The organism is Streptomyces sp. NPDC031111 (assembly GCF_055570675.1).
The window spans coordinates 1-57,227 of sequence record NZ_JBVIGS010000022.1; the positions used below are offsets into that span (position 1 = coordinate 1).

Below are 57,227 nucleotides of genomic sequence, written 5' to 3' on the forward strand. Positions count from 1 at the left end.
GAGAGGATCGCCACGATGCCGAAGGCGGTCCACCCCCCGAAGAGGACCGCTGCGACCAGGCCGAGCGCGGTGACCGCGAACGACCAGCCGAAGGTCTTCAGAACCACCGGTCAGCTCACCGTGCCTTCGGGAAGGAGGGCGATGCCGTCGTCGTCGGCGTGCAGGATGTCGCCGGGGCGGAAGGTGACGCCGCCGAAGGTGACGGGTACGTCGACGGTTCCGGAGGCGTCCTTGGCGCTCTTGCGCGGGATGGTGCCGAGGGCCTTGATGCCGAGGCGCAGACCGGCGAGGGCGACGCTGTCGCGGACGGCGCCGTGCAGGACGAGGCCGGCCCAGCCGTTGTCCTGGGCGGCGCCGGCGATGAGGTCGCCGACCAGGGCGGTGCGCAGGGAGCCGCCGCCGGCGACGACGAGGACGGCCCCGTCGCCGGGGGTGCGCAGCAGGTCGCGCAGCAGGCCGTTGTCCTCGTGGCAGGAGACGGTGCGGACGGGGCCGGCGAAGCTCCGGTGGGCGCCGAACTGACGGAACTGCAGGTCGCAGACGCGCAGTTCGGCGCCGTACCGGTCGACGAGGTCGGCGGTGGGAATGGGGGTGATGACTGTCATGGGGACTCCTTCGCTGGGGTGACTGCCGCGCTCGCGGCTCATCCGGCCGTCAGGGGGAAGAGGGTGCGAGCGCGGCAGCCTGTTCGGGGGTGAGGGGACGGGTGGGGAGTCCCCGAAGGAGGAGGTGCACCTTGGCGGTTTCCTCCAGTTCCTCGATCGCGTCGGCGGCCTGTTCCAGGGACGCGCCGGCGACGACGGGTCCGTGGTTGGCGAGCAGGACGGCGTGATGGGCGCGGGCCGTCTCCTCGGCGAGCGGTTCCAGGCCGCTGTCGCCGGGGGCGTGGTAGGGCAGCAGGGGAAGGGTGCCGACGCGCATGGCGTAATAGGCGGTGAGCGGGGGCAGCGCGTTGGCGGGGTCCACGCCGTCCAGGCAGGAGACGGCGGCGGCGTGGGTGGAGTGCAGGTGCACGACCGCGTGGGCGCCCGGCCGGGCCCGGTAGAAGGCGGCGTGCAGGAAGGCCTCCTTCGTCGGACGGGGACCCTCCAGGTGCTTGCCGTGCAGGTCGGTGCGGGAGAGATCGGCTTCCTCGACGGTGCCGAGGCTGGACCCGGTGGGCGTGAGCAGCAGGCTGCCGTCGGCCAGGCGGACGGACAGGTTGCCGGTGGAACCGTGAGTCAGGCCGCGCGTGAACAGGGAGCGGGCGGTACGGACGATGAGCGCGCGGGCGGCCGACTCGTCGGCGTAGGGCGTCACTTGGCCTCCGTGAGAGCACGGGTGAACAGGTCGGGGGCGCCGAAGTTGCCGGACTTCAGCATGAGGGCGAGGTCGCCGTGCTCGGTGGTGGCGTACGTCCACGGGACGCCGGGGTCGGCTTCCTCGCCGACGAGGACGGCACGGATTCCGAGGGAGGTGGTGACGGCGCCGGAGGTCTCCCCGCCCGCGACGAGCAGGCGTCGTACGCCGCGCCCGACGAGGTGGGAGGCGAGCGTGCCGAGGAGTTCCTCGACCTGCGCGGCGGCTTCAGCGACCCCCAACTGTGCCTGTACGGCGGCCAGTTCCTCCGGTGAGGCGGAGGCGTAGACCAGCACGGGGAGGGCGGGGTCCTGCGCGTCGTACCAGGCCAGCGCGTCGCCGGCGACGTCGCGGCCGGTGGCGGCGGCGAGGACGTCGAGGTGGAGGGAGGGGAGGCCTGCGGCGTAGAACTGGGCGATCTGTTCCAGGGTGCGGGCCGAGCAACTGCCGGCCAGGACGGCGGCTCGGCCTGCGACGGGCCAGGGTTCGGTGGTGGCCGGGCCGGCGGCGGGGTAGGCCCGTCCGATGCCCTCGGCCAGTCCGGCGGCGCCGGCGACGACCGGCAGTTCGAGGGCGGCGGCCCCCAGCACGGCGAGGTCCTCGTCCGTGAGGGCGTCGGCGATGAGGTGCCGGACGCCGGCCTGCTGGTGGGCCACGACGGCGTCCCGGACGGCTTCGACCCCGCGGCGGACGGTGGTCCAGTCGATCAGTGCCACCTGGTGGCGGGTCTGCGCGGACAGCAGGCGCACCAGCGCGGAGTCCGTCATGGGGTTGAGGGGGTGGTGGCGCAGCGGTGAGTCGGACAGCAGCTGGTCGTGGACGAACAGGTGGCCCTGGTAGACCGTGCGGCCGTTGGGCGGGGAGGCCGGGCAGTGCAGGGCGACGTCGGCGCCGGCGGCGTCCATGAGGGCGTCGGTGACCGGGCCGATGTTGCCCCGCGGGGTGGAGTCGAAGGTGGAGCAGTACTTGAAATAGACCTGGGCCGCTCCCTTGGACCACAGCCAGCGCTGGGCGGTCAGGGAATCGGCGACCGCCTCGTCGACGGGCGTCGAACGCGACTTGAGGGCGACCACGGCGGCGTCGCAGTCCGCCGGGAGCACGGTGGTGTCGTCCGGAGTGCCGAAGACCAGGGCGGTGCGCAGGCCCGCACGCCGGAAGGCCGCGGCGACGTCGGTGCCGCCGGTGAAGTCGTCGGCTGTGCAGCCGATGCGCAGGGTCATGGTCGGGCGTCTCTCCTCGGGCGTGCGGGTGGTACGGGAGCCGGACCGGGGCGGGCGGCGGAGTCACCCGCCCCGGAGCGGACGGGTCAGTTCTGGCCGGCGCCGATGGCCTTGATGACGGCGGCGGTGAACTCGGTGGTGGAGGCGGAGCCTCCGAGGTCGCGGGTGGAGGTGCCGGCGGCGATCGCGTCCGCCACGCCCTTCTCGATGATCTTCGCGACGGTGGCGAGCCTGTCGTCGCCGTGCTTGGCGGCGAGCCACTCGAAGAGCATGGCGCCGGAGAGGATCATGGCGACCGGGTTGGCGATGTTCTCCCCGGCGATGTCGGGGGCGGAGCCGTGGGACGCCTGGGCCATGGCCGTGGTGGCGGAGGAGTTGATGGAGGGCGCGGTGCCGAGTGAGCCGGAGATCTCGCCGGCCAGGTCGGAGAGGATGTCGCCGAACATGTTCTCGGTGACGATGACGTCGAAGTCCTGGGCGCGACGCACCAGGTGGACGGTCATGGCGTCGATGTGGAAGTCGTCCACCGCCACGTCCGGGTAGTCCTTCGCCACTTCCTGGCACACGGTGCGGAACAGGCCCGTGGTGAGCTTCAGGACGTTGGCCTTGTGGACGATGGTGAGCTTCTTGCGGCGTGAGCGGGCCAGGTCGAAGGCGACGCGGGCGACGCGCTCGGTGGCCTCCCGGGTGATGATGCCCAGCATGATCGCCGTGTCGGCGGTGGGCATGAACTCACCGGTGCCCGCGAAGGTGTTGCGGTCGGCGTAGAAGCCCTCGGTGTTCTCGCGGACGATGACCAGGTCGGCGTTGTCGCAGACGGCCTTCGCGCCGGGGAAGGACTTGGCGGGGCGGATGTTGGCGAACAGCTGGAAGTGCTTGCGCAGGGTGCCCGAGGGGTTGAGGGCGGACTTGTGCGGCTCGGGGTAGGACACGGAGTCGTGCGGGCCGAGGTACCAGCCGTCGAGTCCGGCGAGGGCGTCCTTGGTCTCCTCGGGGACGGGGGTGCCGTGGGTCTCGATGGCGGAGGCGCCGAGCGGCAGGGTCACCCAGTCGACGGAGACGCCGGCGGCCTGCGCGGCGGCGGTGGCGATCTCGACGGAGGACGGGACGATCTCGGGGCCGATGCCGTCGCCCTCGAGGACTCCGAGGCGGTAGGTCTTGCTGCTCATGGTGCGGGTTCCTCTCGATGAAAACAGGGGGTTGGGGTCAGGACGGGACGGCCGCCGCGTCGGCGAGCGCGGTCCAGGAGCGGGCGGCGGCCTTGGTGCTGTCGCCGTCCTGGGAGTGCTCCAGGGTCAGCCAGCCGGTGAAGCCGCCGGTGCGGAGCGCGGTGAGCAGGGCGGGGAGCCGGGGGTCACCGACGGTCAGGGGGCCTCGGGTCGAGGCGGCGGCGAGCTGGAGGCAGCCGGTGACACGGGCGTGGTCGGTGACGGCCCGTACCGAGTCGACGACCTCGGCGGCGAGGTGGTGGGTGTCCAGCACCAGTCCGGCCGGAGCGTCGAGCGAGTCGAGGAAGGCGAGTGCCTCGGCCGGGGTGTGCCACAGCGAGGTGTTGGCCCGTGACTGCGGTTCCAGCAGCAGGCGGCTCCCGCACGTGGCGGCCTCCTCGGCCAGGCGCTCCACGGCGCGTTCGGCCCATGCCTGCTGCATGTCCTCCAGACCTGGCAGGAAGGTGCCGCGGGTCTGTCCGAGGGACACCGGCACGCCCAGCTCGCCGGCGAGGCGGGCGGCTCCCAGCAGCCGGGACAGGGCGTGTCGGCGGACATCGGGAGACGGGTCGGTCAGGGTCAGCCGGTCCTGTGCGGCGACCGGTCCGGTGCCGATGCCAAGGACCTTGAGACCGGCGGCCTCGACGGTCCGCGTCAGGGTTTCGGCGTCCTGGGCGCCGACCTCGCGGACCTGTACCTCCACCCCGTCGTAGCCGAGTTCGGCCAGGTCACGGACGGCCTCGGCGAGTGGCGCCGTGTGGCCGAGCGGCATGGGGGAGACGCAGTCGTCTCCGGAGACGGTGTAGGCCACAGGCCAGGGCAGTCCCGCGCTCATGACGCGATCACCGGTGTCCCGGCCGGTGCGAGCAGGCCGCGCAGCTCACGGGCGGCGGCACCGGCGCCGTCCAGCACCGGCACACCCAGCAGGGCCGCCAGGGCGTCGCGGGCCGGCGTGAGCGAGTACTGCGCCAGGAGCACCGCGTCGGCGTCGGTGCCACCGGCCGTGCGGAGGGCGTCGGCCAGGAGCCGGGCGGCCTCCTCGGGGCCGGCTCCGGCGGCCCTCTCGCTCAGGGCGGTCACGATGTCGACCGGCTGGTCCGGGCGGACGGCCGGGACGAGCGCTTCGAGCTGGGCGACGGCCGCCGGCACGGCCGGCGGAGTGGAGGCGACGACGGCGATCCGCCGGTACGGGCCGGCCAGGGCGGTCTTGAACATCGACTCGTCCGACTTCAGCACCGGCACGTCCCACAGCACGCGGGCGGTGTCCACCACCTCTCCGTAGGAGGAGCAGGTCAGAAGCAGGCCGTGGGCGCCGCCGTCCATGACGTGGGCGATCAGCCGGAGCATGCGCCTGCGCAGTGCGTCGGTGAGTTCACCGGCCTCGCGGGCGTCGTCCAGCAGGCGGTCGTCCAGGACGTTCCAGACCGTGGCCTGCGGAAACTCCTGGGCGAACGCGTCCTGGGCGATGCGGTGGGCGGTCGGCACGGCGTGGATCATGGCGACCAGGGGAGGGGATTCGATCACCGGGTTCTTACCTCTTCCGGTAGGCGGGGACCGGCAAGGGTCCCGACCGGGGGCCTGCCTTCGGCCGGCGCGGGAAATGCTTCCTGACGGCGGAGGACACGGGCCCGAGATGGGGGACGGCAGCGTGGTGTCGCGGTGCCGCCCGCCACTGTAGGCGCAACCGGTAAACCGGTCAACCGGTTGTTCCGATGGGTGGGCTGCGGCCTGCCGGAAGTGGTCCGGCAGGCCGCCGTGGCCGCTACCCCTCCCGCTGTTCGAGCGCCTCCATCAGGCGCCGGGAGGCACCGTCCATGTGCCGGGCCATCGCCGCTCGGGCGGCCTCCGCGTCGCCGTCCGCGACCGCTTCGAAGATCGGTACGTGGTCGTCGTAGGCCACCTCGCGGGAGCGGACCGCCCCCGTGCGCTCCACCCAGCCGCGCTGGATCATCGCCCGCATGCCCTTGAGCATGTCCCGCAGCACGGTGTTGCCGGCCAGTTCGCCCAGCGCGGCGTGGAAGGCGGTGTCCGCCTCGGGGAACTCCTCGTCCGGGCACTCCCGCATCGCCGTCAGGCGGGTCCGCAGCAGTTCGACGCCCGCCTCGTCGCGGGCCTGCGCGGCCAGTCCCGCGACGATCACCTCGAGCTCGGCGCGGGCCTGCACCATGTCCCGGGCGCCCCGCTCGCCGAGTACCAGCCCCAGCTCGAAGAGCCGGTAGAGCACGTCGGAGTCGGCGCCGCGGAAGTACGTGCCGCTGGACTGCCGGATCTCCAGCAGGCCGAGGAAGCCGAGCGACTTGATCGCCTCGCGGACGGTGGGCCGGTTCACCCCGAGCATCTCGGTCAGCTGCCGTTCCGAGGGGATGCGGTCGCCGGGCTGGACCTCGCCGGACATCAGGTAGTCGATCAGGCGGCGGGAGACCTCTGCGGCCAGCGGCTCGCGCGGCTCGACCGTGATCCTGGCGAGTTCGGCCATCGAATTCCTCACTTCGGTATTGACGCGATGGCCGGATTCTAGTTACCTACCGGCAATCCGGTAAACCGGTTGTCCGGAAGTCGACGGGTGCGAGTCAATCGCCTTTTCCATGTCGGCCACCCCGGATGTCCCAGCCATGCCAGGCGCACCCCTGACCTCCCCACCGGGCCTTCGCCCGTCACGACCGTGCGCCCGCCGAGCCGCCGTACAGGAGCCGCACGTACCATGACCGACCCGACGCACGAGCCGAGTACGGCCCTGTGTGCGCTGCCGGTCGCCACCCGAACCGACACGCGCTGACCTCACGCGCCGTTCCGCGCCGCCGCCCGACCGGCGGCCCTCAGTCCTGCCCCAAGGAGCAACGATGCTCGCCGTCCTCGGCTTCGCCACCCTGGGCAGCTTCATGCTGCTCGTGATGCGGAAGTACCTCTCCGCGTTCACCGCCATCATGCTCACCCCCATCGTCGCCGCCGTCATCGCGGGCAAGGGGAGCAAACTCGGCGACATGATCATGAACGGTCTGGACACGGTCGCGCCGACCGCCGCCCTCCTGCTGTTCGCCGTCCTCTACTTCGGCCTGATGATGGAGTGCAAGCTCTTCGAGCCGATCGTCCAGGCCATCGTCCGCGCATCCAAGGGCGACCCGGTCCGCATCGTGGTCGGCACCGCCGTCCTCGCCCTCCTGGTCGCACTCGACGGCGACGGCACCACCAGCTACATGATCGTCTGCTCGGCGTTCCTGCCCATCTACCGGCGCCTGGGCATCAACCCCCTCATCCTCGCCACACTGGCGGCCATGGCACTGGGCACCATCTCCGGCACCACCCCCTGGGGCGGAGCGGCCACCCGCGGCATCAGCGTCCTGCACCTGAGCGCCACCGAGTACTTCGTCCACATGATCGGCCCCATGGCCCTCACCAGCCTGGCCATCGTCGCCGTCGCCTACTGGCTCGGCCTGCGCGAACGCCACAAGCTCGACCCCGAGAAGCTCGCCGCCTACAAGCTGGAGATCGCCTCCGGCGAGGCGTTCGAGCCGGTCAAGGCCGACTGGCGGATGTGGTTCAACGCCGCCCTCACCCTGCTGCTGATGGTCCTGCTCATCGCCGAGGTCGCCGACCTCCTGGTGCTCTTCATGGTCGCCTTCGTCATAGCCCTGCTGGTCAACATCCGCTCCATCGGCGACCAGCAGGACCTCATCAAGCGCCAGGCCGCCAACGCCGTGCCCGTGATGATCCTCGTCCTGGCCGCCGGCGTCTTCACCGGCATCATGACCGACTCCGGCATGATCAAGGCCATGGCCGATGCCGCCCTCTCGATCGTTCCGGAGGGCTGGGGCAACGTCATCCCGCTGTTCACCGCGGTCCTCGCCCTGCCGCTCGGCTTCTTCATGTCCAACGACGGCTACTGGTTCGGGGTCGTGCCCGTCCTCGCGGAGTCCGCCGCGCACTACGGCATCCCGGCCAACGAGATCGCCCGTGCCGGCGCCATCGGCCAGATCCTTCACATGATGGGCCCCACCAGCGCGCCCCTGTGGGTCCTTCTCGGGCTGGTCAAGGCGGAACTCGGCGACTTCCAGAAGCACGCCTTGCGCTGGGGCGTCCTCGTCTCCCTCGCCTACATCGCCTTCGCCGTCGTCACCGGAGCCATCAGCGTCACCTGAGCCGACGGGACATCCCCGTTCTGGACAACTCCGCCACCCGCGCCCGTTTGTGTACCCGCGACACCGGCGGCGCCCCTCGGCACCGCCGGTGTCGTCGCCAAGATCTGCCGCACCGTCGAGCACACCGGAGAGACCGCTGATGATCGTTTCCACCGACCCGGCCACGGGCAATGAACTGGCCCGTTATTCTCCGCAGTCACCGCAGGAGGTCGACGGCATCCTCGACGCGGCGGCCTCGGCCCAGGCCGCCTGGCGACGGCGTGACATCACCGACCGGGTGCCCCTGCTGCGGGAGACGGCCCGCGTCCTGCGCGAGGGCCGGGACACCTACGCGGCGCTGATCACCGCCGAGATGGGCAAGCCGATCACCGAGGCGTGCGCGGAGATCGAGAAGTGCGCCATGACCTGCGAGTACTACGCCGAACACGCCCCGGCACAGCTCGCGGACCGGCCTGTCGCCTCCGACGCCGCCGAGAGCGCCGTCGTCTACGACCCCCTGGGCGTGGTCCTCGCCGTCATGCCGTGGAACTACCCCTTCTGGCAGTTCTTCCGCTTCGCCGCCCCCGCCCTGGCCGCCGGCAACGGCGCCCTGCTCAAGCACGCGAACAACGTGCCGCAGTGTGCCTTGGCCGTCGAAGAGGTCGTCCGCAAGGCCGGCGCCCCCGAGGACCTGTGCCGCACCCTGCTGATCGAGGTCGACCAGGTCGCCGGGCTCATCGCGGACCCGCGCGTCGCGGCCGTCACCCTCACCGGCTCCACCGAGGTCGGCGCGATCGTCGCCGCCCAGGCCGCGGCCGTCCTGAAGAAGCAGGTCCTCGAACTCGGCGGCTCCGACCCGTTCGTCGTCCTCGCCGACGCCGACATCCCGGCTGCTGCCGCCACCGCCGTCAAGGCCCGCTACGTCAACGCCGGCCAGTCCTGCGTCAACGCCAAGCGGTTCATTGTCGAGGAGGCCGTGGCCGACGAGTTCGTGGCGGCGTTCACCGCCGCGGCGGCGGCCCTGAAGGTCGGCGACCCGACCGACCCGGACACCGCCATCGGCCCGATGGCCCGCGCGAACCTCCGCGACACCCTGCACGACCAAGTCCGGCGCACCGTCGGCGCCGTCCTCGTCCTCGGCGGTGAGGTCCCCGACGGTCCGGGCTGTTACTACCCGCCCACCGTCCTCGACCACGTCCGCCCTGGCATGGCCGCCTTCGACGAGGAGACCTTCGGCCCCGTCGCGGCCATCACCCGTGTCGCCGACGCCGACGAGGCGATCACCCTGGCCAACCGGACCGAGTACGGCCTCGGCGCCGCGCTGTGGACGAGCGACCTCGACCGTGCCCGCCGCCTGGCCCGCGTCCTGGACGCCGGCGCCGTCTTCGTCAACGGCATGGTCGCCTCCGACCCCCGCCTGCCCTTCGGAGGCATCAAGAAGTCCGGCTACGGCCGCGAGCTCGGCGCCGAGGGCATCCGTGAGTTCGTCAACACCAAAACCGTCTGGATCGGCCCGGCCGCCTGAACAGCCCACCTGGAGACCGCTGTGAACCACCCCACCGACCAGCCCTGCTTCGCCTCCTTCCCGCCCGCCGTGCTGCGCCCGGCCGAACTGACCGCCTTCAGCCGCGGGGGCGGCGCCCGCACCATCCCCCTGGTCACCAAGGCGACCGGCGCCGAGGTCTTCCTCACCGGCCAGACCCTCTTCGACGGCGGCGCGGGCATCGCCCTGCACACCCACAACTGCCCGGAGAGCGTGACCATCCTCGAAGGCGACGCCATCGTGGAGATCGACGGCACCGAACACCACGTCACCCGATTCGACACCACCTACGTCCCCGCCAACACCCCCCATCGCTTCCGCAACGCCTCCGCCACCGAGCCGATGCGCATCCTGTGGATCTACGCCTCCGTCGACGCCACCCGCACCCTCGTCGAGACCGGCGTCACCGCACGGGTCGACGCCGAACACGCCAAGGCCGCCGCCCAGAACCGCGACTGACCTCAGGAAGAAGCACCACCGTGATCATCGAGATCGCTCGGATCGAGATCCACCCGGGCCAGGAGCAGGAGTTCGAGGAAGCCGTCACCCAGGCTCTGCCCCTCTTCCTCGCCGCCGACGGCTGCGACGGAGTCGACCTGCACCGCAGCGTCGAACATCCCTCCCGTTACCGGCTGATGGTCCGCTGGGAGACGGTCGAGCACCACACCGTCACCTTCCGCGCCTCCGAGGGCTTCGCCCAATGGCGGGCCCTGGCGGGACCGTACTTCGCAGCTCCGCCGCAGGTCGAACACGTACACTCCGTCCTCGCGCCATGACGCCGACGGCCGGGACCGTAAGAGTCCTGGCCGGCTCCGGCCCTCGCGAAGGAGTCGGACGGCCGCACGCGTCGTGCGGCACAGCCGAGGGACGGACTGCCCCCGGAGTCGAATGGTCGAGCGTCGGCAGACCAGGTCCACGGAACCGCTGAGCCGGGTCGTCAGGGGGTTCGGAAGCCTCGGAAGGTCACCTTCTTGCGTGTCGTGAAGCCGAGGCGCTCGTACAGCGCGATGGCGCCGGTGTTCGTGTCGGCCACATGCAGGAGGGGACGGTCGCCGCGCGCCAGGATGCGTGCGGCGAGCGCGCGCACCAAGCGGGCGGCGTGGCCTTGCCCCCGTGCCTCGGGAGCGGTGCAGACGGTGCTGATCTCCGTCCACCCTGGAGGCCGTAGGCGCTCCCCGGCCATCGCCACGAGGGCTCCGTCGACCCTGGCACCCAGGTAGGTGCCGAGTTCGTGGGTGCGTGACCAGAAGGGCCCGGGCTCGGTTCGCGAGACGAGATCGAGCATCTCGGGCACGTCGTCCTTGCCCAGTACGACCAAGCCGCTGCCGGGCTCGGTGCCGTGTCGGTCAGGGAGACGGCCGCCGGACCAGATCATCTGACGGCCCGCAAGGCTGTGACGCAGGAGCACTTCGACGACGCGGTCGCCGTCTTCCAGGACCCCGGCAGGAAAGCCTCCGCCCACTACGTGATCCGCTCGGTGGACGGTCACATCGGCCAGTGCGTCCGGGAGAAGGACATCGCTCTTCACGCCGGTGACACTGACCACGACAACCGAAGCATCGGCATCACACACGAGGGCTGGGTCAATGCCACCGACTGGTTCACGGACGACATGTACGCCTCGTCCGCAGCGCTTGTCGAGGCCGTGTGCCGGCGCTATGCGATTCCGCTGGACCGTGCCCACATCCTGGGTCACCACGAGCTGTCCAGCACCACCCACACCGACCCCGGAGCCAACTGGGACTGGGATCACTACCTCGAACTGGTGCGTAAGGTGAGAACCCGCAGATGAAGCCGGCAGCGAGGGGCGGCGTGCCCTCGGCGCCACCCCTCGGGCCGCGCACCACCGGCCGACTTCGGCCCGCCGTCGCCGCTGATCCGGTGTCAGTTCTTGGCGAGTGCTTCCTGGCGTACCCACTGGAGGAACGTGGGGTTGTCGACGGTGGTGACGACGCTGATGGTGGTGCGGACGTGGCGGTCGTCGGCGAGCAGGGCCAGCATGCTCGCGGCGAGGTCTGCGCGGGCGGTGAACCTGCCGTCGGCGTGGCCTTCGACGACGGTGTAGTCGGTGGGGCATGGCAGGTGGTAGAGCCCGCTCGGGCGGACGATCGTCCAGTCGAGGTCGGTGGCCTTGACCAAGGCTTCCATCCGTCGCATGTCGTCGTACAGGGTCCTGCCCAGCACGCGGGTGACGTACGGCAGGACCACGCGGTTGAACAGGACTCCGCCGTCGGAGTAGGGGTGCGGGTCGACTCCGCTGGAGCTGACCACGGCGAGCCGGCGCACCTTGTGCCGTCGCATGGCGGCGATGATGTGGGACGCTCCTTCCGAGTAGGTGCGGACGGGCTCCTTCCCGGCGGGTACGCCGAGCGTGGACAGGACAGCGTCCCGCCCCGCCACCGCGGCGTCGACGGCCGCCGGATCAAGCACATCGGCGCCGGCCACCTGGAGCCGGTCGTGGCGCAGGGGGAAGCCGTCCGGCTTGCGGGTGACGGCCGTGACGTGGTGTCCGGCGGTGAGTGCCTGGTCGGTGAGCAGGCGGCCGGTGGGGCCGTTGGCCCCGAAGATCGTGACGAGCATGGCGACTCTTCCTTACGTGTCCGGTGACATGTCTGCCGGTGAGTGGGTTCGGCGGGTCGGGCCGCGGCGTCGTCGCAGGCGGTCTCAGCCGGTGGCCCGCCGGGCCTGCCGCGTGTCGCGCAGGACCGTCCAGGCGTCCGCCACGGGACCGACGTGCCCGAGCTTGTCGGGGTTGCTGACCGCGCGGATGGTCTGGATCCGTCCGGTCAGGATGTCGAGGCTCCAGGTGTTGACGACGTTGCCGTGGCGGTCGCGGAAGATCGCGCCTGGCCGGCCGTTCACCTCGTGCGGCTCCACGACGCCGCCGGTCCGGAGGAAGGGCGGGAGGAGTGCGGCGAGCACGCGGGCCACCTGATCCTCGCCGAAGAAGCCCTCGGCCCACTGGGGCGCCTTGCCGCCGCTGTCGGCGACCAGCCGCACGTCGGCGGCGAGCAGCTCCCGCAGCCCGTCCACCTCGCCTTCCCGGACGGCATCGAAGAACCGTGCGGCGAGCTCCTCGCGCTCGCGCCGGTCCGCCTCGAAGCGGGGCCGGCCCTCGTGCATGTGACGGCGGGCCCGCACCACCAGCTGGCGGCATGCCGCCTGCGACCGGCCGACGGCCGTGGCGATCTCCGGGTAGTCGAACGCGAACACCTCGCGCAGCACGAACACCGCCCGTTCGAGCGGGGTGAGCCGTTCGAGCAGGAGCAGCGCGGCCATCGACACCGAGTCGGCGAGCTCCGCCGAGCGCTCCGGATCCTGATACGGATCGGACAGCAGCGGCTCGGGGAACCAGGGCCCGACATACTCCTCGCGCCGGACACGGGCCGAGTTGAGCACGTTGATGGAGACGCGGGTGACCACGGCGGACAGGAACGACTTCACCGACGCGGGCGAGGTCGTGGACGCCTCGTAGCGCAGCCAGCTCTCCTGGAGGGCGTCCTCGGCCTCGGCCACGCTGCCCAGGATCCGGTAGGCGATCGAGAACAGCAGGGGCCGCAGCTCCTCGAACTCCTCGGCCTTCGCCGTCTGCCCGGTCACGCCGGCTCCTCCTCGAAGCCCTCGTGCCACACGAACACGCGCATGCCCCTCACCTTCCTGCCCTCGTCGTCCGCCTTCACCTCCTGGGACAGGACGACCGGTCGATCTGTGACATCGGAGCCGTCACCGCCCTGCGATCAGCAGGCGGTAGCCGCAGTCGGGGTGTCGAACCGGCGACCTCGCTTCATCGCCTGTACGCGGTCGCCGGCTTCCAGCAGGACGATGTCACCCGGTACGAGGGCGCGGGCGGAACGGTCAGCACCAGGCCGTCGCGGCGCACCCGGGCGACGAGGACGAGCATGCGGCGCAGCGCTTCCAGGCTGCGCTCGGCACGGCGTTCCTGCGCATGGCCGATGGTGGCGTTGACGAACCGGCAGGGCGATCACCCGGCCAGGGCCCGACTGGGCCGGGACCCGGGCCGCACGGCCCTGACCCGGCCCGCCCGCAGGCCAGGAGACCGTGCTCCTCGAACCGGTGAGCCGGATGCCGGGACCGTCGGATCCCGGGCGAGGACCAGCGGCCCCTGCTGCCACCGCCCCGCGGAACGAACACTTGAAGCGGCCTGAAGGAGGCTCACCATGACCCGCACCATCACCGTCGGACTGGACGGCTCGACCACGAGTGTGGCTGCCGCGGACTGGGCCGCGCGCGAGGCACAGCTCAGGGACCTGCCCCTGCGGCTCGTGACCGCATGGGAGTGGCAACCCCCCGCCTACGCGGCGACGACCGGACCCGGCGTACCGGTGCCGCCGAGTGACCTCCAGCACGCATGGGCACAACGCCTGCTGGACGAGACGCGGACCCGCGTCGCCGAACGCCGCCGAGGGCTGCGGATCGACAGGGAAGAGGTCTCCGGGCTGCCCGTCCCGGCCCTGCTGAAGGCCGCCGAAGCCGCCGAGCTGCTGGTGCTGGGATCCCGCGGACTGAGCAGGACGGCGGGATTCCTGCTCGGTTCCGTCTCCCTCTCCGTTCTGGCCTCGTGCCGGCGGCCCGTCGTCCTCGTCCGGGCGGCAGGACACGGCGAGGAGGAGGCCCAGCCGGAGCCCTCGGCACGCGGGCTCTCCGCCGCCACCGACCACCGCGACGTCGTTCTCGGTCTCGACCTGCACAAGCCCGATGACGCGGTGATCGACTTCGCGTTCGACGCGGCTTCGCGGCGCGCCGCACGCCTGCGGATCGTCCACGGTTGGGCGCTGCCGCCCTACTACTACGGCGGCGAACTCATGCCCGACCTGAACGACCGCACGGCCACGCAGGTGCGACGCGAACTGTCCGACGTTCTGCGACCGTGGCAGGAGAGGTACCCCGCCGTGGAGGTCAGCACGCAGGCCACGGTCGGTGGTGCCGGTCGCCACCTGATCGACGCCTCCCGCGACGCCGCTCTCGTGGTCGTGGGCCGGCGGATCCGTCGGGCGGCGGTCGGCGCGCACATCGGGCCGGTGACCCAGGCACTGCTGCACCATGCCGCCGCTCAGGTGGCGGTGATCGCGCACGACTGACCGGAAGAAGCGCACAGGACAACGGACGTTCTGGCCGGGGCGGTGTGGGCGGACTGGCTGTTCACGCCGGGTCTGCGCGCCAACTCGCGGCGCGCCCCCGCGCAAGGCGTCCAGGCCGTACAGCCCGCGCGGAGGGACGCTTGAGACGGGCAGAGAACGTCCGGCCCCGAGGTGAGGACTGAGGACCATCTTGCTGCCCGTCGTCCGCACGTTCCCCGACCCGTAGGATCCTGCACCTCTCGCCACCGTCAGGTGGGGGGCCGGGGCGACGGCCGGCCCCTGTTCAGCCGTGGTAGGCGGCCCGCATGAGTTCCTGCATGTCGTCCAGCATCGGCATCCGCGGGTTGGCGGGTGCGCACTGGTCCTCGTAGGCGTTGAGGGCCTGCTGGGGCAGGGCGTCGAGGAAGGTCCGCTCGTCGACGCCGAGGGCCTGGAACGAGGGCTCGATGCCCACGGCGCCGCGCAGCCGTTCGACGGCGGCGGCGAGGGACTCCACGCCCTCCTGAGGGGTGGCGGCGGGGAGGCCCAGAGTGCGGGCGATGTCCTGGAAGCGTTCGGGGGCCCGGTAGTTCTCGTACTTGGGCCAGCCCGTGAGCTTCGTGGGCACGGTGCCGTTGTAGCGGATGACGTGCGGGAGCAGGACGGCGTTGGTGCGGCCATGCGCGAGGTGGAAGGTGGCGCCGAGGGTGTGCGACATGGCGTGGACGATGCCGAGGAAGGCGTTGCCGAAGGCCATGCCCGCGATGGTGCCGGCGTTGTGCATCTTCTCCCGGGCCCCCGCCGAGCCGTCGCGGTCGTTCACCGCCGCCTCGATGTTGCCGAAGATCAGCCGGATCGCGTGCAGGGCGAGGCCGTCGGTGAAGTCGTTGGCGTAGACGGACACGTACGCCTCGACGGCGTGGGTGAGGGCGTCGAAGCCGCTGTCGGCGGCCAGTGCCGGGGGCAGGGCGGTGGTGAGGAGCGGGTCGACGATGGCCACGCTGGGGGTGAGCGCGTAGTCGGCCAGCGGGTACTTCTTGCCGGTGGCGGGGTCGGAGATGACGGCGAAGGGGGTGACCTCGGCGCCGGTTCCTGACGTGGTGGGCACGCACACCAGGCGGGCCAGTGCGCCCAGGGCCGGGAAGCGGAAGGCGCGCTTGCGGATGTCGGAGAACTTCTGCCGCATGTCGGCGAAGTCGATGCCGGGCTGCTCGTACAGCAGCCACATCACCTTGGCCGCGTCCATGGGGGAACCGCCGCCCAGCGCGATGATCGTGTCGGGACGGAATTCCCGCATCAGATCGGCACCGCGCTGCACGGAGTCGATGCTCGGCTCGGGTTGTACGTTGTCGATGACCTGGAGGGTGACCGGCTCCCGCCGCCGCTGGAGGACACGCGAGACACGGTCGACGAAGCCGAGGCGGGTCATGGTCGTGTCCGTCACGATGGTGACGCGGTGCACGTCCGGCATCGACGTGAGGTAGCGGATGGCCTGGGGCTCGAAGTAGATCTTCGGTGGCACCTTGAACCACTGCAGGTTGTTGCGCCGCTTGGATACGCGCTTGACGTTGAGCAGTTGGGCGGCGGAGACGTTGTTGGACACCGATGTGCTCCCCCACGAGCCGCAGCCCAGCGTCAGTGACGGCAGCAGGTTGTTGTAGATGCCGCCGATCGCCCCTTGGGACGACGGGGCGTTGACGATGACGCGTACGGTCTTCATGCGGGTGCCGTACGCCTCGGCCAGGGCGCGGTCCTCGGTGTGGATGACGGCGCTGTGGCCCTGGCCGTGGAAGGCGACCATGTCGGCGGCCAGGCCGAAGCCCCGCTGTTCGTCCTCGGCCCGGAGCACGGCCAGCACGGGGCAGAGCTTCTCCCGGGTCAGCGGCTCGTCCGGGCCGACGCGTCCGGTCTCGACGAGGATGAGCGAGGTGTCGGCCGGCACGGAGAATCCGGCCCGCTCGGCGATCCAGGCGGGGCTCTGTCCGACGGCGGCGGCGTTGACCTTGGGTTCGCAGCCGGCGCCCGATCCTCCGGTGGCGGGGAACAGGAAGGACTCCAGCTTCGCCTTCTCCTCGGCGGTCGCCAGGTGGGCGTGGAGGGCGCGGAACTCGGCGAGCGCCGCGTCGTAGATGTCGGCGTCCAGGATGACGGCCTGCTCGGAGGCGCAGATCATGCCGTTGTCGAACGACTTCGACAGCACCAGGTCGTTGACGGCCCGGCGCAGCTGCGCGCTCTTGTGCACGTACGCGGGGACGTTGCCGGCGCCCACGCCGAGGGCGGGTTTGCCGGCCGAGTAGGCGGCCTTGACCATGGCGTTGCCGCCGGTGGCGAGGATCAGCGACACGCCCGGGTGCCGCATCAGCGTGTCGGTGGCCCCGACCGACGGTTGCTCGATCCACTGCACGCAGTGCTCCGGCGCGCCCGCGGCGACGGCGGCGTCACGCACGACGCGGGCGGCTTCGGCGCTGCAGCGCTGGGCGGAGGGGTGGAAGGCGAACACGACCGGGTTTCGGGTCTTCAGCGCCATCAGCGCCTTGAAGATCGTCGTGGAGGTCGGGTTGGTGACCGGTGTGATCGCGCACACGACGCCCACCGGTTCGGCGATCTCGACCATGTCCTCGATGTCGTCGCGGGCGACGACCCCGACGGTCTTCATGCGGCCCATGCTGTGCGTGACGTGCTCGCAGGCGAACATGTTCTTGGCCGCCTTGTCCTCGAACACCCCCCGTCCGGTCTCCTCGACCGCCAGGAGGGCCAGCGCGGTGTGCTGGTCCAGGGCGGCGACCGACGCCTTCTTCACGATGTGGTCGACCTGCTCCTGGGTGAGACCCTCGTAGTCGGCGAGTGCCTTGAGGCCGGCCGTGACCAGACGGTCCACGGCGACCGCGGTGTCGGAGGGGGCGTCGGCCTCGACGCGGTCTTCGGTCCGCACGTTCTGTCGGGTCATGGTGGTCCGCCTCCGTTGTCAGGGGCCGCCGTGGTGTACGGCGGCGCCGCTCTCTGCCTTCACTGTCCTCCGGGACCGCCTGCCGCAGAGGGCGCCGAAGGACCCCTCCCGCGTCCGGCCGGCCCGGCCCGGCAGGGACCGTCGGGCCCCGGCCGGCCGAGCCGCGGGACCGCTCGCCGCTCCGCTCACGGATTCCCGGTCCGGACGAGCCGGGTGGACGCCGCACAGTCGTCGGTGCGGAAGTCGAGCCGGTTCACCACGCCCACCACGCCTTCGAGGCGCCAGGCGGCGTGCTGGAGCTCCGCCACCTGACTGCGTCGTTCGACACGGCCGGCGAGGGTGACGACACCGTCGCGTACGGAGACGAGGACGGCGTCGGACGGCAGTTCCAGTGCGCCGACGACGATCTCCCCGGTCACCTGGCGGCGGATGTCGTCGTCCGCGCGCAGGAACACCCGGAGCAGGTCCCGGCGGGTGGCGATGCCGATGAGCCGGTCCTCCTCGTCGACCACGGGCAGCCGTTCGATGCCGCGGCGTTCCATGAGCCGGGCCGCTTCCGGCACGGTCTGCTCGGGGTGCACGGTGATCGCGGGACTCGACATCACGTCACCCGCCGTCACGGCCGGAGGCGGAGCGGTGCCGTCCCGGTACGCCTGAGCGCGTACCAGATCGCTGCCGGACAGGACGCCGAGGACCTTGTCGTCGGCGTCGACCACCGGCAGGCCGCTGATCCGGTGGTGGTCGAGCAGGCGCACGACCTCCTTGAACGGTGTCGTCCGGCGGGCCTGCACGACGTCCCTGGTCATCACTTCACCGACGGTGTGAGCGGTCACGGCGGATTCTCCTTCACGAGCGCGACGGGGAGGGCCAAAGCCGGAGGCCGGCTCCCCGCCAGGTCGGGCAGACGCCGCGGGGCGCCTACTTCTGCGGACCGCCGCGCCACGGGGGTGGCGTGGCCGCCCGGCGGGTGGCGTCGCCTCGGTGGGCGACGCGTTCGGTACCGGCGCGCAGCCGGTCGTGGAGCCGGTCTGCGAGTTCGCGTGCGCTCGCCTCGCGGGCGCGGACGGTCACGAGGTGACTTCCGATCCGGATGTCGGCGCCGGCGGACCAGGGCAGTTCGACGTGGTGGGCCGAGGCTCGCAGGACGCGCACCTCGCCGCTCACGGGCGGCAGTCCGGGCCGGGCCAGGGCGGTGCCTACCTTCTCGCGGAGATAGGCGAGGGACTCCTCGTCCACCTCGCCGTCGGCACGCACCCGCACGGTGGCAGTGGTTCCACGGGTACCGATGTCCTTGGCGGTCATGTGTTCCACTCCCTGTGATCGTTCTGCGACACCTCAAGACTGCTGCGTGTCCCGTCCGCGCCCCAGAGGCGGTCGGCCCCGGTCTCAGGGGCTCCTCGGCCCCTGACCTCAGGGCCGAGGAGCCCCGGGCCTCACCTGCTGTCGCTCCCCTCGGCCCCCTCCAGCGCCGCCCGGCCCGCCTCCAGTCGCGCCACCGGCACCCGGAACGGCGAGCAGGAGACGTAGTCCAGTCCGGCGGCGTGGAAGAAGTGCACCGAGTCGGGGTCGCCGCCGTGCTCGCCGCACACGCCGATCTTGAGGTCCGGGCGGGTGGCGCGGCCCTCGGCGACGGCGATGCCCACCAGCCGGCCGACCCCGTCGCGGTCGAGCGTCTCGAACGGCGAGGTGGGGAAGACACCTTTGTCGAGGTAGGCGGAGAAGAATTCCGACTCGACGTCGTCGCGGGAGAAGCCCCACGTGGTCTGGGTCAGGTCGTTGGTGCCGAAGGAGAAGAACTCGGCCTCCTCGGCGATCCGGCCGGCCGTCAGCGCCGCCCTGGGCAGCTCGATCATCGTGCCGACGGGGCAGTCGACGGTGACGCCCGTCGCCTGCGAGACGTCGGCCAGCACCTCTCGCACCTCCTCGCGTACGAGGCGCAGCTCCCGCACGTCACCGACGAGCGGGACCATGATCTCCGCCTCGGGGGCGCCGTCGGCCAGGAGACGCTCGGCGACGGCCTCACCGATCGCCCGGACCTGCATGGCGACCAGGCCGGGGACGACCAGCCCCAGCCGCACACCGCGCAGCCCGAGCATCGGGTTCTCCTCGTGCATGCGGTTCACGGCACTGAGCAGTTCGACGTCGTGCGGGTCCGCCTGCTCGCCACGGGCCTCGGCGGCGGCGATCCGCACCGCCAGGTCGGTGTGGTCGGGCAGGAACTCGTGCAGCGGCGGGTCAAGGAGGCGGATGGTGACCGGCAGGCCGTCCATCGCCTCCAGGATGCCGGCGAAGTCCTGCCGCTGAAGGGGCAGGAGAGCCGCCAGGGCCCGCTCGCGCTCGGCGTCCGTGCCGGCCAGGATCATCTGCTCCACCAGCTTGCGGCGCTCGCCGAGGAACATGTGCTCCGTGCGGCACAGGCCGATGCCCTGTGCTCCGAACCGGCGGGCACGGGCGGCGTCCTCGGGGGTGTCGGCGTTGGCCCGCACCTCCAGGCGCCGGACGGTGTCCGCGCGGGACAGCGCCCGCGCCACCGCGCCGACCATGCCCCGCGCGCCTTCGTCGCCCGGGCCGTCCTCCAGGTACCGGATGACCGCCGAGTCCACCAGCGGTACCGCTCCCGCGTACACCGCTCCCGCGGAGCCGTCCACCGAGACGACGGTGCCCTCCTCGACGACGGTGCCGTCCGCGGTGGTGAAGCGGCGGGCATCGGTGTCCACGGTGAGTTCCTCGGCGCCGCACACGCAGACCTTGCCCATGCCGCGGGCCACGACGGCGGCGTGGCTGGTCTTGCCGCCCCGGCTGGTGAGGACCGCCTGGGCGGCGATCATGCCGGGCAGGTCGTCGGGGGTGGTCTCCTGCCGGACCAGGACGACCTTCTCGCCGGCAGCGGCACGCCGTACCGCCTCAGCCGAGTGGAAGACGGCCGCCCCCACCGCGGCGCCCGGGGACGCCGGAAGGCCGTGGGCGAGCGGATCGCCGTGTCCCGAGGTGTCGAAGCGAGGGAACATCAGCCGGGCCAGGCCCTCGCCGCTCACCCGGGCCAGCGCCTCGTCCGGGGTGATGAGCCCCTCGTCGGCCAGTTCGGCGGCGAGGACGAACGCGGCCTCGGCGGTGCGCTTGCCGACCCGCGTCTGGAGCATCCACAGGGTGCCGCGCTCGATCGTGAACTCGATGTCGCACAGGTCCCGGTAGTGCCGCTCCAGCGTCTCCATGTGCGCCCGCAGCCGGGCGTACGACCCCGGGTCCAGGCGCTCCAGCTCGCTCAGGGGCACGGTGTTGCGGATGCCGGCGACGACGTCCTCGCCCTGCGCGTCGGGCAGGTAGTCGCCGTACAGGCCGGGGCGTCCGGTGGCCGGATCGCGGGTGAAGGCGACGCCGCTGCCGGAGTCGGCCCCGAGGTTGCCGAAGACCATGCGCTGGACGTTGACGGCGGTGCCCAGGTCGTCGGCGATGTGCTCGCGCCGCCGGTACAGACGGGCGCGTTCGCCGTTCCAGGACTCGAACACGGCCAGGACCGCCCGGCGCAGCTGCTCGCCGGGGGACTGCGGGAAGTGCTCCCCGGTCTCCAGGCGGATCAGGCTCTTGTACGTCTCGACCAGCTCGGCCAGGTCGGACGCCGTCAGGTGCACGTCGTCCCGCACACCGCGCGACTCCTTCATCAGGACGAGGGACCGTTCGAAGGAGGAGGAGTCGACACCCATGACCGTGCTGCCGAACATCTGGACGAGGCGGCGGTAGGAGTCCCAGGCGAAGCGTTCACTGCCGGAGACCTTGGCCAGCCCGAGCACGGAGTCGTCGTTCAGACCGATGTCGAGGATCGTCTCCATCATGCCGGGCATGGAGAACTTCGCGCCGGAGCGGACGGACAGCAGCAGCGGGTCGTCCGGCTGCCCCAGCACCCGGCCGGCGGACGCCTCCAGGGCCACCAGGTGCGCGGAGACCTCCTCCCACAGGCCGGCGGGCTCGCTGCCCGTGACCAGGAAGGCGCGGCACGCCCCGGTCGTGAGGGTGAAGCCCGGCGGCACGGGGAGTCCGAGCCGGGTCATCTCGGCCAGATTCGAGCCCTTGCCGCCGAGGAGGCCGGCCATGTCACGGCCGCCCTCGGTGAAGTCGTACACGTAACGGACCATGAGCCGCGCTCCTCAGCTATGGGGGCGTGATGGTTCCAGCGTCGGACGGGCGCGTGCTCGACGCGAGGTGCCGGCCGTCCTGCCCAGGGGGCCGGTCGGCCCCGGTTCACACCCGTCCGTCCCGGAAGGACCTTCGGGAGCTTTGCCGGGGCTGCACGGCCCGTGGACCACCGGCTCGGCCGAGAGGTCGGTGCCCACAGGGGTTCGGTCACCCGCGCGTCCTCCACCACGTCGGATGCCCCGTCGCCGTCGTCCCGCACGACTGAGGCGGCGCGGCACATCGGCCGGCCGCCGGTCCGCCGGGGCGGGACGACCGGCGTCGGCGCGTTTCGAGACAGGGGACCGAAGGTCCCGGCCGGCCAGGGGCGGAGGGGACCCGCCCGGTGCCCTGTCCGGCACTCCTCGCCGCGGGCCCGCACGACGAGCATCGACAGTGACAAGGCCGTCCGACGAGAGGACCCGAGATGACCGCGACGGTGACAGCCGGCCCCCGGACCGCCGACGCCTGGCGGCAGTTCGCCGGCAGCGGATGGCGTGAGCGCATCGACGTGCGCGACTTCATCCAGGCCAACTACACGCCGTACGAGGGCGGTTCCGCGTTCCTGACCGGTCCGACCGAGCGCACGCTCGCGGTCTGGGGCAAGGTCGCCGCCCTGTTCCCCGAGGAACGTCGCCGGGGCGTCCTCGACGTCGACCCGGGCACCCCGTCGACCATCACCTCGCACCGGCCGGGCTACATCGACCGCGACCGTGAGCTGATCGTCGGCCTGCAGACCGAGGCCCCGCTGCGGCGGGCCATCATGCCGAACGGCGGACTGCGGATGGTGGAGAACGGGCTCAAGGCGTACGGCTACAAGCCGGACCCCTTCGTCACGCGTGTCTTCGGGACCTACCGCAAGACCCACAACGACGGCGTCTTCGACGCCTACACGCCCGAGATGCGCGCCGCCCGCAAGGTCGGGATCATCACCGGCCTGCCGGACGCCTACGGCCGGGGCCGGATCATCGGTGACTACCGGCGGGTCGCGCTGTACGGCACGGACCGGCTGATCGAGGCCAAGCGGGACGAGCGGGCCCTGCTGGACGCGCGGCCCTCCACCGCGGACGTCATCCGTGACCGCGAGGAACTCGCCGAGCAGATCCGGGCGCTGGGCGAACTGACCGAGATGGCCGCCTCGTACGGCTGCGACGTCTCGCGTCCCGCCGCGACCGCGCACGAGGCGGTGCAGTGGCTCTACCTGGGCTTCCTGGCCGCCGTGAAGGAGCAGAACGGCGCCGCGATGTCGCTGGGCCGCACGTCCACCTTCCTGGACGTCTACCTCCAGCGGGACCTGGACGAAGGGCTCCTCGACGAGACGCGCGCCCAGGAACTGATCGACGACTTCGTGATCAAGCTGCGGATCGTACGGTTCCTGCGCACTCCCGAGTACGACGCCCTGTTCTCCGGCGATCCCACCTGGGTCACGGAGTCCATCGGCGGCATCGGCGCGGACGGCCGCCCGCTGGTCACCCGCACCTCCTTCCGCTTCCTGCAAACCCTCTACAACCTCGGCCCGGCCCCCGAGCCCAACCTGACCGTGCTGTGGTCGCCCCGGCTGCCCGGCGGCTTCAAGCGGTTCTGCGCACAGGTCTCCATCGACACCAGCGCCATCCAGTACGAGTCCGACGAGCTGATGCGCCCGCGCACCGGCGACGACACCGCGATCGCCTGCTGCGTCTCGGCGATGGCGGTCGGCAAGCAGATGCAGTTCTTCGGCGCCCGCGTCAACCTGGCCAAGGCACTGCTGTACGCGGTCAACGGCGGCCGCGACGAGATGACCGGCGAACAGGTCGCCCCCGAAATGCCGCCGCTGACCGGGGAATACCTGGACCACGAGGAGCTGTCGGCCGCGTACGACCGAGTCCTGGACTGGCTCGCCCGGACGTACGTGGACGCGCTCAACGTCATCCACTGCATGCACGACAAGTACGCGTACGAGCGCATCGAGATGGCCCTGCACGACTATCCGGTGCACCGGTTCATGGCGTGCGGCATCGCCGGCCTGTCCGTCGCCGTGGACAGCCTGTCCGCGGTCAAGCACGCACGGGTCAGGGTGTTCCGCGACGCCACCGGACTGGCCGTGGACTTCACGACCGAAGGCGACTTCCCGGCCTACGGCAACAACGACGACCGCGCCGACGCGCTCGCCGTCGACCTGGTGGAGTCGTTCATGGCGAAGGTGCGCAAGCACCCCACCTACCGCGACGCCGAGCACACCCAGTCCGTGCTGACCATCACCTCGAACGTGGTGTACGGCAAGCACACCGGCAACACCCCCGACGGCCGCCGCGCCGGACAGCCCTTCGCCCCCGGCGCCAACCCGATGAACGGCCGTGACCGGCACGGGGTCGCCGCCTCTGCCCTCTCGGTGGCCAAGCTCCCGTACGAGGCGGCCCGGGACGGCATCTCCCTGACCACCACGATCACCCCGGAGGGCCTCGGGCACGTCCCCGGGGAACGCGCCGGTCACCTGGCCGGCATCCTCGACGCCTACATGTCCTCGGGTGGCTTCCACATGAACGTCAACGTCCTGGACCGGGCGACCCTGGAGGACGCCATGGAGCACCCGGAGAAGTACCCGGAGCTGACGGTCCGGGTCTCCGGATACGCCGTCAACTTCGTCCGCCTCACCCGCGAGCAGCAGCTCGACGTGATCAGCCGCACCTTCCACGGATCGCTGTGAACACCACGGTCGAACCGGTGACGGGCCGGATCCACTCCTGGGACCTGTCCACGGGAGTGGACGGTCCCGGGACCCGGTTCGTGCTGTTCCTCAGCGGCTGTCCACTGCGCTGCCTGTACTGCGCCAACCCCGACACCTGGCACATGCGGGACGGCAAGCCGGCCACCGTCGACGAGGTGATGGCCGAGATCGAGAAGTACCGTGCGTTCGTCACCACGGCCGGCGGGGGAGTCACCCTCACCGGCGGCGAGGCCCTCCTCCAGCCGGCGTTCACGGCCGCGGTTCTTCGCCGCTGCAAGGAGCTCGGACTGCACACCGCGCTCGACACCTCCGGCTTCCTCGCCGCCCGCGCCACGGACGAACTCCTCGCCGACACCGACCTGGTTCTGCTGGACATCAAGTCCTTCGACGTCCGCACCTACCGGAAGCTGACCGGCGGCGACCTCGCTCCCACCCTCAATTTCGCCACCCGCCTCGACCGGCTGGGCAAGCGCGTGTGGATCAGGTACGTCCTGGTGCCCGGCTGGACCGACGACGAGGACGCCGTCGAGGGACTCGCCGGATTCCTCTCCGGCCTGGGCTGCGTCGAGCGGGTCGACATCCTGCCGTTCCACAAGCTCGGTGCCGCCAAGTACGACGCGCTGGGTATCCCGTTCCCCCTCCGGGACACCCCGGTCCCCGACACGGCACTCGTGGACCGGGTGCGGGCTCGGTTCCGTGGACGCGGCCTCGTGGCCCACTGAGGCGGGCGGGAACGGGGCCGACCGGCCCTGGACCTCGGCCGTCCTGGGAGGATATGGAGCCCGACGGAGACCGAGGCATCACGAGGAGCATGCGATGGCGCACAGCCAGCAGGACGACAGCACGGGAAGCCCGATCAAGGTCTTCCTCCTGGACGACCACGAGGTGGTACGGCGGGGAGTGCACGACCTGCTGGACGACGAACCGGACATAACGGTGGTCGGAGAAGCGGCGACGGTGGAGCAGGCACTGATTCGGGTTCCTGCCCTGCGCCCCGACGTGGCCGTCCTCGACGTGCGCCTGCCCGACGGAGACGGAGTGACCGTCTGCCGTGAGCTGCGGTCGAAGATGCCGGACCTGGCCTGCCTGATGCTGACCTCCTTCGACGACGAGGAGGCACTCCTGGATTCGATCATGGCGGGCGCGGCCGGGTACGTGCTGAAGCAGATCCAGGGATCGGACCTGGTCTCGGCCGTGCGGACGGTGGCCCGCGGCCAGTCGCTGCTGGACGCCGACGCCACGGCCAAACTGATGGCACGGCTGCGAAGCGCCGGACAGCAGCCGGCCGAGGAGCCGGACGTCCTGCCCGGTCTGACCGACCGGGAACGCGAGATCCTGGACCTGATCGGCGAGGGGCTGACCAACCGGCAGATCGGTCAGCGGCTGTACCTGGCCGAGAAGACGGTCAAGAACCACATCTCCCGTCTGCTCTCCAAGCTCGGCGTGGAACGCCGCGTCCAGGCCGCTGTCATCGCCACCCAGGCCCGTGACCGTATGCGGCCCCAAGACCAGTAGAAGTCGTGGCCCACCACCGGTCGGCGACGCACCTCCCACGCCTGCGGAGCCGGGCCGCACGGCGGCGCTGATCCCGTGTCCTCCCCCGTGTTCGAGCCGCTACCGTGACAGCTGAACGGTACGGCTGCCGGCAGGAAGTACTCCCCGTAGATCGGGCCACTCCAGGGCCTGACGCAGGAACGACGCCCGCACCCCGCGCCGGGTGGCCGACAGCAGGACCCGTTCCAGGGCCTGACCGGCTCGCAGCCAGTCCGCTCGCCGGTCGTGCGCCGTGGACAGCACCGCGAGCGTCGGACGCGTCTCGAAGACGCGGGCGGGCAGCACGTCCGGGTGCCGCTGGGCGCCGAAGTCCCGCATCGGCATCCGATCCAGCAGAGCGGGACGGTTCGGGCAGGGGAGCGGTCGGGTCACCGACTCCCAGCCGAAGTGGGAGGCGGCGACGCGCAGGTGACGGTGCGCCACGGCCGCCGCGACCAGCTGCTCCGGGGCAAGGGTGTTGAAGGTCGTAGAGCTCATCGGGACTCCTTCCCGCCTACGGCCGAGGCCGGCTGGGCCGGTGGATGACCCTTCCAGCCTCGGCCCCGACCCGCGCGGTGCCGTTCGGCCCTGCCGCAGGGGTAGTGGCCGAAGGTCCCTGCTGTTCGGGGCTGTTGAGTCCCCGGGTGCGGACCTTCGGCGTCGGGTGCGGGGTGGTGGGGGCCGGGAGAGTGGGTGGTGTCAGGAAGCAACCGGAGTTCGTCCGAAGGGATCACTGTCATGGCCGTGCACCAGCCCACGCATCGTGGTTCGGGTTTCCACCTGCCGTCGTTCCGCCGGAACCGCGCCGTTTCCGCGCCGGGCGCGGCGGTGTCGGCGGAGGCCGGCACGTTCACCGCACGGGCCTACGTCTTCGCCTCGGCCCGGGTGCTGATGGGGTTCGTCTTCCTGTGGGCGTTCCTCGACAAGACGTTCGGCTTCGGCTATGCCACCGCCTCCGGGAAGGGCTGGATCGACGGTGGTTCGCCCACCGAGGGTTTCCTCGGGCACGTCGCGGTCGGCCCGATGGAGTCGACGTTCCATGCGTGGGCCGGGGCGGCGTGGGCGGACTGGCTGTTCATGCTGGGCCTGCTCGGGATCGGGCTGGCCCTGACCGTCGGGGTGGCGCTGCGTCCGGCGGCGATGGCGGGGACGGTGATGATGGCGTTGATGTGGGTGGCGGAGTGGCCGCCGGCGAAGCACCTGTCGGACGGGTCGGCGAGCATGTCGACGAACCCGTTCGTCGACTACCACCTGGTCTACGCGGTGGTGCTGATCGCGCTGGCCGCGGTATCGGCCGGAGACACGTTCGGTCTGGGCCGCCTGTGGGCCCGGCTCCCGCTGGTCCGTGACCACGGGTGGCTGCGCTGAACGCGGCTGGTGGGACGGGCCCTCCCGAGGACCCGCCCCACCAGGCTGCCGACAGGGACCGTCGGTCCCGTCCCGGGACCAGGGGCCCCTGCCCCGCGGGGCCGCCGGAAGAGACGCTGAGAACGGATCGAACGACACAGGAGGTGGGCAGCATGGCCCGCACGATCACCGTGGGACTCGACGGCTCGCCCGAGAGCCGGGCAGCCGCCGAATGGGCGGCCCGCGAAGCGGCGCTGCGCCGGATCCCGGTACGGCTGCTCCACGTGCGGCAGCCGGTCCCGGAGCCCATGGTCCAGGCCCCACTCCTCGGTGCGGAGACGCACCAGTACTGGACCGAGCGGATCCCCCGGGAGGCCGCCGAGGGCCTGCGGCTGCGGCACCCCGGGGTCGAGGTGACCACCGAGCAGCGGGCCGGGGCCCCGGCGGAGGTCCTGCTCGACGCCACACGCGAGGCGGAACTGCTGGTGCTGGGCTCGCGCGCCCTCAGCGGACTCGCGGGCTTCCTGATCGGGTCCGTCGGCCAGTCGGTGGTCGCCCGAGCCGAGGCGCCCGTGATCCTGGTCCGAGCGGGCGAACAGGCCGCCGACGAACACGTCAAGGACCCCGCCGGCATCCCGTCCGCCGCCACCGGCTTCCGGCCCGTGGTCCTGGGCCTGGACACCGACAGTCCGGACGAGACGGTGATCACCTTCGCGTTCGAGGAGGCGCGGCGCCGCGAGGCCACGCTGACCGTGGTCCAGGGCTGGAACCTGCCGCCCTACTACGTCTACAGCCTGGCCGCCGGCGTCGGCCCCCGCGAGGACATCGTCCGCGAGCAGGCCGCCGTGCTCACCGAAGCGCTGCTGCCGTGGCGGGAGAAGTACCCGGACGTCGAGGTGACCGAAGCGTCCCGGCTCGGCAGCCCCGCGGGCCACCTCGTCGACGCGGCCCGCGACGCCTCCCTCGTCGTCGTCGGCCGCCGCATCCGCCGCAGCCCGTTCGGCGTGCACATCGGCGCCGTCGCCCACGCGGTCATGCACCACGCCACCGCCCCCGTCGCCGTCGTCGCGCACGACTGACGCGGCCGGCCGAAGAGACACCGAAGGAGAAGGCACCATGAAGGCAGCGGTCGTACGGGAGTTCGGCGAACCACTGGTCATCGAGGAGCACCCCGACCCCGAGCCCGGCCCCGGGCAGGTCCGCGTCCGTGTCGAGGCGTCCGGGCTGTGCCACACCGACATCCACGCCGCGCACGGCGACTGGCCCGTCAAGCCCACCCCGCCGTTCGTGCCCGGCCACGAAGGCGTCGGCCTCGTCGAGAAGCTCGGCGACGGCGTGACCCACCTCTCCGTCGGACAACGCGTCGCCGTGCCGTGGCTCGGCAGGGCGTGCGGACGGTGCGAGCACTGCCGGTCCGGCTGGGAGACCCTGTGCGAGAGCCAGATCAACACCGGGTACGGCTGTGACGGCGGGTACGCCGAGAAGATGCTCGCCTGGGCCGACTTCGCCCAGCCGGTGCCCGAAGGCGTCAGCGCCCTCGACGCCGCCCCGCTGACCTGCGCGGGCGTCACCACCTACAAGGCCCTCAAGGTCGCGGACGTCCGGCCCGCCCAGCTCGTCGCCGTCTCGGGCGTGGGCGGACTGGGCCACCTGGCGGTGCAGTACGCGAAGATCGCCGGGGCGCGGGTCGCCGCGATCGACGTCACCGACGACAAGCTCGCACTCGCCCGGGAACTGGGCGCGGACATCGTCGTCGACGCCCGCACCCAGGACGTCGGCGCCGAGCTGAAGCGGCACGGCGGCGCCCACGCGGCCCTCGCCCTCGCCGTGAACCCCGCCGCCTTCGCAGCCGTCAACTCCGGGCTGCGGCGCGGCGGGAAGCTCGTCATGGTGGCCCTGCCGGCACACGGCACCCTCCAGGTCCCGATCTTCGACACCGTCCTGAACGGTACGTCGGTGATCGGCTCCATCGTCGGCACCCGCCAGGACCTCGCCGAGGTCTTCCAGCTCCACGCCGAGGGCCGCACGCGGGTCATCCGGGAGACCCGCCCGCTCACCGCCGTCAACGACTGCATCGACGAGGTCCTGCACGGACAGGTCAAGGCCCGCATCGTGTTCGACCTCGACACGGGAGGCTGAGAACAGTGTCCTCGCCCATGGTCGTCGGCGTCGACGGATCCGAGTCGAGCCTGCGGGCCGTCGACTGGGCGGCCGACGAGGCCGCCCGGCACGGAGTCCCCTTGCGGATCGTCCACGCCTACCGCTGGTACCGCTATGAGGGCACCGCGCCCGCCCGAGAGCTCGGCAAGCCGTCGGAGCACGTGACCTCCGAGGACATCCTCACCCTCGCCACCCGGCGCGCCCGTCGTCACCACGCGGACCTCTCCGTCACCACCGAAGCGGTGCCCGAAGAACCGGAGTACGTCCTCCTGCGCGAAGCCCGCAACGCCTCGGCCGTGATCATGGGCACACGCGGACGCGGCGAACTGGCCGACCTGCTGCTCGGCTCCGTCAGCCTGACCGTGGCCACCGAGGCGCACTGCCCGGTCGTCGTGCTCCGGGGCAACCACGACAACCGGGCCGCCGACGGCCGGCACGGCCGCATCGTCGTCGGCGTGGCCGACGCGCCGACGGCGGCGGTGCGTTTCGCCTACGCGGAGGCCCGGCGGCGTGGCGCCGCCCTGGACGCGGTACGGGCGTGGCGGTGCCCCACGCACGACACGGCCGGCCATCCGCTGCTCACCGGCACGCCCGAGCGCCTGCACGAGGAACGGGCCGCCGAACAACTGGAGGCCGCGCTCGCCGACGCTCCGCCGGACGTGCGCCTGCGCCGGCACACGGTCGAGGGACCCGCCCGCCGAGCGCTCCTCGCCGCCTCGCACGAGGCGGACCTGCTGATCGTCGGCCGGCACCGTCCCGGGCAGTTCGGGCACCGCCTCGGCCGGGTCGCCCACACGCTCCTGCACCACTCGGCCTGCCCGGTCGCGGTCGTACCCGACACGGCGTGACGATCCGGAGTCGCCGGCCCTTCTCGCCGAACGGGCGGGCCAGGTTGTCGGTCTCGTCGGGACCACTCCGCCGACGACGCGCCGCGGACCGCCGAACTCGCCGTCGCGGTCGCCGACGGCCTGCACCACCGGGGCGTGGGGACCCTGCTCGTCGAGCATCTCGTCCCGGCCGCCCGTGCCGACGGCATCACCGCCTTCACCGCTGACGCCCTCAGCGAGAACCACGAAGTGCTGCGCCTCTTCGCCGATCCCGGCTGACCATCCCCTGCCGGCGGGGGAGCCCGAGCGTTTGCACGAGGAGCGGGCGGCTGAGGTACTGGAAACCGCGCTGCATGACGTCCCGGAGGACGTCGAAGCGCGTCGGTCGGGTCGCCTCGGGCCGACCGGTCCTCGACCCGGCCCCGGACGGCCCTTGGCTGCGCCGGCTGTAAGAGGAGGTGTACCGCCATGACCGACACCGTGTTGGTCACCTACGGCAGCACGAACGGATCCACCGCACACATCGCCGACACCATCGCTGATGTCCTGCGCAAGGAGGGGCTGACGGTGGAGGTCCTGGCGGCCGGGTCCGTCGGGAGCGTGGCGCCGTACGACGCCGTCGTGGCCGGCGCCGGACTGTACGCCGGACGCTGGCAGAAGGACGCCCGCCGGTTCCTGCGTCGGCATCGCCGTGCCCTGGCCGAACGCCCCCTGTGGCTGTTCAGCAGCGGCCCGCTGGACCCCTCTGCCTCGGAGCGGGACATCCCACCCGTGCCCGGCGTGAAGAAGGCCATGGTCGCACTCGACGCCCGGGACCACGTCACGTTCGGCGGCTGCCTGGAGGAGGGCGCGAAGGGATGGCTCGCCCGCATGATCCTCCGTAACGGAAAGGGCGGGGACTTCCGGGACTTCACCGCCATCGAGTCATGGGCGGCACGGGTCGCCGACGAGCTGACGCGGGCCTGAGGAACTGGCACGACCGTCCGTCCGAGCCCCGGTGCCCGGCACCGGGGCTCCTTCGACGGCCATCCGCTTGCCGCCTGCGGTCGAGTTGCCACCGCGCCATCACGCGGACGTACGCGGCGATCGAACAGCGCTCGGCACGCTGTCGGACGAACACCTCCTGCCGACCGGGCCCGCACGAGGGGACGTTCGGCCCGCTGTCCGGGTCTGGCAGCCTCTCCGACGGACGCCGGCGGCCCGTGACATGGAAGGTGCAACGGGAGTCGTCCGGATCCGGCCCCGCCCTGGACTCGGCGGGGCCTGGGCGCGGCGGCCCTTCGTCAGCCGAAACCGCTGGCTCCTCTGACGGCCGCAGGACCTCACACCGGGGCACCTCCGCTCAACAGCGGGGGTGCCTCCTCCACTGAGCCGGCGGCCCCCGGCGTACGCCGACAGCCCCTCCCCGCAGGCAGGGTGCTGCCTGAGTCCCGCGGGTCAGGACGCGAGCCGGAACTGCACGTCGACGACGCCCTCGACCGCCCGCACCGCACGGGCGGCGAGGGGTACCAGTGAGGTGTCGCTGATGCGGCCCATGACGGTGACCACCCCCTCGGAGACCTCGACCCGTACGACGTTCTGCCGGGTGGGGAAGAGGGGCTCCACGACCTGTCGGCGGACCTCGTCGGCGAGTTCCTCGTCCGTCCGCAGGAAGACCTTCAGCAGGTCGACCCGGCTGACGACGCCCTCGAGCAGCCCCTCGTCGTTGACGACGGGAAGCCGCTTCACCTTGAGGTGCGCCATGACGCGGGCGGCCTGCGCGACGGTGGCGTCGGCGTGGACGGTGACAGCCGGGGTGCTCATCAGCTCCCCAGCGGTGAGTGCCCCCGCCTTGGCCAGGTCGGCCAGGCGGCTCCGTTGGGTGAAACGGTCGGGGTCGCTGTCGCGGAACTCCTCCTTGGGCAGCAGGTCCGCCTCGGAGACGAGGCCCACGACCCGGCCCTCGCCCTCCAGTACGGGCAGGGCGCTGACCTTCCACTGCTGGATGAGCTTGACGATCTCCTTGAACGGGGCATCGAGGCCGACTGCCACGACGGTGTGTGTCATCACGTCGCTCACGGTGTGCGGGCTGCCGTTGACGGGCCGGCCCTCGGTCATCTCGTTCATCATGTGCTCCACTGCCGTAGAGGGCGTACAGGTCCGAAAGCCGGGTCCGCCTCGCGGACGCACCGCATCAGTCGTTCACGGCGTTCCGTCGCGCCGGTTGTACGGCGTCACGGGCTCCTCGATTACAGCGTCGGCCCGCCCACGGCCGGACACCACGGGCCGGCCGAACCTTTCGAAGGGCCTTTCGGCCCCACGGCAGTCGGCCGTGCCGCGTCGATGGGCATCAGAGAAGGGCCGCGCGGGCCGTAGGGCTCGGCGAGTGCCCGACGGCCCCGCGCAAGGAGGCCGGCTGGGCGTCGGTCATGCCGCGGAAGGCACTCCGGCTCCGGATGGTTCCGGGACCGGCAACATGGTCAGCAGCATGACGCTGGGCTCGGTGGCGCGCACCGTGTGCGGCAGCCGTGCGGGCAGGCGGATCCAACTCCCGGGCGTCGCTTCCGTCTTCTCCTCGCCCAGGACGAGGTCGAGACGGCCCTTGACGACCTGGATGACGACGGGCAGGGCCGAGGTGTGCTCGGTCAGTTCCTGACCGGCGGCGAAGGCGAAACCGACCACGCGCAGGCGGTCGTCCCGATACAGGACGCGGCTGAGGGTGCCGTCCTCGGGCACGGCCAGTTCGGCAGTCAGGTCGGTGATCACGGTGGCGGTCATCCGGGGTTCCTCCTCAGGACTGGGACGGGGTGGGGACGGCGAGCAGACTGATCGCGCCCAGGTGGGCGCTGTGGCTGTGGAAGACGCTGCGCATGTGCAGCACGCGGCGCAGGGCGGCCGGGTCGCGCAGTGCCCGACCGGCGATGCGCAGGGCGGGGACCAGTCCTTCGTCGGCGATCAGTCGGTGTGGTTCGAGCAGTGCCATCGGTGCCGTCCTGACCGCGGTGACGGTGAAACCCTCGGCGGCGAGCAGCTCACGCCAGGCCGTGGGGGTCAGGGGGCGGGCGCCGACATGGATGGCCTCACGCAGGTCATGGGTGATCCGCTCGGCGAGTGCCGGGTCGAGATCGTCGGGCAGCAGGCACAGTTCGTGGATGGAGTACCGGCCGGTGGAGCCGTCGAGCAGCCGAAGGGCCTCTCGTACGATGCGCCGCTTGGCGGGTTCGGGCTGCATGGTCAGCATCGCCTCGCCGTACACGATGGTGGCGTCGCCGTCCGGCAACCCGGTGTCCGCGGCGTCCGACCGCACGGCGCGCACCTTGGTCGGGCCGGGGGCGGCGAGGGTGCTGAGTGCCGCCACGGCGGCCGGGTCACGGTCGACGGCGGTGTAGGCGGCCGGGCGGCGGGCAAGGGTCAGCCGGGCGGTGGCTCCCAGGCCGGCGGCCAGCTCCACCACTCGGTCTTCCGGGTCCACACACAGGGTGTCCAGCATCCACCGGGTCAGCTCCGCACCGCCGGGGCGAAGGACACGCTTGCCCAGGCGGGCCAGCAGCCAGTGGCCGGGCATACGGGCGGCGTCCAGTCCGTCGCCGGGGACGGGGACGTTCTTCGGCAGGGCCGAATGGTCTGTCGATGCCATGTTCGTGCCTCGCTCTCTGCCTGCATCGGTACTTAGGTGAACCTAACTTGGAGAGAAGGCGGGGCACGGAGGCCGAACGTCCCGATCGGAGGGACCAGTGGGCCCGTCTCGGCAGGCGGCGACAGGGGGCGCGCCCGTGAACCGTCCGGCTCATGGCTTCAGGCTGCTCCAGTAAGGCCAGAAGCGGGTGAGGACGAGCAGCGCGATGACCCCGTACCAGGCACCGAGGAGCATCCAGTGCGTGTCCCGGACGACGCACAGCACGCTCCGGGGAACGGGGATGATTCCCCGTTCGAGGCAGTGCAGGGTGACGTACCAGAACAGGGCGATGGTGACGACCCAGACGACGGCGCAGTAGGGGCAGAGCTTGTTGAGCTCGTAGAGCGACTGGACGATCAGCCAGTGCACGAACACCACTCCCACCAGCGTCCCGGCGTCCAGCGCGAGCCACAGCCCGCGGTGGAGGCGTGACCCGGTGAGCACGGCCATGCCCAGGGCGGTCACGGCGGCGAAGGCGCCCAGTCCGAGCAGCATGTTGGGGAAGCCGAAGAGGCTGCCCTGCGGGCTGGACATGACGCTGCCGCAGCTCACGACGGGGCTGATGTCGCAGGGTGGTTGGTAGGCGGGGTCGCGGAGCAGCCGCCAGTCGTCCACGGTGAGTTGGAAGGACACCAGCCAGCCGACGGCCCCGGCGAGGACCATCACCCATCCCGTGCGGCGGCTCGCGCCCACTGCCCGCGGGCGCCGGGCGCTCGTGGCGTCCGGCGCGAGCGCGTGGCCGTGACTCATGCGGCTCGCCGGGAGCCCGAGGCCGACCGGGTGCGGCCCGCGGTCGTCGGGGCCGCTGCCGGTGTGGCTCGCCGACGATAGACCAGGTATGGGCGGGCGAGGTATCCGATCGGGGCGCTCCACACATGGACCAGCCGGGTGAAGGGCCAGGCCGCGAAGAGGAGGAAGGCGGAGAGCGCGTGCAGCTGGAACAGCAGCGGGGCTCCGGCGATGGCCTCGGGCTGGGGCTGGAGGACGAACAGGCCGCGGAACCAGACGGAGACGGTGGAGCGGTAGTCGTACCCGGCGCCGAAGACGTTGTGCGCGGCGGTGGCGGTGATGCCCAGCAGGACGGTGGCGGACAGCAGGGGGAAGAGGAGTTTGTCGCTGCGGTCGGTGCCGAGGCGGATCCGGCGGGTCAGCAGCCGACGGGCGCACAACATGCCGAGGCCCGCGACCATGGCGACGCCGGCCACGGATCCCGCCCAGACGGCCGTGGTGTGGTACGTGTGCTCGGTGATGCCGACGGCCTCCGTCCACGAGTCGGGAATGGCGAGCCCCACGACGTGCCCGGCGATCACCATGAAGGCTCCGAGGTGGAACAAGGGGCTGCCCCAGCGCAGCCAGCGGTGTTCGAGGAGCTGGGTGGTGCGTGAGGTCCAGCCGAACTGGTCCTGGCGGTAGCGCCAGACGTGCCCGACGGCGAACACGGCGAGGCAGATGTAGGGGACGGCGACCCAGAGGAGCAGGTCGGCGCCGCTCGCTGCGGCAAGGGAGGGAGGCGCGGCGCTCATCGGGGACCTTCCGGGGACGAGAGGGGCGGCATGAGGGTGGGTGGGGCCTGCTCGGGCGGGACGAAGGTGCCAGGCGGGGCGAACTCCCCGTCCCCGTACGGGTCGAGGCCGACGTCCTCGTTGGGCGGGCCCTGGGCGGCCAGTTCGGCCACCGCCCGCAGATCCGCCTCGGTCGGCGGCGGCAGGAGGGTGAGGAGGGCGGCCAGGACGTGCCGGTAAGGGGAGTCGGCGTCGGTCAGGGCGTGGTGGATCAGTTCCAGGCCGCGCCGGTGCTGACGCAGCGGTGCCTCGCCCGCTCGCGGGCCGGCGAGTGCGGCGAACTCCAGGACGACCGGGAGGTGGTCGGGGAGTTCACCGCCGTCGGTGTTCCAGCCGGCGGCGCGGTAGCGCTGGTTGAGGGTGAGCAGGGCCATGCCGCGGCGGCGGGTGTCGCCGTGCAGGTAATAGGTGAGGTAGAGGCTGCTCTTGCGGCGCAGGTCGAACATCTCGACGTAGTGCCGCTCCAGCGCCTCCGGCTCCTGCCCGGTGAACCAGGAGGCGAAGGCGGCCAAGTGCTCGGCGGCAGGCGAGAGCGGCAGCGCCTCGACGGTGGCGTTGAGCACCGGCCGGGCGGCGGCGAGTTCGGCGTCCGGGTACTGGAGGAGCAGCGACAGCAGCCGCAGCAGCAGCGCTCGGTCCTGGGTCTCCTCCGGCGTGAGCAGGGTCGGACGTCCCGGGCGGGCCGCGCGGCCAGGGCGGCGTACGGCAGCCCGGACGCGAGAGCGGATGACGGCGGGAACGGTCGTGGGCAGCGGGCTCACGGGTGGCCTCCGGCGGGTGCTTCGGACGTGCGGCGGCGCAGGGTGGGGATGCCGAGCATGATCTTGCGCGGTTCGGCGGTGTCGGAGGACTCGACCGGACAGCGGTTCTCCATCGCGGTCAGCGCGGCGGCGTCCTCCTTGTGCGCGGCGGGAACGACGTACCGGTCGGCGTACTTCGCGACAGCGAGGAGGCGGTGCAGGTCCTCGGCCTCCCGAGCGGTGAGACCGACCGCCTTGAGGGCGGTCTCGTCGCCGACCTCGCCGAGGGTGCGTTCGCGCATGTACGAGCGGAGCGCGGTGAGCTTCATCAGCACCCCGGCGACGACATCGGTGTCCCCGGCGGTGAACAGCTCCGCCAGGTACTCCAGCGGGATGCGCAGCCGGGTGACGGCGGCGAAGACGTGGTCGGGGTCGTCCTGGTTGCCGCCCGCCGCGTCGACGGCATCGAGGACGGGGGAGAGTGGCGGCACGTACCAGACCATCGGCATCGTCCGGTACTCCGGGTGCAGCGGCAGTGCCACCTTGTAGCGCATGACCAGGTCGTACACGGGGGAGCGGCGGGCCGCGTCCAGCCAGTCCTCCGGTATCCCCGACTCCCTCGCGGCCGCGCGGACCTCGGGGTCTCGCGGGTCGAGGAACACGCCGCGCTGGGCGTCGAGGAGGTCCTTCTCGTCGGGCGTTGCGGCGGCCTCGCCGACGCGGTCGGCGTCGTACAGGAGGAGACCGAGGTAGCGCAGCCGGCCGACGCAGGTCTCCGAGCAGACGGTGGGCTGGCCGGCCTCGATGCGCGGGAAGCAGAAGGTGCACTTCTCGGCCTTGCCGGTGGCGTGGTTGACGTACACCTTCTTGTACGGGCATGCCGTCACGCACATCCGCCAGCCGCGGCACTTGTCCTGGTCGACGAGGACGATGCCGTCCTCGACGCGCTTGTACATCGCGCCGGACGGACAGGCCGACACACAGGCCGGGTTGAGGCAGTGCTCGCACAGGCGGGGCAGATGGAAGAGGAAGGTCTGCTCGAACTCGAACTTCACCTTCTCCGCCCACTCACCTGTCAGATTGGGGTCGCCGCCCGCGTTCTCAGGCGCGCCCCCCAGGCCGTCCTCCCAGTTGGCGCCCCAGGTGATGGCGGTGGGCCTGCCGGTGAGGACGGAGCGGGGGCGGGCGACGGGGATGTCCTGCTGGGCGGGGGCGTTGACGAGGTTGTCGTAGTCGTAGGTGACGGGCTCGTAGTAGTCCTCGATGCCCGGCAGGTCGGGGTTGGAGAACAGGGACAGCAGCCGCTTGATCCGGCCGCCGGAGCGCAGGACGAGACGTCCGCGCTTGTCGAGCATCCAGCCGCCCTTCCACTGCTGCTGGTCCTCGTAGCGGCGGGGGTAGCCGACACCGGGTTTGGTCTCGACGTTGTTGAACCAGGCGTATTCGACGCCGGTGCGGTTGGTCCACGTCTGCTTGCAGGTGACCGAGCAGGTGTGGCAGCCGATGCACTTGTCGAGGTTCATCACCATCGCCACTTGAGCCATCACGCGCATGTCAGTACTCCACATCCTGCGAGCGACGGCGGATGACGGTGACCTCGTCGCGCTGGTTGCCGGTCGGGCCGTAGTAGTTGAAGGCGTAGGTGAACTGCGCGTAGCCGCCGGCGAGATGGGTGGGCTTGAGCAGCAGCCGGGTGAGCGAGTTGTGGATGCCGCCCCGCTTGCCGCCGACCTCGGTCTTCGGCACGTTCACGGTGCGGTCCTGGGCGTGGTACATGTACACGGTGCCCTCGGGCATACGGTGAGTGACGACCGCTCGGGCGGCGACGACTCCGTTGCGGTTGTACGCCTCGATCCACTCGTTGTCCTTGACGCCGATCCTCTCGGCGTCCTCCAAGGACATCCAGATCGTGGGTCCACCGCGGGACAGGTCGAGCATGTACTTGTTGTCCTGGTAGTTGGAGTGGATGGACCACTTGGAGTGCGGGGTGAGATAGCGGACCGTGACCTCGGCCCGGCCGCCCTCGTGCAGCTGCTCGTCGCCGTAGTGCCGCGGTGAGTTCAACGGCGGTCGGTAGACGGGGAGTTGCTCGCCGAGTTCGGTCATCCAGTCGTGCTGGACGAAGAAGTGCTGGCGGCCGGTGAGGGTGTGCCAGGGTTTCTTGTGCTCGGTGTTGATGACGAAGGGGGAGTAGCGGCGGCCGCCGGTCTCCGAGCCCGACCACTCGTAGGAGGTCATCACCGAGCGGGGCTGGGTCCGGGTGTCGGCGAACGTGATCCGTTCGGCCTCACGCTCGGAGGCGAGCTCGACGAGCCCCTCGCTGCCGGTCTGCCGCTCCAGCTCGCGGAAACCCTCGGTCGCCAGGCGGCCGTTGGTGGTGCCGGACAGCGCGAGGATCGCCTCGCACATGTGGCTCGCGGTGGCGAGCGAGGGCCGTCCTGCGGCGATCCCGTCCCGTACGGTCCCGTTGCGGTGCCGCAGATCGTCGATCTCCTGGTCGGGGTGGACGGTGACGCCCTTGGTGGTGGTGCCCAGGGTGTCCAGCAGCGGGCCGACGGCGCGCATCTTCTGGGCGATCACGGCGTAGTCCCGCTCGATGACGACCAGCTTCGGCATGGTCCGGCCCGGGATCGGCTCGCACTCCCCGGTCTTCCAGTCCCGTACGACGCCTCCCGGCTGGGCGAGTTCGTCGGGGGTGTCGTGCAGCAGCGGCACGGCGAGGACGTCGGTGCGTTTGCCCAGGTGGTCGGCGGCCAGTTCGCTGAACCTGTCGGCGATGGTGAGGAAGGTGTCGTAGTCGGTGCGGGCCTGCCAGGGCGGGGCGATGGCCGGCGTGAAGGCGTGCACGAAGGGGTGCATGTCCGTGCTGGACAGGTCGTCCTTCTCGTACCAGGTTGCCGCCGGCAGGACGACGTCCGCGAGCAGACCGGTGGAGGTCATCCGGAAGTCCATGCAGACCAGCAGGTCGAGCTTGCCCTCGGGGGCCTTCTCCCGCCACACCACGTCCTTCGGCCGGTGCTCGGCCGGGGTCTCCTCGGAGCGGACGGCCGCGTCCGTGCCCAGCAGGTGGCGCAGGAAGTACTCGTTGCCCTTGCCCGACGAACCCAGCAGGTTCGCCCGCCACACGGTCAGCACCCGAGGGAAGTTGGCCGGGTCGTCGGGGTCCTCGGCGGCGAACCGCAGCCGACCGGACTTCAGCTCGTCGACGATGTGGTCGGCGATCGGCCGGCCCGCGGCGGCCGCCTCGTCGGTGATGTCGAGCGGGTTGCGGTTGAAGCCGGGGTGTCCCGGCGTCCAGCCGAGCCGCACGGCCTGCGCCAGGCAGTCGGCGAACCCCTTGCCCTCGAACCGCCCCTTCCCCAGCGGGGAGGCCAGCTCGTCAGGACCGAACGCCTCGTACCGCCACTGGTCGGAGTTGAGGTACCAGTAGGACGTGCCGGCCATGTGCCGGGTGGGCCGCTGCCAGTCGAAGGCGAACGAAAGGTGCTGCTGACCGGTGACCGGGCGGACCTTCTCCTGGCCGACGTAGTGCGCCCAGCCGCCGCCGTTGACGCCCTGGCAGCCGGTCATGGTCGTCAGGGCCAGGAACGCCCGGTAGATGGTGTCGGAGTGGAACCAGTGGTTGGTGCCCGCGCCCAGCGCGATCATCGACCGGCCCCGCGTCCGCTCCGCGTTGCGGGCGAACTCCCGGGCGATACGGGCCGCCTGCTCGGCCGGCACCGAGGTGATCGTCTCCTGCCAGGCCGGGGTGTACGGCTCGCTCGCGTCCTCGTAAGACGACGGCCATGTGCCCGGCAGCCCGGGACGCCTCACTCCGTACTGAGCGAGCATCAGGTCGAAGACGGTGGTGACGAGTCGCCCGCCGATCCGGCGCACCGGAACGCCCCGGACCATGACCGAACCGCCCTCCGTGCCGCCCTCGTCGAACCGGGGCAGCGCGATCTCGACGCTCTCCTCGGCTCGTCCCAGCAGGCTCAACTCCGGGATGACATCGCCCAGTTCGAGGTTCCAGCGACCTCGCCCCGTCTCCCCCCAGCGGAAACCGAGCGAGCCGCCGGGGACCACCGGTTCGCCTGTGGTCCGGTCCAGGAGGACCGTCTTGAACTCGGCATGCTCTTCTTCACGGCCGAGGTCGGCGGCGGTCAGGAACCCGTCCGGGACAAGACCGTGGTCGTGCTCGCGCAAGGTCACCAGGAACGGCGCGTCGGTGAACTTCCGCAGGTAGTCCTGGAAGTACGGCACTTCACGATCGACGAGGAACTCGCGCAGGATCACGTGGCCCATGGCCATCGCCAGCGCCCCGTCGGTGCCCGGGTGCGGTGCCATCCACTCGTCGGCGTGCTTGACGTTGTCGGCGTAGTCGGGGCTGACCGCGACGACCTTGGTGCCGTTGTAGCGGGTCTCGGTCAGGAAGTGCGCGTCCGGGGTGCGGGTGACGGGGATGTTGGAGCCCCACATGATCAGATAGCCCGCGTTCCACCAGTCCGCGGCCTCCGGTACGTCCGTCTGGTCGCCGAACACCTGCGGCGAGGCGATCGGCAGATCGGCGTACCAGTCGTAGAACGACAGCAGGGTCCCGCCGATCAGCGAGTGGAACCGGGCGCCGGCCGCGAAGGAGGCCATCGACATCGCCGGGATCGGGGAGAAGCCGGCGACGCGGTCCGGGCCGTACGTCTTGACGGTGTGCACCTGCGCGGCGGCGATCAGCTCGCTGACCTCGTCCCAGTCGGCGCGCACCAGACCGCCCTTGCCGCGGGCCCGCTTGTACGCGCGGGCCTTCGCCGGGTCGGCGGTGATCTCCGCCCAGGCCGCCACCGGGTCGCCGAGCCTGCGCCGGGCCTCGCGCCACAGCTTCAGCAACTCGCCCCGCACATAGGGGTATCGGACCCTGCTGGGCGAGTAGGTGTACCAGGAGAACGACGCACCGCGCGGGCAGCCGCGCGGCTCGTACTCGGGGCAGTCGGTGCCGATCGACGGATAGTCGGTGGCCTGGTGCTCCCAGGTGATGATGCCGTCCTTGACGTACACCATCCACGAACAGGAACCGGTGCAGTTCACACCGTGGGTGGAGCGCACCACCTTGTCGTGGGACCAGCGGTCGCGGTAGAAGCCTTCCCACTTCGGGTCGCCCGTGCCGAACACCGCGCGTCCGTCGGCCGACACCTCGCTGCGCGTGAGCAGCCGGCGGGCCGCCAGCGGCCAGCCTTCACCGGCGTGCGAGTCCGGCCGCCGTGGGTTCTGATCGTTCTCCATGCCAGGAACGCTAGGTGGCGTACCGCGTCCCTCACCTGGGGCCGGCGGCCCCTGGTGGTTGGCCTTCCGGCCCCAAGCGGCTGGTCGCGACAGGGCCCAATGGTCCCTGTGGCGGGGTCCGGTCGGCAGGGGAGCCGGTGCGGTCGACGGTGCATGCTTGGCATGGACCGAACCGCGGATGCCCATCCGTAAGACCGCATTCCGTGCCTGCCGGGTGGCCAATTCCCCCGTCCCTGGCTGCCGCAGGTGTGGCGCGTACGGCGCGTGGCGCCCGGTTCGGTCGCGCGTCCGGCCGTCCCCCGCGGCCGGACGCGGCATCCCTCTTCGCCGGCATCGACGCCCGGGATGCCGTTCCCCACCGCGCGGGTCGGCTGGGCCGACCATGACCTGCTGGAGACACGCCATGAGTGTGCTGACCCTCGCCTCGGACCCTGAGGACGCCACGGCCCTTGAAGCCGCCGAGGCGCACCATGCACGCCTGGCCGGGGAGCTGGCCGGCCGGGTGACGATGCTGCTGACCGCCGTGGACCGCGATCCGATCGCCGCCGAGAAGATCCACACGGGGCTCGTCGCCTTCTGCGACCGCTCACTCCTGCCGCACGCGGCCGCCGAGGAGGCCGCGCTCTACCCCGTCGCCCACGGCATGCCCGAGGCCCGCCTGCTCATCGAGAGTCTGATCGGTGAGCACCGCTGTCTTACGGCGCTCGTCGACGGCCTGCGCAACGCGCCCAGCCCAGTGGGCGCGGCGGCGGACGCCCGGGCCGTGCAGGTGCTCTTCGAGGAGCACGTCGCGAAGGAGAACGGCCTCGTGCTGCCGCTGCTCGCCATGACACCGGAGGTCTCCCTGGCCGCACTGCTGGCGGACACGCACCACCGGCTCGCCCACGACAGGCGCACCAGGAGCACCCAAGAAGATCAGAACGTCGAGGAAGGACAGGACATGCGAGAAGGGCAGATCGAGGAGACCGGCGGCTGCGGCGGAGTATGCGGCTGCGGCGGCGCGGAGGGGCCGGCCGAGCCCGAGCTGGACGTGCGGGAGGTTCCGCACGCCCTGCGCCACGCCACGGTCTTCGGCGCCCTGGACGCCGTACCGGCGGGCACCGCGATGGTGCTGGTCGCCCATCACGACCCGCTGCCGCTGCTCGCGCAGATCGAACAGCGCAGCCCGGGAGCGTTCGCCGTGGAGTACCTGGAGCGCGGCCCCGAAGCATGGCGGCTGCGGCTCAGTCACCGCTGACCCGCGGCCACTCAAACCTCCGGAGAAGAAAGGAAGACACGTCATGGACGGATCGCACAGTCGAGCCGGCACCCTGCTCGGGACGGTCGGCGTGGCGCTGGCAGCCGCCGGGCCGGTCATGCTGTGGCGCGGCCGAAGCGGCAGGAGGGAGATCCGCACCGAGCTGGCCGCCCAGAAGATCACCTTCCCCCGGCGCGGGCTCCCCGCCGAACTCGCCGCCTACGCCGGGCGCCGCGTGGAAACCGGCCCCGAGGCGCACGCCTACGCCGAGTTCATCAAGGGCAACCTCGCCCACACCACGGGCGGTCGTACCTATGCCGAGATCAGCGCAGACCTGCACGCTGCCGGAGGCGACGACGAGAAGCTCGCTGAGCTGCGCCAGACCGCGTTCATGGGCCAGTGCCTGCGTGCCTCGCTGATGTCCGCGTATCAGGCATGGCATCTCACGACCCTCGTCACGGGCCTGGGAGCCGCACTGACCGGCCTGGGTGCGGCCCTGGTGGCCACCGCGGACGCCCTGGTTTCCCGCTCTCCGAACCGCTGCTGACCGTGCGACGGCGCGCCCGCGCAGTGGGGATGCCCCGCCGGGGCGGAGAACCCCACAGGCGTCCTCGCCTCATCGACGGGCCGTCCGGCCCCGCTGCCCCTTCCGTGAAGGGACCAACGGCCCCATCGCAGAAGACCATCGGCCGCCGCGCCGACGACCACCGCCGGTGGAAGCTGACGGCGACCCATCCGGAGGTAACACCGTGCACGACCACATCGACCGCCCTCGAGGCCGATTCCACCGCTGCCGCACGCGGCGGGTGCCGCGCACGGTCCGGCCCGGTCACCGTCCGGCCGCCCGCCTCGTCTGCCCTGACTCCAGGGCGGCCGGACACAGCCCCAGGGCGCTGGGCAGGGCCGCGCGATGACCACCGCCACCCGGGCCATCCGCCGCCAGCGGCACAACGCGGGGGAGCGGCCGTTCATCGTCATCTGGGAGTCCACCCGGGCCTGCCCGCTGGCCTGCCTGCACTGCCGTGCCGAGGCGGTGCCCGACCGCGACCCGCGCGAGCTGGACACCGCCGCCGCCAAGGACCTGCTGTACCAGGTGGCCGCCTTCGGGCAGCCCGCCCCGCTGTTCGTGATCACCGGCGGCGACCCGTTCCAGCGCCCCGACCTGACCGAACTCATCGCCCACGGCCAGGAGATCGGTGTGCGGGTGGCGGTATCCCCCTCCGGCACCCCGACGCTCACCGCTGAGCGGCTGCGGGAGCTGCACGCGGCCGGCGCGGTCGGGCTCTCGCTGAGCCTGGACGGCTCCACCGCCGGGATCCACGACACTTTCCGTGGCGTACCCGGGGTCTTCCGCTGGACCCTGGACGCCTGGGACGCAGCGCGCGGCCTCGGTATGAAAGTACAGGTCAACACCACGGTCGCCCGGCACAACCTGCACGACCTCCCCGACATCGTCAGCCTCGTCGCGGAGCACGGGGCGATGCTGTGGAGCGCCTTCTTCCTGGTGCCCACCGGCCGCGGCCGCAGCCTCGGCGCACTCACGCCCGGTGAGGTGGAGGACGTCCTCAACTTCGTCTACGACATGGGCCTGACCGTCCCCGCCAAGACCACCGAGGCCCACCACTTCCGCCGCGTCGCCCTCCAGCGGCGGATCCTCGCCGCCACCGGCGACGACCACGTGGCGGTGCTCGAACTCGGGCCGCTCTACCGGGAATTGACCGAGCGCTCCGACACCCTTGGGCTGAACGCCGGCGCGCGTCGGGTGCGGCGCCCGCCGCTGGACGTCAACGCGGGCCGCGGCTTCGTCTTCGTCTCCCACACCGGCACCGTGCACCCCAGCGGCTTCCTGCCGCTGGGCGCGGGCAGTGTCCGCGAGAGACCGCTGACGGAGATCTACCGCACCTCGGAGCTGTTCACGGGGCTGCGGGACGCCGACCGACTGGGCGGCCGGTGCGGTACGTGCGAGTTCCGCCGGGTCTGCGGCGGCTCGCGATCGCGCGCGTACGGCGTCACCGGCGACCCGTACGCGGAAGAGCCCTGGTGCGGATACCGGCCCGGCTCCTTCCCGTACCAGGAGGAGTTGGCCGTGCTGCTGCGCGGTGGCGGCGATGCGGCGGGTCGGCCCGACCGTGAACACCCGGTCGGGAGCGAGCCGAAGCAGAACAGCGGCGACGGTTCGCCCAAGCGTCAAGGAGCGGCATGACCAGCATCGCGGCCGGGCCTGCCGGGACCGGAGACGGAAGCGAGCCCGGCAAGCACCCGAACAGGTTCAGAGCGTCCCGCGTGAAGGCCCGGCACCTGCGGGCCCACGTCCTGGTCGTGGGATGGCTGGGCCTGGCCCTCCTGGCGGTCGCGGCGCAGGAGACGCTGCCGGTGGCGCGCTGGCTGGCCGTGCACCTGTTCCTGCTCGGCGCCGTCACCACCGCCATCCTGATCTGGAGCGAGCACTTCGCCGTCGCCCTGCTGCACGCGAAGATCCCCGACGAGCGCTGGAGCACCACCCGGCTCGCGACGGCCAACCTAGCCGTGGCCGGGCTGCTCGTCGGCGTGTGGACGGCACTGCCCGTGCTGACCGCCGTCTCCGCCGTGTTGCTGGTGGCCGCGGCCACCGCGCACCTGGTGATGCTGATCCGCCTCGGGCGGGGCGCGCTCGGTGGGCGGCTGAAGCCGATCGTCTCCTACTACCGAGCCGCCTCAGTGGCCCTGATCGCCGGAGCCGTCCTCGGCTGGACACTGGCCACCGGCGGTGCCGGCGGACCCGACCGGTACGCCGGGCTGCGCCTGGCCCATATCCACGTCACCTTGCTCGGCTGGATCGGACTGCCCGTCCTGGGCACGCTGTTCATGCTGTGGCCGACCGTGCTGGGCGTACGCATGAAGGAGCGCACCACGAAGGTGTCCCGGTGGGTGCTGTGGCTCACCGGCAGCGGACTGCTGGTCGCGGTCGCCGCTCTGGCACTCGGCCGCCGCTGGCCGGCCGTGGCGGGCCTCGCCCTCTACGTGGGGGGAGCGGTCCTTGCCGTCACCCTCCTCTTCCGCACCGTACGCGGCAACCGACCGGTCTCCGCGGCGGCGGCCTGGATGCTCGCCGCGGCCAGCTGCTGGCTGCTGGTCGCCGTGGCGGGGGACCTGGCATGGCTGGCGGCCCGGCCGCTCGCGGCGGCACAGGCAGAGATCGACGCTCTGCTGCCGGTGCTGCTCATCGGCTTCGTCGCCCAGATCCTGATCGGCGCGCTCACCTATCTGCTGCCGGTCGTCCTCAGCAGCGGCCCCAAGGACCGTGCCGCCGTACGGGCGGTGCTGGAGCGGGGCTGGCTGCCGCGGCTGGTGGCGCTCAACAGCGGCGTCGCGCCGGCCGCACTTCCGCTGCCCGGCCCGGCCGCCACAGCCGGCATGCTGCTGGCCGCACTGGCCGGGGCCGCGTTCCTCGCCCTCGCGGTGCCGGTGCTCGTCCGTAGCGGTCGGGGCCTCCTGCGGGACGCGGACGGGGACAAGGCCGGTGGGGCGCGGCGCCCGGCCCTGTGGGGCACCGCCGCAGGCGCCGTACTGACCGTGCTGGCGGTACTCGTGGCCAACAGCGGCGGGGACACGGGAGGCGGAACGAGCGCCGCCGGAGCGTCGGGTGCGGGCGCCGGGATCGCCCGCACGGTCACCGTCACCCTGGCCGACATGCGGATCCGCCCGGGCCGGATCGAGGTCGCGGCGGGCACCGCGCTGCGGCTGAAGGTCACCAACGCCGACGCCCGGCTTCACGACCTCAAGGTTGAGGACGGCCCGTCAACTCCCATGCTTGGCAAGGGTGAGAGCCACACCCTCGACCTGGGAACCGTCACCGGGGACCGCGAGGCGTGGTGCACCCTGCCCGGCCACCGAGCGGCCGGGATGACCATGAACATCGTCGTGAAGGACGACGACACGGCGACCGACAGCAGCGGACACGAGGGACACACACCAACTGCCGCCGACGACGGCGGCCTGGATCTCTCCGCCGACTTCTCCGCCGGCTGGCGAGCACGCGACGCCGAACTCGCCCCCGCGCCCGGTGGGACGGTGCGCAAGGTCGAACTGCACGCCGCCCACAGGACGGTGGAGGTCGCGCCCGGTGTGAAGCAGCAGATGTGGACCTTCGGAGGCACCGCACCGGGCCCCACCCTGCGCGGCAATGTGGGCGACGTCTTCGAGATCACCCTCGTCAACGACGACGAAGGCATGGGCCACGGCATCGACTTCCACGCCGGATCCCTCGCCCCGGACCGGCCCATGCGCACGATCCGGCCCGGTGAGCGCCTGGTCTACCGATTCAAGGCCGAGAAGGCCGGGGCCTGGCTGTACCACTGCAGCACCTCCCCGATGCTCCAGCACATCGGCAACGGCATGTACGGCGCCGTCGTCATCGACCCGCCGGGCCTGGCGAAGGCCGACCACGAGTACGTGCTGGTCTCCTCCGAGCTCTATCTCGGCATTCCGGGCAGCACCGCCCAGGTGACGAAGATGCGCCAAGGCGCCCCGGACGCCTGGGTGTTCAACGGCGTCGCCAACCAGTACGCCCAGCGGCCGCTGAAGGTGAAGGCCGGCGAGCGGGCCCGTTTCTGGGTGGTCGCCGCAGGTCCTGGCGACGGCCTCGCCTTCCACATCGTCGGCACCGTCTTCGACACCGTGTACAAGGAGGGCGCCTACGCGCTGAAGCCCGGCGATCCGGGCGGTGCGCAGGTGCTGGACCTGGCCCCGGCGCAGGGCGGTTTCGTCGAGACGACGTTTCCCGAGGCGGGCCACTACCCGTTCGTCGACCACGACATGCGGCACGCCGAGTCCGGCGCGCACGGCATGGTGGAGGTGAGCGGCTGATGGACACCGTCGGCTGGTGGTCCCTGGTGCGGTTCGCACACGTGGCGGGAGCCGCCCTGTGGGTCGGCGGCCAACTGGCCCTTTCGCTGGTGATCCTGCCGCTGGCCCGACACCTGCTCGCCCCGGAGGCCAAGGACAGCTTCACGGCTGCGGCAGGACGCCGATTCGGGATGCTGACCGGAGCGGTGTTCCTGCCCGTGCAGCTGGCCACCGGCTGGGCCATGGCCTGGCACCGGGGAGTCACGTGGGCCTCGCTCGCCGAGCCCGGCTACGGCCGTACCCTGGCAGCCAAACTCGCCCTCTTCGTGGTGGTGATGCTCGCGGCCGCCGGCCACGGCATCGCCCACGCCAAGGGCCGCGCCGAGCCGGCCCGCGCCCTGGCGGTGGTCTCCCTCGTCGGCTCCCTCGGCGTCGTCCTGCTGGCCACGGCCCTGCCCGCCACATGACCAGCGGGGCAGGCGCCCGGAGGTGAGGCTGCTTCCGGAGCCGCACGACCCTTACTACGTGTCGCCAACCCCCTTCAACTCGCGCCCGGTGACCATCTCGGACTCGATCCGCACGAAGACGGCCTCCCGCAGAGGCATCCAGGATGTGGGGCCGGACCGCGTGAGCCGCTCGTGCTCGGCCGGATCGGTCACCACGGCGGCCCGGCCGGTGACGACCACGCTCCAGCCGGACCGCGTCGCCCCGTCGAACTCGTCCGCCTCGAACGCGACCACGACGCCGTCGATGGCGCGTACGAGGTCCGAGTCCGGTGAGGTGCGCAGCAGGACGGCGGTATCCGTGTCCAGGGAGAAGTTGATGGGGAGGACCGCGGGCAGTGCCTGCCGGGTGTAGACCACGCGGCCGACCGGCACCTCGGCCAGCAGGCGGAGGCACTCCTGCCGGTCGAGTGCGCGAAAGGCGTCGTTCTGGAACATCGGTCCATCGTCGCCGTGGCCGTCGTGTGGGGGTAGGGCCAACGGTCCCTACCCCACGCGATGCGGGACGGCCGGCGACACCGCGTTGCACGGGGCTGTGGGGGAGGGACGGCCGGGTCGGAACCCCGGGACCGTCTGTCCGCCGGTAGGGACTCATGGCCCATGCCTCCGGTGAGTCCCGATGCGGACAGTGATGACGGGACGCCGTTCCGCGGGCAAGGGGCTTGCGGTGCCCGTGCGATCCCGGTGGCGAAGTACCACCTTGGAGAGGAAAGGGGCGGACAACATGGTTGAACCGTTGAAGCCGAAGAGCGGCAGCTCGTCGTCCGGTGCACCGGTGTCCAGCCGGGCGTGGCTGATGCTGGCTCTGGCCACGGCCGGTTTCGCTGTGAACTTCTGGGCGTGGGCGCTGCTCAGCCCGCTCGGCCCGCGGTTCAAGGACAGCCTCGACCTGTCCTCGTTCGAGCAGTCGCTGCTGGTGGCCGTGCCGGTCGTGGTCGGCTCGCTGGGCCGCATCCCGGTCGGCGCGCTGACCGACCGGTTCGGCGGCCGGGTGATGTTCCCGATCGTCTCGGCGGCGAGCGTCGTGCCGGTGCTCTACCTCGGTCTGGCCGGGCACTCCTCCCTCGCCGCTCTGCTGGTCGGCGGATTCTTCCTCGGTATCGGCGGGACCGCGTTCGCCGTCGGCGTGCCGCTCGTCAACGCCTGGTTCCCGCCCGAGCGGCGCGGTCTTGCCATCGGCGTCTTCGGCGCCGGCATGGGCGGCACCGCCATCAGCGCCCTCACCACGGTGAAGCTGGTCGACGCGGGCAGCATGTCCACTCCGTTCCTGATCACCGCCGCCGTGCTGGCCGTGTACGCCGTGGCCGCCGCGCTGCTGCTGCGCGACGCACCAGGCCGCACCGTGCCGACCGAGCCGCTGGCCCGCCGGCTGGCCGCGACCGCCCGGCTGCCCATCACCTGGCAGGCGTCCGCGCTGTACGCGGTCGCGTTCGGCGGCTACGTCGCCTTCTCCGTCTACCTGCCCACCTACCTCAAGACCGGCTACGGCCTCACCCAGGCCGACGCCGCCAACCGCATGGCCGGATTCGTGCTGCTCGCGGTGGCGATGCGCCCGATGGGTGGCTGGCTGTCCGACCGGCTGGGCCCGGTCCGGGTACTGGCCGGCTCGCTGGCCGTGGTCGTCGCCGGAGCGGTCACGCAGTCCTTCACCCCGGCCCTGGCACCGCTGGGCACGATCGCCTTCCTGTCCATGGCCGCCGCGCTCGGCGCCGGCAGCGGCGCGACCTTCGCCCTCGTGGCGCTGCGCACTCCGGCGAACAAGGTCGGCTCGGTCACCGGCGTGGTCGGCGCCGCAGGCGGACTGGGCGGATTCCTGCCGCCGCTGGTGATGGGCTCGCTGTACGGCGAGTACGGGACGTACGCGGCCGGCCTGGCCCTGCTCGCGGTCGTGGCCGCCGCAGCGCTGGCCTACACCCTCACCGGTGTCCGCACCGCAGCCGAGGACGGCGAGTGGAACGAACGGAAGCAGCACACCGGCCGCCGGCACCGCACCGCGGGCACCACCGCGTAAGGGCGAGCCGGACGAGCACGACGGGTTCGAGGAACGACGGCTTCGAGGAAAGGGAGAGAAGACCGGTGTGCGAATACTGCGGTTGCCAGGCTCTGGAGACGATCGACGAACTGACCCAGGAGCACGAGAGGGTGGTCACCCTCATCAGCCTGGTACGGGACGCCCGGCGTGACGGCGCCATCGCCCGCATGGGAGAGCTCGCCCGCGAGATCACAGCCGTGCTGGGCCCGCACACCCAGGTGGAGGAGCATGGCCTGTTCCCGGCCCTGGCCGCCGAGTTCCCCGAGCAGATCGCCGCCCTGGCGGACGAGCACCGCCGCATCGAGGCGGTGCTGGCCGAGGCGAACGGGGCGTTCCTGTCCGACCCGAGCTGGCCCGATCGGCTGATGGACACGATGGCCATGCTGCGTGACCACATCCTCAAGGAGCAGGACGGCGTCTTCCCGGCCGCACTCGCCAACCTCAGCACCGAGCAGTGGGAAGCCGTCGAGGCCGTCCGCGCCACAGCGGCCAGTACCCCGTCCCGGCCGACCGCCTGAAAGCGGGCACCGCCGGTGTCCGGCGATCAGGCCCCCGCGCGTGCTGCGCCTGGCCGGCGGCGTGGACATCCTGACGGGGTTGCGTCCTTCAGGGCTGATGCTTGTCCGGAGTCTCTTCACAGGTGATTTCGTCACGCGGGGCGTAGCGCGTGTGGAACGGTTCCCGCTTCACTTCCCGGCCGTCGTCGTGGAAGACCCGCTCGACGGTGACGTCGAAGCCTTCGAGCGGGGTCTGCGGCACGCACTGCTCATCGGCGCTCACCCTCGTCTCCGGCTCCTGCACATTGGTGCGCGGCCCCTTGACCGACGTGATGGCGTCGTACTTCTTCGTGCCGAGGAAGCTGACGGTCACCGAGGTGTCGGTGGACTCGGCCTGGATGTAGACGGCCTTGCCGGAGTCGTTGGTGAACCTCAGATCCAGACTGCCCCAGGCGACCGTCGCCTCACGGCCCTCGGGGTAGCGCTCGATGTAGAACGAGTGGGCGCCGTACTGGACGGGCTTGACGCCCGCGAAGAACATCGCGTTGAAGACGGTCGTGGCCACGGCGGAGACGCCCCCGCCCGGTGCCTTCCGATACTGGTCGTCGTAGATCATGACGCCGTCGACGAAGCCGTTGGCCTCGGTGCGCTCGCCGACGGTCCGGTTGAAGCTCCAGGTTTCGTTCGGCATGACGACGGAGCCGTTGATGAGTTCCACGGCCCGGCCGACGTTCGTCGTGCGGTAGGCGGCCGGTTCGAACTCGACGGTGAACGAGGACATCTTCTCGGTCAGCCCCAGACGCGCCGCGTTCTCGCGGGTCACCTCCGGCTCGATCCGCCGCGTCTCCACCTCGCCGGTGCGGGCGGTGCCCGACTCGGTGAGCAGGGGCAGGACGGCCTTGCCCAGGGCCTTGTCGGTGACCTCCAGGCCGACCCTGGCGTCGGCGGCCACCACGACCCTGTCGCCCTCGAGCCCCAGCCGGGCGTTCCGGGGCGTGGTGGGAAGGCCGTTCAGGGCGTCGGCCACCACCGGCGCGGCACGCAGGCCCTTGCTGTCGACCTCCGGTGTGAGCCTGCCGTTGTCATCCGGCCGCATGGTCAGGTACTCGTCCAGGACGGCCGGTGTGAGCGTGAATTGCTTGCCGCCCGCGGTCAGCGTGACCGGTGCGGACATCGCCGGCTGCGCGAACTCGCGCACCGCCCGTCGCACCTCCTCCGCCGTGACCTTCGGCTCGGTCTTCCGTGCAGGCAGCACCGTGACCGAGTCCGCCGCGCCGCGCAGGAAGGGGGCGCGCAGTGAGTCGATCGAGGCGTCCACATCCAGTGCGTACCCGGTGCGCGGGGCGACCTGCTCGACACGGCCGTCGTCGAAGGAGACGGCGCCGTCGCGGACCTTCTGGTCGAGCGTCTTCGCCAGCTTCCCGAAGGCGGCACGGGCCTTGTCCTCGTCGGTCCGCACGACCGGCTCGATGGCAGTGCCCGAGCGGAACAGTCCGCTGATCACGCCGACCGGATCGGCGCCGGTGGACGCCGCCCGGTCGAGGGTTGCCGGGATGTCGAAGGTGAGCCCTGCCTGCCGGGGATCGATCGTGCCCCTGCGGTCGCCGACCTTCACGGCCAGCTTCCGTGGGCCGGCCGCTACCAGGTGCTGCTCCAGCTTCCGGCCGGCTTCCTCGCGGGTCAGGCCCCCGATGTCCACGCCGCGCACCGTCGTACCCGCCTCGATCTCACCGCCGGTGAGCAGCAACCCGGCGAGATACAGACCGCCGATGCCGACGGTCAGCGCACCGCCCGCCAGGGCGACGGGCGGGAGAGAGGGCATGCGGGGGACGGCGGGTATGCGGGGGCGCATGGGTCTCCTGAACGATCGTTGTAACGTGCACCCGATATCGCGGCACTGCGTGTGAGAGCAGTCGGTCAGGCTACGCACGCCCGGCGCCAAAGGGTATATCCAAGGTCACACGGGACGTTTTGGATCACCGGTCCGAGTGACGAGCTCAACGGTGCCGAGGTGCCCGCCGTACGGCGAGTGCGCTGGGTGGCCGCCCCCCCCCGACAGCGGAGAAGTGCCACGGACGGCTGATGGTGTCGGGCCGCCCAGCGGGGTGCGGCGACTGTTTGATGCGCGCCTGCGACTGGCCGCAGCCGCGTCACTCATATACCCCCCATGGGTATGCTGAGGTGCAGCCACAGGTACCCCCTGGGGACCCATCGAAGGGCCGTCCGTCGCCGGGAACCGGCGACGGACGGCCCTTTCATGAGGTGGGATGTGTGTCTGCCTTCACCCGGCCGCGTCGCGGGTCACCGCGGCCCTCCTGCCCTGCCGTCGTTCCGGTCGGGGGTGTCGCGCAGGGTGTCGGCGACGGCCCATGTCAGGCCGGCGGCGAGGGTGGTAGCGCCCCACAGGCCCCAGGCGGCTGCGGGCGCGTCGTCGGCCAGGAGCCCGGGGAGGGCGAGCACCGCAGCCACCGGCAGAGCGATCGCCAGGTACCTCGGCGCGCCGCCCACGAGGTGCACCCGGACGCCGCACACCGTGACGATCACGAGGCCGACGGCGATCAGAGACCAGGTCAGTGCGGTCATCACCGCTCACCTCCGGAGGGCGACTGCCGGACATCGACTTCGCAAGGGGTGATCGCAAGTGGGTTTACACCCCCTAGGGGTATGTGGAGCTCTGTATCGGCCGTGCCGCTATGTGTTCCGGGGGCTGTAGTGGTCCAGGAACATGTCGACTCCACTCGTGATGAGACGATCCGTCAGGTCCTCGTCGATGTGCGTGCCGTAGGAGCCGAAGACCATGTGGGGGAAGACCAGAAGGCCGTAGAACTGGATGATCGCCACCTGTAGGTCGGGGATCTCCAGGCGGCCCTGTTCGGCGAGGGCGCCCAGGGTGCCTGCGACCGCGGGGTGGTGGCTTTCCGTGCCGCGGTGTCTCCAGGCCTCGCCCAGCTCGGGGAAGCGGTGGAGTTCGGCGGCGACGAGGTTGCGCAGGGCGGTGACCTCGCGGTTGGTGCGCACGGCGTGCACCCAGGTGCGGGCCGCCTCGACAAGGGCGGCCCGCAGGTCCTCGGCGTCGGTCAGACCCTCCAGCGCGGCCGACGACTCACCGGCGAGCGGCTCGTCGAGTGCGCTCGTGATGACCGCCGTGAACAGGGCTTCCTTGCTGCCGAAGTGGTTGTAGACGGTCACCTTCGACACGCCGGCCTCGGCGGCGATGGTGTCCATTCCCACGCCGAAGCCGTCCCGCAGGAACAGCTCGCGGGCGGCCCGCACGATGGCCTGCCGCTTGAGCTCCGCCCGGGGTCCGCTGGGTGGCTGCTTGACGCTGTCCACGCTCATGACTCGACCCTAGCATCGACCTGAACTGTACGGTTGAGTTCATATGAACTGAACGGTACGGTTCAGGTGTGCCCACGGTCGAGCAAGGCCGTGCGCGAGAAAGGGGACCTCGTGCCTTCCGTGACTCATCCGGTGACCGTCTCGCCGGGGACCGCCGACCCGCCGGCCCGGCGATGGCTCACCCTCGCCGTCGTGAGCGTGAGCCTGTTGGTCGTCGGGCTCGACACCACCGTGCTGAACGTCGCCCTTCCGACCCTCGTCGGCGAACTCGGTGCCTCCACCAGCCAGTTGCAGTGGATCGTCGACAGCTATGCCCTGATGTCCGGCAGCCTGGTGTTGTTCTGCGGCAGCATGGCGGACAGGCTGGGCCGCAAATGGATCTTCATGGCGGGCCTGGCGCTGTTCACCGCGGCGTCCGTCGTCGCCGCCTACGCCGGTTCCGTCACCACACTCGTGCTCGCGCGCGGAGCCATGGGCGTCGGCGAAGCGTTGATCATGCCGGCCACGCTCGCCGTCATCGGGCACGTCTTCCCGCGTGGTGCCGAACGCACCAAGGCGATCGGCATCTGGTCGGCGGCGGTCGGCGTCGGGACGGTGATCGGGCCGATGGTCGGCGGCTGGATGCTGAGCCACTACTGGTGGGGATCGGTGTTCCTGATCAACCTCCCCATAGGCATCGCGGGCCTGGTCGCCGCCGCCCTGCTGGTGCCCGACTCCCGAGCTCCCGAGAGTGGGCGGCTGGACCCGGCCGGGGCGCTGCTGTCCGTCGTGGCCGTGGCGAGCGTGCTGTGGGCGGTCATCGAAGGGCCCGACCGCGGTTGGACGAGCGCTGCCGTGTCGGCCGCCTTCGTGGCGGGCGCGCTCCTGCTGATCGCCTTCCTCGCCTGGCAGCGCCGGGCCGCCTCCCCGATGCTGCCGCTGCGGATCTTCCGGCACCGCGCGCTGGCGGCCGGTGATCTGCTGGTCCTGCTGGGCGCGTTCGCGCTGATCGGCACGCTCTTCGTTGTCGTGCAGCACTTCCAGTTCGTGCTCGGATACAGCGCCGGGCAGACGGGGCTGCGGCTCGGTCCCGCCGCGCTCGCGCTGCTGGTCGCCGGTCCACTGGCGGGCGTGCTCGCGCCGCGCCTCGGCATGCGCACGGTGTCGGCCCTCGGTCTCGCCCTGCTCTCCGCATCCGCCGCGGTGCTCGCCACCACTGAGGCGACGGACGGCTATGACCGGGCCCTTGTGGCGATGCTGCTGCTGGGGGCAGGCGCCGGATTCGTCATCACGGCAACCAGCGACGCCATCGTCGGCTCGCTGCCCGAAGCCGACCTCGGTGTGGGCTCGGCCACCAACAGTGCCGCCATCCAACTCGGCGCGGCGACCGGAGTCGCGGTCATGGGCAGCCTGCTGTCCGACCGCTACCGCGGCGGACTCGACGCCACCCCCGCTCCTGAGGGGCTCCTCGAATCCGCCAAGGAGTCCCTGGGCAGCGCGCTCGCCCTCGCCGAACGCCTGCCCGGCGAGGCCGGATCCGCGTTCGCCGAAGCCGCCCGCCGCGCGTTCGTCGACGGCATGGGACCGGCGATGTTCGCCGGGGCCGGTGTCACCGCGGCGGGCGTACTCCTCGCCCTTCTCCTCGCGCCGTCCCGGGGCGCGGACCCGACGGCGACAACGCACTCGAAGGACTCGCCATGACCCACTCCGCAGCCGGTGCCCCGCACACGGCGGAACACTCTCCCCACCCGACCACCGACCCGCGCCGCTGGGCGGCCCTCGCACTGATCTGCGTGGCTCAGTTCATGCTGATCCTCGACGTCACCGTCGTGAACGTCGCCCTGCCCGACATGGCAGCCGACCTCGACTTGGGCCGGGAGACCCTGACCTGGGTGGTCACCGCCTACACCCTCTGCTTCGGAGGGCTGATGCTGCTCGGCGGCCGACTCGCCGACGCCCTCGGCGCCCGCCGCACCCTGCTCGCCGGACTCGCGCTCTTCACCGCCGCCTCGCTGGCCACCGGTCTGGCGGACAACGCCTCGACGCTGCTCGGCGGCCGGATCGGCCAGGGCGTCGGCGCGGCCCTGCTGTCACCGGCCGCGCTGTCCATCGTCACCACCACCTTCCACGGTGCCGAACGCACCAAGGCGCTCGGCGTCTGGGCGGCCATCGGCGGGACCGGCTCCGCGGCGGGTGTGCTCCTCGGCGGAGCCTTGACCGAGGGACCCGGCTGGCAGTGGGTGTTCCACCTCAACGTGCCCGTGGGGCTGCTCCTGCTGATCGCCCTGCCCGCCCTCGTCCCGGCCCGCGCGCCGCAACCCGCACGGCTCGACGTCCCCGGCGCGCTGCTCGTCACCACGGGCACCGCCGCACTGATCTACGGCCTGGTCGAAGCGGGCGACACCGGCTGGACGGACGCCTCCACCCTGCTGCCGCTCTTCGGCGCGGCGGCGGCGTACGCGGCCTTCGTGGCCGTCGAGCGAGCGGCGCGGGCCCCACTGATGGATCTGCGGATGTTCACCCGGCGGCCGGTGCTCGCGGGGGCCTTCCTGATGCTGATCGCCACGGCCCTGTTGATCGCGTACTTCTTCCTCGGGTCCGTATACCTCCAGCACCTCCGTGGCTTCAGCCCGTTGAGGACCGGGCTGGTGTTTCTGCCCGTGGCCGTGGCGACCGGTGTCGGCGCCCATCTCGGGTCCCGGCTCGTCGGCCGGATCGGCAGCCGCCCGACCGCCGTGGCCGGCATGGCCGTCGCCGCCGCCGGAACCGTCCCGCTGACCCGGCTGTCGGAGAGCGGCAGCGTGTACGCCGGGCTTCTGCCGGGCTTCGTGATCGCCTCCCTCGGTCTCGGCGCGGTCTTCGTCACCGCCACGACCACCGCCCTGGCCATGGTTGACCACCGGGAGGCGGGGCTCGCCTCCGGGGTCGTCAACACCTTCCACGAGGTGGGTGGCTCGATCGGCGTCGCCGTCGTCTCCACCGTCGCGGCATCAGGCTTCGAGCGAGGCACGGTGGGCGGCTTCGCCGACGCGTTCACCCTGTGCGCGGTGACGGCAGCCGCCGGCGCCGTCATCGCCCTGGGCCTCGTACCGCGAGGCAAACCACAGCCGACCGGTGGACCGCACGTGCACTGACGGAGCCCAGTGGGCGCGCCCGGGCGGCAAGCGGTGTGTGAAGGAAATCGGCCAGCGGGCGGCGCGGGCGGGGGCGCCGCCCGCGCAGGTCTTGCGAGCCGGAGCCGATCCGGAGCCGATCCGGAGTTCGTGAGATGGGAGGCCGTGGCCTGGAGCAACGCCGCCGCCGTCAGCCTGACGACGGGGTGACCGACAGCCTGGCGCAACAGCTCCGTCCGCCGGGTCACTTGGTCTCTCCACCGACGAGCTCGCAGCCGGCCTCGTCGACCGCGGCGGCGACGG

At 71.7% G+C, this 57,227-nt stretch carries 48 protein-coding genes and 3 pseudogenes; 24 read left to right on the plus strand and 27 right to left on the minus strand.

What is annotated here, in order from left to right:
* Positions 1-110 precede the first annotated feature (110 nt).
* The 7 genes from rraA to ACZ470_RS33620 form a co-directional block, all read right to left on the minus strand.
* A complete protein-coding gene (gene rraA / locus ACZ470_RS33590; protein ID WP_468433429.1) occupies positions 111-605 on the minus strand; it encodes a ribonuclease E activity regulator RraA in 495 nt (164 codons plus the stop codon).
* Positions 606-654: 49 nt separating this feature from the next.
* Positions 655-1,299, minus strand: a complete 645-nt coding sequence (gene otnC / locus ACZ470_RS33595) for a 3-oxo-tetronate 4-phosphate decarboxylase (protein WP_468433431.1) — start codon at positions 1,297-1,299, stop codon at positions 655-657.
* Positions 1,296-2,558, minus strand: a complete 1,263-nt coding sequence (gene otnK / locus ACZ470_RS33600) for a 3-oxo-tetronate kinase (RefSeq protein ID WP_468433433.1) — start codon at positions 2,556-2,558, stop codon at positions 1,296-1,298. The genes otnC and otnK overlap by 4 nt, the downstream gene beginning before the upstream one ends.
* 86 nt (positions 2,559-2,644) lie before the next feature.
* On the minus strand, positions 2,645-3,727 hold the full coding sequence (locus ACZ470_RS33605; protein ID WP_468433435.1) for an isocitrate/isopropylmalate dehydrogenase family protein: 1,083 nt from the start codon (positions 3,725-3,727) through the stop codon (positions 2,645-2,647).
* A gap of 37 nt (positions 3,728-3,764) precedes the next feature.
* Complete coding sequence (locus tag ACZ470_RS33610; RefSeq protein WP_468433437.1) at positions 3,765-4,601, minus strand: sugar phosphate isomerase/epimerase family protein; 837 nt, start codon at positions 4,599-4,601, stop codon at positions 3,765-3,767.
* Positions 4,598-5,290, minus strand: a complete 693-nt coding sequence (locus ACZ470_RS33615) for an aspartate/glutamate racemase family protein (protein WP_468433439.1) — start codon at positions 5,288-5,290, stop codon at positions 4,598-4,600. Before ACZ470_RS33615 ends, ACZ470_RS33610 begins: the two co-directional genes overlap by 4 nt.
* 238 nt (positions 5,291-5,528) lie before the next feature.
* Positions 5,529-6,242, minus strand: a complete 714-nt coding sequence (locus ACZ470_RS33620; protein WP_468433441.1) for a FadR/GntR family transcriptional regulator — start codon at positions 6,240-6,242, stop codon at positions 5,529-5,531.
* Between the two features lie 364 nt (positions 6,243-6,606).
* Here ACZ470_RS33620 and ACZ470_RS33625 point away from each other — a divergent pair, with 364 nt between their 5' ends.
* The 4 genes from ACZ470_RS33625 (at position 6,607) to ACZ470_RS33640 (ending at position 10,200) form a co-directional block, all read left to right on the plus strand.
* Positions 6,607-7,902 carry a CitMHS family transporter gene (locus ACZ470_RS33625; RefSeq protein WP_468433443.1) on the plus strand — a complete coding sequence of 432 codons (1,296 nt, stop codon included), beginning with the start codon at positions 6,607-6,609 and terminating at the stop codon, positions 7,900-7,902.
* 139 nt (positions 7,903-8,041) lie between these two features.
* Complete coding sequence (locus ACZ470_RS33630) at positions 8,042-9,406, plus strand: NAD-dependent succinate-semialdehyde dehydrogenase (protein ID WP_468433445.1); 1,365 nt, start codon at positions 8,042-8,044, stop codon at positions 9,404-9,406.
* A gap of 21 nt (positions 9,407-9,427) precedes the next feature.
* Complete coding sequence (locus ACZ470_RS33635; RefSeq protein WP_468433447.1) at positions 9,428-9,883, plus strand: cupin domain-containing protein; 456 nt, start codon at positions 9,428-9,430, stop codon at positions 9,881-9,883.
* Positions 9,884-9,903: 20 nt separating this feature from the next.
* Positions 9,904-10,200, plus strand: a complete 297-nt coding sequence (locus tag ACZ470_RS33640; RefSeq protein ID WP_468433449.1) for an antibiotic biosynthesis monooxygenase family protein — start codon at positions 9,904-9,906, stop codon at positions 10,198-10,200.
* Between the two features lie 161 nt (positions 10,201-10,361).
* Here the strand turns inward: ACZ470_RS33640 and ACZ470_RS33645 are convergent.
* Positions 10,362-10,817, minus strand: a pseudogene (locus ACZ470_RS33645) (GNAT family N-acetyltransferase); the annotation flags it as partial.
* On the opposite strand from ACZ470_RS33645, the gene ACZ470_RS33650 reads away from it, so the two are divergent.
* Entirely contained in the window at positions 10,818-11,216 is a 399-nt protein-coding gene (locus tag ACZ470_RS33650) for an N-acetylmuramoyl-L-alanine amidase (RefSeq protein WP_468433451.1), read from the plus strand. It begins immediately after the preceding pseudogene.
* 92 nt (positions 11,217-11,308) lie between these two features.
* Here ACZ470_RS33650 and ACZ470_RS33655 read toward each other — a convergent pair whose 3' ends face one another.
* Both ACZ470_RS33655 and ACZ470_RS33660 read right to left on the minus strand, forming a co-directional pair.
* Entirely contained in the window at positions 11,309-12,004 is a 696-nt protein-coding gene (locus ACZ470_RS33655) for an NAD(P)-dependent oxidoreductase (protein WP_468433453.1), read from the minus strand.
* A gap of 84 nt (positions 12,005-12,088) precedes the next feature.
* Positions 12,089-13,024, minus strand: coding sequence for an RNA polymerase sigma-70 factor (locus tag ACZ470_RS33660; RefSeq protein WP_468433455.1), 936 nt, complete (start codon positions 13,022-13,024; stop codon positions 12,089-12,091).
* 578 nt (positions 13,025-13,602) lie between these two features.
* Here ACZ470_RS33660 and ACZ470_RS33665 point away from each other — a divergent pair.
* A complete protein-coding gene (locus ACZ470_RS33665; protein WP_468433457.1) occupies positions 13,603-14,523 on the plus strand; it encodes a universal stress protein in 921 nt (306 codons plus the stop codon).
* 283 nt (positions 14,524-14,806) lie between these two features.
* On the opposite strand, the gene adhE is transcribed toward ACZ470_RS33665, so the two are convergent.
* The 4 genes from adhE to ppdK form a co-directional block, all read right to left on the minus strand.
* Positions 14,807-17,449, minus strand: coding sequence for a bifunctional acetaldehyde-CoA/alcohol dehydrogenase (gene adhE / locus ACZ470_RS33670; protein WP_468433459.1), 2,643 nt, complete (start codon positions 17,447-17,449; stop codon positions 14,807-14,809).
* Positions 17,450-17,634: 185 nt separating this feature from the next.
* Positions 17,635-18,282 carry a CBS domain-containing protein gene (locus ACZ470_RS33675; protein ID WP_468433461.1) on the minus strand — a complete coding sequence of 216 codons (648 nt, stop codon included), beginning with the start codon at positions 18,280-18,282 and terminating at the stop codon, positions 17,635-17,637.
* 85 nt (positions 18,283-18,367) lie between these two features.
* Positions 18,368-18,751 carry a hypothetical protein gene (locus tag ACZ470_RS33680; RefSeq protein WP_468433463.1) on the minus strand — a complete coding sequence of 128 codons (384 nt, stop codon included), beginning with the start codon at positions 18,749-18,751 and terminating at the stop codon, positions 18,368-18,370.
* Positions 18,752-18,882: 131 nt separating this feature from the next.
* Complete coding sequence (ppdK, locus tag ACZ470_RS33685) at positions 18,883-21,579, minus strand: pyruvate, phosphate dikinase (RefSeq protein WP_468433465.1); 2,697 nt, start codon at positions 21,577-21,579, stop codon at positions 18,883-18,885.
* Positions 21,580-22,043: 464 nt separating this feature from the next.
* On the opposite strand from ppdK, the gene pflB reads away from it, so the two are divergent.
* From pflB to ACZ470_RS33700, 3 genes are all read left to right on the plus strand, one after another.
* Positions 22,044-24,302, plus strand: coding sequence for a formate C-acetyltransferase (gene pflB, locus ACZ470_RS33690; protein ID WP_468433467.1), 2,259 nt, complete (start codon positions 22,044-22,046; stop codon positions 24,300-24,302).
* A complete protein-coding gene (gene pflA, locus ACZ470_RS33695; protein ID WP_468433469.1) occupies positions 24,299-25,045 on the plus strand; it encodes a pyruvate formate-lyase-activating protein in 747 nt (248 codons plus the stop codon). Before pflB ends, pflA begins: the two co-directional genes overlap by 4 nt.
* 94 nt (positions 25,046-25,139) lie before the next feature.
* Positions 25,140-25,838: a response regulator gene (locus ACZ470_RS33700; RefSeq protein WP_468433471.1), complete on the plus strand. Its 699-nt coding sequence runs from the start codon at positions 25,140-25,142 to the stop codon at positions 25,836-25,838.
* Positions 25,839-25,973: 135 nt separating this feature from the next.
* Here the strand turns inward: ACZ470_RS33700 and ACZ470_RS33705 are convergent.
* Positions 25,974-26,207 (minus strand): annotated as a pseudogene (locus ACZ470_RS33705) (hypothetical protein); the annotation flags it as partial.
* Positions 26,208-26,594: 387 nt separating this feature from the next.
* Between ACZ470_RS33705 and ACZ470_RS33710 the strand changes: the two are divergent.
* The 6 genes and pseudogenes from ACZ470_RS33710 to ACZ470_RS33735 all read left to right on the plus strand — a co-directional run bounded on the left by ACZ470_RS33710 (position 26,595) and on the right by ACZ470_RS33735 (position 31,156).
* Entirely contained in the window at positions 26,595-27,224 is a 630-nt protein-coding gene (locus tag ACZ470_RS33710) for a hypothetical protein (protein WP_468433473.1), read from the plus strand.
* A 152-nt stretch (positions 27,225-27,376) separates the two neighbouring features.
* Positions 27,377-28,282, plus strand: a complete 906-nt coding sequence (locus ACZ470_RS33715) for a universal stress protein (RefSeq protein ID WP_468433475.1) — start codon at positions 27,377-27,379, stop codon at positions 28,280-28,282.
* A 37-nt stretch (positions 28,283-28,319) separates the two neighbouring features.
* On the plus strand, positions 28,320-29,342 hold the full coding sequence (gene adhP, locus ACZ470_RS33720) for an alcohol dehydrogenase AdhP (protein WP_468433477.1): 1,023 nt from the start codon (positions 28,320-28,322) through the stop codon (positions 29,340-29,342).
* Positions 29,343-29,347: 5 nt separating this feature from the next.
* Positions 29,348-30,211, plus strand: a complete 864-nt coding sequence (locus tag ACZ470_RS33725; RefSeq protein WP_468433479.1) for a universal stress protein — start codon at positions 29,348-29,350, stop codon at positions 30,209-30,211.
* A gap of 4 nt (positions 30,212-30,215) precedes the next feature.
* Positions 30,216-30,466: pseudogene (locus ACZ470_RS33730) on the plus strand (GNAT family N-acetyltransferase); the annotation flags it as partial.
* A gap of 192 nt (positions 30,467-30,658) precedes the next feature.
* Positions 30,659-31,156, plus strand: coding sequence for a flavodoxin domain-containing protein (locus tag ACZ470_RS33735; RefSeq protein ID WP_468433481.1), 498 nt, complete (start codon positions 30,659-30,661; stop codon positions 31,154-31,156).
* 471 nt (positions 31,157-31,627) lie between these two features.
* Here ACZ470_RS33735 and ACZ470_RS33740 read toward each other — a convergent pair whose 3' ends face one another.
* The 8 genes from ACZ470_RS33740 to ACZ470_RS33775 all read right to left on the minus strand — a co-directional run bounded on the left by ACZ470_RS33740 (position 31,628) and on the right by ACZ470_RS33775 (position 41,400).
* The gene (locus ACZ470_RS33740) at positions 31,628-32,296 is read right to left on the minus strand and encodes a CBS domain-containing protein (RefSeq protein ID WP_468433622.1); all 669 of its coding nucleotides are present in this window, start codon (positions 32,294-32,296) and stop codon (positions 31,628-31,630) included.
* Between the two features lie 300 nt (positions 32,297-32,596).
* Positions 32,597-32,947 carry a cupin domain-containing protein gene (locus ACZ470_RS33745; RefSeq protein WP_468433483.1) on the minus strand — a complete coding sequence of 117 codons (351 nt, stop codon included), beginning with the start codon at positions 32,945-32,947 and terminating at the stop codon, positions 32,597-32,599.
* Between the two features lie 13 nt (positions 32,948-32,960).
* A complete protein-coding gene (locus ACZ470_RS33750; protein WP_468433485.1) occupies positions 32,961-33,806 on the minus strand; it encodes a class I SAM-dependent methyltransferase in 846 nt (281 codons plus the stop codon).
* A 150-nt stretch (positions 33,807-33,956) separates the two neighbouring features.
* Positions 33,957-34,595, minus strand: a complete 639-nt coding sequence (locus ACZ470_RS33755; RefSeq protein WP_468433487.1) for a vitamin K epoxide reductase family protein — start codon at positions 34,593-34,595, stop codon at positions 33,957-33,959.
* Positions 34,592-35,368: a respiratory nitrate reductase subunit gamma gene (gene narI / locus ACZ470_RS33760; protein ID WP_468433489.1), complete on the minus strand. Its 777-nt coding sequence runs from the start codon at positions 35,366-35,368 to the stop codon at positions 34,592-34,594. The genes ACZ470_RS33755 and narI overlap by 4 nt, the downstream gene beginning before the upstream one ends.
* Positions 35,365-36,168 (minus strand): nitrate reductase molybdenum cofactor assembly chaperone, encoded by an 804-nt coding sequence (narJ, locus tag ACZ470_RS33765; protein WP_468433491.1) that lies wholly within the window; start codon positions 36,166-36,168, stop codon positions 35,365-35,367. Before narJ ends, narI begins: the two co-directional genes overlap by 4 nt.
* Positions 36,165-37,700: a nitrate reductase subunit beta gene (gene narH, locus ACZ470_RS33770; protein ID WP_468433493.1), complete on the minus strand. Its 1,536-nt coding sequence runs from the start codon at positions 37,698-37,700 to the stop codon at positions 36,165-36,167. Before narH ends, narJ begins: the two co-directional genes overlap by 4 nt.
* Before the next feature lies 1 nt (position 37,701).
* The gene (locus tag ACZ470_RS33775) at positions 37,702-41,400 is read right to left on the minus strand and encodes a nitrate reductase subunit alpha (RefSeq protein WP_468433495.1); all 3,699 of its coding nucleotides are present in this window, start codon (positions 41,398-41,400) and stop codon (positions 37,702-37,704) included.
* A gap of 403 nt (positions 41,401-41,803) precedes the next feature.
* Here ACZ470_RS33775 and ACZ470_RS33780 point away from each other — a divergent pair, with 403 nt between their 5' ends.
* From ACZ470_RS33780 to ACZ470_RS33800, 5 genes are all read left to right on the plus strand, one after another.
* Positions 41,804-42,637: a DUF2249 domain-containing protein gene (locus ACZ470_RS33780; protein ID WP_468433497.1), complete on the plus strand. Its 834-nt coding sequence runs from the start codon at positions 41,804-41,806 to the stop codon at positions 42,635-42,637.
* A gap of 43 nt (positions 42,638-42,680) precedes the next feature.
* Entirely contained in the window at positions 42,681-43,184 is a 504-nt protein-coding gene (locus tag ACZ470_RS33785) for a hypothetical protein (RefSeq protein WP_468433499.1), read from the plus strand.
* Positions 43,185-43,547: 363 nt separating this feature from the next.
* Positions 43,548-44,840: a TIGR04053 family radical SAM/SPASM domain-containing protein gene (locus ACZ470_RS33790; RefSeq protein WP_468433501.1), complete on the plus strand. Its 1,293-nt coding sequence runs from the start codon at positions 43,548-43,550 to the stop codon at positions 44,838-44,840.
* Entirely contained in the window at positions 44,837-47,482 is a 2,646-nt protein-coding gene (locus ACZ470_RS33795; RefSeq protein WP_468433503.1) for a multicopper oxidase domain-containing protein, read from the plus strand. The genes ACZ470_RS33790 and ACZ470_RS33795 overlap by 4 nt, the downstream gene beginning before the upstream one ends.
* The gene (locus tag ACZ470_RS33800) at positions 47,482-47,928 is read left to right on the plus strand and encodes a hypothetical protein (RefSeq protein WP_468433505.1); all 447 of its coding nucleotides are present in this window, start codon (positions 47,482-47,484) and stop codon (positions 47,926-47,928) included. The genes ACZ470_RS33795 and ACZ470_RS33800 overlap by 1 nt, the downstream gene beginning before the upstream one ends.
* A gap of 54 nt (positions 47,929-47,982) precedes the next feature.
* Here ACZ470_RS33800 and ACZ470_RS33805 read toward each other — a convergent pair whose 3' ends face one another.
* Complete coding sequence (locus tag ACZ470_RS33805; protein WP_468433507.1) at positions 47,983-48,402, minus strand: pyridoxamine 5'-phosphate oxidase family protein; 420 nt, start codon at positions 48,400-48,402, stop codon at positions 47,983-47,985.
* 358 nt (positions 48,403-48,760) lie between these two features.
* Between ACZ470_RS33805 and ACZ470_RS33810 the strand changes: the two genes are divergently transcribed.
* Both ACZ470_RS33810 and ACZ470_RS33815 read left to right on the plus strand, forming a co-directional pair.
* On the plus strand, positions 48,761-49,975 hold the full coding sequence (locus ACZ470_RS33810) for a nitrate/nitrite transporter (RefSeq protein ID WP_468433624.1): 1,215 nt from the start codon (positions 48,761-48,763) through the stop codon (positions 49,973-49,975).
* Positions 49,976-50,040: 65 nt separating this feature from the next.
* Positions 50,041-50,514, plus strand: coding sequence for a hemerythrin domain-containing protein (locus ACZ470_RS33815; protein WP_468433509.1), 474 nt, complete (start codon positions 50,041-50,043; stop codon positions 50,512-50,514).
* 88 nt (positions 50,515-50,602) lie between these two features.
* On the opposite strand, the gene ACZ470_RS33820 is transcribed toward ACZ470_RS33815, so the two are convergent.
* From ACZ470_RS33820 to ACZ470_RS33830, 3 genes are all read right to left on the minus strand, one after another.
* Positions 50,603-52,345 (minus strand): VanW family protein, encoded by a 1,743-nt coding sequence (locus ACZ470_RS33820; RefSeq protein WP_468433511.1) that lies wholly within the window; start codon positions 52,343-52,345, stop codon positions 50,603-50,605.
* A gap of 449 nt (positions 52,346-52,794) precedes the next feature.
* The gene (locus ACZ470_RS33825) at positions 52,795-53,076 is read right to left on the minus strand and encodes a hypothetical protein (RefSeq protein WP_468433513.1); all 282 of its coding nucleotides are present in this window, start codon (positions 53,074-53,076) and stop codon (positions 52,795-52,797) included.
* Positions 53,077-53,184: 108 nt separating this feature from the next.
* The gene (locus tag ACZ470_RS33830) at positions 53,185-53,832 is read right to left on the minus strand and encodes a TetR/AcrR family transcriptional regulator (protein ID WP_468433515.1); all 648 of its coding nucleotides are present in this window, start codon (positions 53,830-53,832) and stop codon (positions 53,185-53,187) included.
* 111 nt (positions 53,833-53,943) lie between these two features.
* Between ACZ470_RS33830 and ACZ470_RS33835 the strand changes: the two genes are divergently transcribed.
* Both ACZ470_RS33835 and ACZ470_RS33840 read left to right on the plus strand, forming a co-directional pair.
* A complete protein-coding gene (locus tag ACZ470_RS33835; RefSeq protein WP_468433517.1) occupies positions 53,944-55,512 on the plus strand; it encodes a DHA2 family efflux MFS transporter permease subunit in 1,569 nt (522 codons plus the stop codon).
* A complete protein-coding gene (locus tag ACZ470_RS33840; protein WP_468433518.1) occupies positions 55,509-56,945 on the plus strand; it encodes an MFS transporter in 1,437 nt (478 codons plus the stop codon). Before ACZ470_RS33835 ends, ACZ470_RS33840 begins: the two co-directional genes overlap by 4 nt.
* Positions 56,946-57,227: the final 282 nt, after the last annotated feature.

Bases quoted from the DNA above. Each gene is read 5' to 3' on its own strand.
- rraA (WP_468433429.1), bottom strand. From the start codon at position 605: ATGACAGTCATCACCCCCATTCCCACCGCCGACCTCGTCGACCGGTAC.
- otnK (WP_468433433.1), bottom strand. From the start codon at position 2,558: ATGACCCTGCGCATCGGCTGCACAGCCGACGACTTCACCGGCGGCACC.
- ACZ470_RS33605 (WP_468433435.1), bottom strand. From the start codon at position 3,727: ATGAGCAGCAAGACCTACCGCCTCGGAGTCCTCGAGGGCGACGGCATC.
- ACZ470_RS33610 (WP_468433437.1), bottom strand. From the start codon at position 4,601: ATGAGCGCGGGACTGCCCTGGCCTGTGGCCTACACCGTCTCCGGAGAC.
- ACZ470_RS33620 (WP_468433441.1), bottom strand. From the start codon at position 6,242: ATGGCCGAACTCGCCAGGATCACGGTCGAGCCGCGCGAGCCGCTGGCC.
- ACZ470_RS33625 (WP_468433443.1), top strand. From the start codon at position 6,607: ATGCTCGCCGTCCTCGGCTTCGCCACCCTGGGCAGCTTCATGCTGCTC.
- ACZ470_RS33630 (WP_468433445.1), top strand. From the start codon at position 8,042: ATGATCGTTTCCACCGACCCGGCCACGGGCAATGAACTGGCCCGTTAT.
- ACZ470_RS33655 (WP_468433453.1), bottom strand. From the start codon at position 12,004: ATGCTCGTCACGATCTTCGGGGCCAACGGCCCCACCGGCCGCCTGCTC.
- ACZ470_RS33665 (WP_468433457.1), top strand. From the start codon at position 13,603: ATGACCCGCACCATCACCGTCGGACTGGACGGCTCGACCACGAGTGTG.
- adhE (WP_468433459.1), bottom strand. From the start codon at position 17,449: ATGACCCGACAGAACGTGCGGACCGAAGACCGCGTCGAGGCCGACGCC.
- ACZ470_RS33680 (WP_468433463.1), bottom strand. From the start codon at position 18,751: ATGACCGCCAAGGACATCGGTACCCGTGGAACCACTGCCACCGTGCGG.
- ppdK (WP_468433465.1), bottom strand. From the start codon at position 21,579: ATGGTCCGTTACGTGTACGACTTCACCGAGGGCGGCCGTGACATGGCC.
- pflB (WP_468433467.1), top strand. From the start codon at position 22,044: ATGACCGCGACGGTGACAGCCGGCCCCCGGACCGCCGACGCCTGGCGG.
- ACZ470_RS33700 (WP_468433471.1), top strand. From the start codon at position 25,140: ATGGCGCACAGCCAGCAGGACGACAGCACGGGAAGCCCGATCAAGGTC.
- ACZ470_RS33710 (WP_468433473.1), top strand. From the start codon at position 26,595: ATGGCCGTGCACCAGCCCACGCATCGTGGTTCGGGTTTCCACCTGCCG.
- ACZ470_RS33715 (WP_468433475.1), top strand. From the start codon at position 27,377: ATGGCCCGCACGATCACCGTGGGACTCGACGGCTCGCCCGAGAGCCGG.
- adhP (WP_468433477.1), top strand. From the start codon at position 28,320: ATGAAGGCAGCGGTCGTACGGGAGTTCGGCGAACCACTGGTCATCGAG.
- ACZ470_RS33735 (WP_468433481.1), top strand. From the start codon at position 30,659: ATGACCGACACCGTGTTGGTCACCTACGGCAGCACGAACGGATCCACC.
- ACZ470_RS33740 (WP_468433622.1), bottom strand. From the start codon at position 32,296: ATGAACGAGATGACCGAGGGCCGGCCCGTCAACGGCAGCCCGCACACC.
- ACZ470_RS33745 (WP_468433483.1), bottom strand. From the start codon at position 32,947: ATGACCGCCACCGTGATCACCGACCTGACTGCCGAACTGGCCGTGCCC.
- ACZ470_RS33750 (WP_468433485.1), bottom strand. From the start codon at position 33,806: ATGGCATCGACAGACCATTCGGCCCTGCCGAAGAACGTCCCCGTCCCC.
- ACZ470_RS33755 (WP_468433487.1), bottom strand. From the start codon at position 34,595: ATGAGTCACGGCCACGCGCTCGCGCCGGACGCCACGAGCGCCCGGCGC.
- narI (WP_468433489.1), bottom strand. From the start codon at position 35,368: ATGAGCGCCGCGCCTCCCTCCCTTGCCGCAGCGAGCGGCGCCGACCTG.
- narH (WP_468433493.1), bottom strand. From the start codon at position 37,700: ATGCGCGTGATGGCTCAAGTGGCGATGGTGATGAACCTCGACAAGTGC.
- ACZ470_RS33775 (WP_468433495.1), bottom strand. From the start codon at position 41,400: ATGGAGAACGATCAGAACCCACGGCGGCCGGACTCGCACGCCGGTGAA.
- ACZ470_RS33780 (WP_468433497.1), top strand. From the start codon at position 41,804: ATGAGTGTGCTGACCCTCGCCTCGGACCCTGAGGACGCCACGGCCCTT.
- ACZ470_RS33785 (WP_468433499.1), top strand. From the start codon at position 42,681: ATGGACGGATCGCACAGTCGAGCCGGCACCCTGCTCGGGACGGTCGGC.
- ACZ470_RS33790 (WP_468433501.1), top strand. From the start codon at position 43,548: ATGACCACCGCCACCCGGGCCATCCGCCGCCAGCGGCACAACGCGGGG.
- ACZ470_RS33795 (WP_468433503.1), top strand. From the start codon at position 44,837: ATGACCAGCATCGCGGCCGGGCCTGCCGGGACCGGAGACGGAAGCGAG.
- ACZ470_RS33800 (WP_468433505.1), top strand. From the start codon at position 47,482: ATGGACACCGTCGGCTGGTGGTCCCTGGTGCGGTTCGCACACGTGGCG.
- ACZ470_RS33805 (WP_468433507.1), bottom strand. From the start codon at position 48,402: ATGTTCCAGAACGACGCCTTTCGCGCACTCGACCGGCAGGAGTGCCTC.
- ACZ470_RS33810 (WP_468433624.1), top strand. From the start codon at position 48,761: ATGCTGGCTCTGGCCACGGCCGGTTTCGCTGTGAACTTCTGGGCGTGG.
- ACZ470_RS33820 (WP_468433511.1), bottom strand. From the start codon at position 52,345: ATGCGCCCCCGCATACCCGCCGTCCCCCGCATGCCCTCTCTCCCGCCC.
- ACZ470_RS33825 (WP_468433513.1), bottom strand. From the start codon at position 53,076: ATGACCGCACTGACCTGGTCTCTGATCGCCGTCGGCCTCGTGATCGTC.
- ACZ470_RS33830 (WP_468433515.1), bottom strand. From the start codon at position 53,832: ATGAGCGTGGACAGCGTCAAGCAGCCACCCAGCGGACCCCGGGCGGAG.
- ACZ470_RS33840 (WP_468433518.1), top strand. From the start codon at position 55,509: ATGACCCACTCCGCAGCCGGTGCCCCGCACACGGCGGAACACTCTCCC.